The 57,671-nt window shown below is 63.0% G+C and carries 44 protein-coding genes (1 of these 44 running past the window's edge); 22 read left to right on the forward strand and 22 right to left on the reverse strand.

Annotated elements, in window-relative coordinates:
* Positions 1-388: 388 nt before the first annotated feature.
* The 3 genes from maiA to hmgA are packed head-to-tail and all read right to left on the reverse strand — an operon-like array spanning position 389 to position 3,709.
* Positions 389-1,024, reverse strand: a complete 636-nt coding sequence (maiA, locus tag H0S73_RS00005) for a maleylacetoacetate isomerase (protein ID WP_181050206.1) — start codon at positions 1,022-1,024, stop codon at positions 389-391.
* 10 nt (positions 1,025-1,034) lie between these two features.
* Positions 1,035-2,336, reverse strand: a complete 1,302-nt coding sequence (gene fahA, locus H0S73_RS00010; RefSeq protein ID WP_181050207.1) for a fumarylacetoacetase — start codon at positions 2,334-2,336, stop codon at positions 1,035-1,037.
* 14 nt (positions 2,337-2,350) lie between these two features.
* Positions 2,351-3,709 carry a homogentisate 1,2-dioxygenase gene (gene hmgA, locus H0S73_RS00015; RefSeq protein ID WP_181050208.1) on the reverse strand — a complete coding sequence of 453 codons (1,359 nt, stop codon included), beginning with the start codon at positions 3,707-3,709 and terminating at the stop codon, positions 2,351-2,353.
* A 59-nt stretch (positions 3,710-3,768) separates the two neighbouring features.
* Between hmgA and H0S73_RS00020 the strand changes: the two genes are divergently transcribed.
* On the forward strand, positions 3,769-4,203 hold the full coding sequence (locus H0S73_RS00020) for a MarR family winged helix-turn-helix transcriptional regulator (protein WP_181050209.1): 435 nt from the start codon (positions 3,769-3,771) through the stop codon (positions 4,201-4,203).
* On the opposite strand, the gene H0S73_RS00025 is transcribed toward H0S73_RS00020, so the two are convergent.
* Positions 4,190-5,047 (reverse strand): transporter substrate-binding domain-containing protein, encoded by an 858-nt coding sequence (locus tag H0S73_RS00025; protein WP_181050210.1) that lies wholly within the window; start codon positions 5,045-5,047, stop codon positions 4,190-4,192. The two genes, H0S73_RS00020 and H0S73_RS00025, sit on opposite strands and share 14 nt — an antisense overlap.
* Before the next feature lie 76 nt (positions 5,048-5,123).
* Positions 5,124-6,563: an amidohydrolase gene (locus H0S73_RS00030; RefSeq protein WP_181050211.1), complete on the reverse strand. Its 1,440-nt coding sequence runs from the start codon at positions 6,561-6,563 to the stop codon at positions 5,124-5,126.
* Between the two features lie 204 nt (positions 6,564-6,767).
* Here H0S73_RS00030 and H0S73_RS00035 point away from each other — a divergent pair, with 204 nt between their 5' ends.
* A complete protein-coding gene (locus H0S73_RS00035) occupies positions 6,768-7,436 on the forward strand; it encodes a GntR family transcriptional regulator (RefSeq protein ID WP_181050212.1) in 669 nt (222 codons plus the stop codon).
* Between the two features lie 38 nt (positions 7,437-7,474).
* Here the strand turns inward: H0S73_RS00035 and H0S73_RS00040 are convergent, their stop codons facing one another.
* Entirely contained in the window at positions 7,475-7,852 is a 378-nt protein-coding gene (locus tag H0S73_RS00040; protein ID WP_181050213.1) for a hypothetical protein, read from the reverse strand.
* Between the two features lie 530 nt (positions 7,853-8,382).
* Positions 8,383-8,997 carry a MarR family transcriptional regulator gene (locus H0S73_RS00045; RefSeq protein WP_181050214.1) on the reverse strand — a complete coding sequence of 205 codons (615 nt, stop codon included), beginning with the start codon at positions 8,995-8,997 and terminating at the stop codon, positions 8,383-8,385.
* A 267-nt stretch (positions 8,998-9,264) separates the two neighbouring features.
* Between H0S73_RS00045 and H0S73_RS00050 the strand changes: the two genes are divergently transcribed.
* From H0S73_RS00050 to H0S73_RS00110, 13 genes are all read left to right on the forward strand, one after another.
* A complete protein-coding gene (locus H0S73_RS00050) occupies positions 9,265-10,986 on the forward strand; it encodes a type I secretion system permease/ATPase (protein ID WP_181050215.1) in 1,722 nt (573 codons plus the stop codon).
* Positions 10,983-12,371 (forward strand): HlyD family type I secretion periplasmic adaptor subunit, encoded by a 1,389-nt coding sequence (locus H0S73_RS00055; RefSeq protein ID WP_181050216.1) that lies wholly within the window; start codon positions 10,983-10,985, stop codon positions 12,369-12,371. The genes H0S73_RS00050 and H0S73_RS00055 overlap by 4 nt, the downstream gene beginning before the upstream one ends.
* A 343-nt stretch (positions 12,372-12,714) precedes the next feature.
* Positions 12,715-13,455, forward strand: a complete 741-nt coding sequence (locus H0S73_RS00060; protein WP_181050217.1) for a calcium-binding protein — start codon at positions 12,715-12,717, stop codon at positions 13,453-13,455.
* Between the two features lie 92 nt (positions 13,456-13,547).
* A complete protein-coding gene (locus tag H0S73_RS00065) occupies positions 13,548-15,767 on the forward strand; it encodes a glycosyltransferase (protein WP_246388664.1) in 2,220 nt (739 codons plus the stop codon).
* Positions 15,764-16,600, forward strand: a complete 837-nt coding sequence (locus tag H0S73_RS00070) for a class I SAM-dependent methyltransferase (RefSeq protein ID WP_181050219.1) — start codon at positions 15,764-15,766, stop codon at positions 16,598-16,600. The genes H0S73_RS00065 and H0S73_RS00070 overlap by 4 nt, the downstream gene beginning before the upstream one ends.
* A complete protein-coding gene (locus tag H0S73_RS00075; protein ID WP_181050220.1) occupies positions 16,597-17,883 on the forward strand; it encodes a glycosyltransferase in 1,287 nt (428 codons plus the stop codon). The genes H0S73_RS00070 and H0S73_RS00075 overlap by 4 nt, the downstream gene beginning before the upstream one ends.
* Positions 17,880-18,641 (forward strand): hypothetical protein, encoded by a 762-nt coding sequence (locus H0S73_RS00080; RefSeq protein ID WP_181050221.1) that lies wholly within the window; start codon positions 17,880-17,882, stop codon positions 18,639-18,641. The genes H0S73_RS00075 and H0S73_RS00080 overlap by 4 nt, the downstream gene beginning before the upstream one ends.
* A gap of 54 nt (positions 18,642-18,695) precedes the next feature.
* Positions 18,696-20,882 (forward strand): glycosyltransferase family 2 protein, encoded by a 2,187-nt coding sequence (locus H0S73_RS00085; protein ID WP_181050222.1) that lies wholly within the window; start codon positions 18,696-18,698, stop codon positions 20,880-20,882.
* 7 nt (positions 20,883-20,889) lie between these two features.
* Positions 20,890-22,197, forward strand: coding sequence for a glycosyltransferase family 4 protein (locus tag H0S73_RS00090; protein WP_181050223.1), 1,308 nt, complete (start codon positions 20,890-20,892; stop codon positions 22,195-22,197).
* Between the two features lie 34 nt (positions 22,198-22,231).
* A complete protein-coding gene (locus tag H0S73_RS00095; RefSeq protein WP_181050224.1) occupies positions 22,232-23,419 on the forward strand; it encodes a polysaccharide pyruvyl transferase family protein in 1,188 nt (395 codons plus the stop codon).
* 79 nt (positions 23,420-23,498) lie between these two features.
* Positions 23,499-24,494: a UDP-glucose 4-epimerase GalE gene (gene galE / locus H0S73_RS00100; RefSeq protein ID WP_181050225.1), complete on the forward strand. Its 996-nt coding sequence runs from the start codon at positions 23,499-23,501 to the stop codon at positions 24,492-24,494.
* A gap of 35 nt (positions 24,495-24,529) precedes the next feature.
* On the forward strand, positions 24,530-25,756 hold the full coding sequence (locus tag H0S73_RS00105; RefSeq protein ID WP_181050226.1) for a polysaccharide pyruvyl transferase family protein: 1,227 nt from the start codon (positions 24,530-24,532) through the stop codon (positions 25,754-25,756).
* Between the two features lie 12 nt (positions 25,757-25,768).
* Positions 25,769-26,926: a hypothetical protein gene (locus H0S73_RS00110; protein WP_181050227.1), complete on the forward strand. Its 1,158-nt coding sequence runs from the start codon at positions 25,769-25,771 to the stop codon at positions 26,924-26,926.
* 8 nt (positions 26,927-26,934) lie between these two features.
* Here the strand turns inward: H0S73_RS00110 and H0S73_RS00115 are convergent, their stop codons facing one another.
* Together H0S73_RS00115 and H0S73_RS00120 are read right to left on the reverse strand one after the other, a co-directional pair.
* On the reverse strand, positions 26,935-28,155 hold the full coding sequence (locus H0S73_RS00115; protein ID WP_181050228.1) for a glycoside hydrolase family 1 protein: 1,221 nt from the start codon (positions 28,153-28,155) through the stop codon (positions 26,935-26,937).
* A gap of 19 nt (positions 28,156-28,174) precedes the next feature.
* Positions 28,175-29,488 carry a family 1 glycosylhydrolase gene (locus H0S73_RS00120; RefSeq protein WP_181050229.1) on the reverse strand — a complete coding sequence of 438 codons (1,314 nt, stop codon included), beginning with the start codon at positions 29,486-29,488 and terminating at the stop codon, positions 28,175-28,177.
* A gap of 224 nt (positions 29,489-29,712) precedes the next feature.
* On the opposite strand from H0S73_RS00120, the gene H0S73_RS00125 reads away from it, so the two are divergent.
* On the forward strand, positions 29,713-31,587 hold the full coding sequence (locus H0S73_RS00125) for a sugar-binding domain-containing protein (RefSeq protein ID WP_181050230.1): 1,875 nt from the start codon (positions 29,713-29,715) through the stop codon (positions 31,585-31,587).
* Positions 31,588-31,718: 131 nt separating this feature from the next.
* Positions 31,719-31,946 (forward strand): hypothetical protein, encoded by a 228-nt coding sequence (locus H0S73_RS00130; protein WP_181050231.1) that lies wholly within the window; start codon positions 31,719-31,721, stop codon positions 31,944-31,946.
* Between the two features lie 62 nt (positions 31,947-32,008).
* Here H0S73_RS00130 and H0S73_RS00135 read toward each other — a convergent pair whose 3' ends face one another.
* The 3 genes from H0S73_RS00135 to H0S73_RS00145 all read right to left on the reverse strand — a co-directional run bounded on the left by H0S73_RS00135 (position 32,009) and on the right by H0S73_RS00145 (position 35,320).
* Complete coding sequence (locus H0S73_RS00135; protein WP_181050232.1) at positions 32,009-33,244, reverse strand: NAD(P)/FAD-dependent oxidoreductase; 1,236 nt, start codon at positions 33,242-33,244, stop codon at positions 32,009-32,011.
* Positions 33,245-33,292: 48 nt separating this feature from the next.
* Positions 33,293-34,315, reverse strand: a complete 1,023-nt coding sequence (locus H0S73_RS00140; protein ID WP_181050233.1) for a 4-hydroxyproline epimerase — start codon at positions 34,313-34,315, stop codon at positions 33,293-33,295.
* 78 nt (positions 34,316-34,393) lie between these two features.
* Complete coding sequence (locus tag H0S73_RS00145; RefSeq protein WP_181050234.1) at positions 34,394-35,320, reverse strand: dihydrodipicolinate synthase family protein; 927 nt, start codon at positions 35,318-35,320, stop codon at positions 34,394-34,396.
* A gap of 127 nt (positions 35,321-35,447) precedes the next feature.
* On the opposite strand from H0S73_RS00145, the gene H0S73_RS00150 reads away from it, so the two are divergent.
* Positions 35,448-36,182 (forward strand): GntR family transcriptional regulator, encoded by a 735-nt coding sequence (locus H0S73_RS00150; protein WP_181050235.1) that lies wholly within the window; start codon positions 35,448-35,450, stop codon positions 36,180-36,182.
* A 60-nt stretch (positions 36,183-36,242) separates the two neighbouring features.
* On the opposite strand, the gene H0S73_RS00155 is transcribed toward H0S73_RS00150, so the two are convergent.
* From H0S73_RS00155 to H0S73_RS00165, 3 genes are all read right to left on the reverse strand, one after another.
* Positions 36,243-37,553: an HlyD family type I secretion periplasmic adaptor subunit gene (locus tag H0S73_RS00155; RefSeq protein ID WP_181050236.1), complete on the reverse strand. Its 1,311-nt coding sequence runs from the start codon at positions 37,551-37,553 to the stop codon at positions 36,243-36,245.
* Positions 37,550-39,310, reverse strand: a complete 1,761-nt coding sequence (locus tag H0S73_RS00160; protein WP_181050237.1) for a type I secretion system permease/ATPase — start codon at positions 39,308-39,310, stop codon at positions 37,550-37,552. Before H0S73_RS00160 ends, H0S73_RS00155 begins: the two co-directional genes overlap by 4 nt.
* 148 nt (positions 39,311-39,458) lie before the next feature.
* Entirely contained in the window at positions 39,459-47,006 is a 7,548-nt protein-coding gene (locus H0S73_RS00165; RefSeq protein WP_181050238.1) for a peroxidase family protein, read from the reverse strand.
* A 480-nt stretch (positions 47,007-47,486) separates the two neighbouring features.
* Here H0S73_RS00165 and H0S73_RS26210 point away from each other — a divergent pair, with 480 nt between their 5' ends.
* From H0S73_RS26210 to H0S73_RS00180, 3 genes are all read left to right on the forward strand, one after another.
* Positions 47,487-48,821, forward strand: a complete 1,335-nt coding sequence (locus tag H0S73_RS26210) for an ATP-binding protein (protein ID WP_181050239.1) — start codon at positions 47,487-47,489, stop codon at positions 48,819-48,821.
* Entirely contained in the window at positions 48,811-49,467 is a 657-nt protein-coding gene (locus H0S73_RS00175; protein WP_181050240.1) for a response regulator, read from the forward strand. Before H0S73_RS26210 ends, H0S73_RS00175 begins: the two co-directional genes overlap by 11 nt.
* Before the next feature lie 312 nt (positions 49,468-49,779).
* A complete protein-coding gene (locus tag H0S73_RS00180; protein ID WP_181050241.1) occupies positions 49,780-50,445 on the forward strand; it encodes a LuxR C-terminal-related transcriptional regulator in 666 nt (221 codons plus the stop codon).
* A 66-nt stretch (positions 50,446-50,511) separates the two neighbouring features.
* On the opposite strand, the gene H0S73_RS00185 is transcribed toward H0S73_RS00180, so the two are convergent.
* The 6 genes from H0S73_RS00185 to H0S73_RS00210 all read right to left on the reverse strand — a co-directional run bounded on the left by H0S73_RS00185 (position 50,512) and on the right by H0S73_RS00210 (position 54,588).
* On the reverse strand, positions 50,512-51,231 hold the full coding sequence (locus tag H0S73_RS00185; RefSeq protein ID WP_181050242.1) for a ribonuclease activity regulator RraA: 720 nt from the start codon (positions 51,229-51,231) through the stop codon (positions 50,512-50,514).
* 253 nt (positions 51,232-51,484) lie between these two features.
* Positions 51,485-52,219: a LuxR C-terminal-related transcriptional regulator gene (locus H0S73_RS00190; RefSeq protein ID WP_181050243.1), complete on the reverse strand. Its 735-nt coding sequence runs from the start codon at positions 52,217-52,219 to the stop codon at positions 51,485-51,487.
* Between the two features lie 58 nt (positions 52,220-52,277).
* Positions 52,278-52,628, reverse strand: coding sequence for a DUF1236 domain-containing protein (locus H0S73_RS00195; protein ID WP_181050244.1), 351 nt, complete (start codon positions 52,626-52,628; stop codon positions 52,278-52,280).
* Between the two features lie 128 nt (positions 52,629-52,756).
* Entirely contained in the window at positions 52,757-53,512 is a 756-nt protein-coding gene (locus tag H0S73_RS00200) for an anti-sigma factor family protein (protein ID WP_181050245.1), read from the reverse strand.
* A 33-nt stretch (positions 53,513-53,545) separates the two neighbouring features.
* Positions 53,546-54,037 (reverse strand): RNA polymerase sigma factor, encoded by a 492-nt coding sequence (locus H0S73_RS00205; RefSeq protein ID WP_181050246.1) that lies wholly within the window; start codon positions 54,035-54,037, stop codon positions 53,546-53,548.
* Positions 54,038-54,183: 146 nt separating this feature from the next.
* Positions 54,184-54,588 (reverse strand): DUF1236 domain-containing protein, encoded by a 405-nt coding sequence (locus tag H0S73_RS00210; protein ID WP_181050247.1) that lies wholly within the window; start codon positions 54,586-54,588, stop codon positions 54,184-54,186.
* A gap of 1,355 nt (positions 54,589-55,943) precedes the next feature.
* On the opposite strand from H0S73_RS00210, the gene H0S73_RS00215 reads away from it, so the two are divergent.
* On the forward strand, positions 55,944-56,900 hold the full coding sequence (locus H0S73_RS00215; RefSeq protein ID WP_181050248.1) for a S8 family serine peptidase: 957 nt from the start codon (positions 55,944-55,946) through the stop codon (positions 56,898-56,900).
* Between the two features lie 185 nt (positions 56,901-57,085).
* Here H0S73_RS00215 and lpdA read toward each other — a convergent pair whose 3' ends face one another.
* Positions 57,086-57,671 carry the 3' portion of a dihydrolipoyl dehydrogenase gene (gene lpdA / locus H0S73_RS00220; RefSeq protein ID WP_181050249.1) on the reverse strand. It continues 812 nt past the right edge of the window, so 586 of the gene's 1,398 nt are visible here — the last part of the coding sequence; the start codon falls outside the window, past its right edge; its stop codon occupies positions 57,086-57,088.

The raw sequence follows: 57,671 nt of genomic DNA on the forward strand, positions 1-57,671 counted from the left end.
GCGCTGCGAGCCTGAAGGTCAGTCGAGGGAGGGTGCGGTGCATCGCCCGGCTCGCTGTGAGTGTGAGAGTGGAAGAGCCGGACGGCGCCTCGCACGCGGTTCTTTTCAGGTGGACCAGCTGGGGAGCGCCCAAGGTCGACCTCCCGCGACCACAGGTGTGCGAGACCTGCGGCGGGACCGCCTCCCGCCCCGCACTGGCTGACGCCTCGCGAGCGCGCCCCTCGGCGGGCGGGAATGCGAACGATATAGCCGAGCTTGTCCGCCCTGTCAAGAACAAAGTAAGAACATAACGCTCGCCTCGCACCCTGCGCCCTGATCCTTCGAGACGCCGCTGCGCGGCTCCTCAGGATGAGGATGGCGGTTTCAGAGCCGGGGTTGTCTCAAAAAACTACTCCGCATCCGGCTGAACGGAGGGATGCGCTTTCCTGAAAGCTTCGTGCTCGCCGGCGAGCTTCTCCACGCGAAGGATGCGCGGATAGGATTCCAGCGGCACGTTGAACCGTCGTGCCGCGTAAAGCTGCGGCATCAGATAGACATCGGCCATGCCGGGTTCGGGCCCGAAGCAGAAGCCCTCGTCGCCGATCAGCGCCTCGACGGCGGCGAGCCCCTGCCCGACCCATGTGGCGATCCAGGCCGCCACGTCCTGCTCCGAGCGCCCGAAGTTCTTCCTCAGGTGGTTGAGCGGGCCGACATTGTGCAGGGGATGGATATCGCAGCCGATGATCGAGGCGACGGCGCGCACCTTCGCCCGCTGGACGAGATCGGCAGGGAGCAGAGCGGGGTCCGGATAAGCCTCCTCCAGATATTCCAGGATGGCCGGGGACTGGGTGATCACGTTCTGCGCATCGAGCGCAAGAGCCGGCACGCGGCCTTGCGGGTTGATGGCGCGATAGGCGGGCGCGTTCTGCTCGCCACCGTTGCGGACAAGATGAACGAAGGCCTGCTCGGCCTCGATGTTCTTCAAGGCCAAGGCGATGCGCACGCGATAGGAAGAGGTGGACCTCCAATAGGTATAGAGCTTCATGGAGATAACCTTAGAGCGCTGGCAGGATCACGGCCCGGCATTCGCCGAAACCGATGGGAGCATAGCCTTCGCGGCGGCCGCGAGCGCGCAGGATCACCTCGTCGCCATCCTCCAGGAAGCGCCGCTCCTCGCCGGAGGCGAGCACGACCGGGTTCTTGCCGCCCAGCGTTGTCTCGAGAATGCTGCCGCAACTCTCCCGATCGGGCCCCGAGATCGTTCCCGTTCCGATGAGATCGCCCGGCTGAAGATTGCAGCCGTTGCTGGTGTGGTGCGTGATCATCTGCGCTACGGTCCAGTACATGTGCCGCGCATTCGACACGGCGAGGCGATGCGGCGCCAGGCCCTTCTCCCGCAAGCCCGGCGTGAGAAGCAGGACCTCGAGCTCCAGGTCGAACGCGCCTTCCTTCCTGTCGGCCTCATCGGTGAGATACGGCAACGGTGCGGGATCGCCATCGGGCCGCTGCGGCTGAGCGATCCGGAACGGCGCAAGCGCTTCCGGCGTGACGATCCAGGCGGAGACCGTGCTGGCGAAATTCTTGGCCAGGAACGGACCCAGGGGCTGGTATTCCCAGGCCTGGATGTCGCGCGCCGACCAATCGTTCAGCAGGCAGTAGCCGCCGACATGGCTGGGCGCCTCGTCGATGCGGATAGGCTCTCCGAGATCGTTGCCGGGGCCGACCCAGACGCCGAGCTCCAGCTCGTAATCGAGCCGCTGGCTCGGACCGAAACCGGGAGCCGCGGCATCCGCGGGCTTCGCCTGACCGCGCGGTCGGCGCACCGGAACGCCGGAGGGACGAATGGACGAGGCCCGGCCGTGATAGCCGATGGGCACGTATTTGTAGTTCGGCAGCAGGGGATTGTCGGGGCGGAACTGCTTGCCGACATTGGTGGCATGGTGAATGCCGACGTAGAAGTCGGTGTAGTCGCCGATGCGCGCCGGCAGGTGCATCGTGCAATCGGCTGCGTCATGCAGGCACTTCTCCACCTTGTCCTGATCCGGGCTGCCCTGAGCCAGCAGATCGGACAGCCGCAGGCGCAACGCCTGCCGAGGCCCTGCGCCCGTCGCAAGAAACCCATTGAGAGCCGCGCCGGAAGCAGCCTCCGCCGCCTTGGCGGCCTCGCCGGTGAAGAGGCCGGTCGCGAGAGCCGCCGGCAGGTCGAGGATCCGGTCGCCGATGGCCACTCCTCCTCGCGGCGCGCCGTCGCCGGGGCTGAAGACCCCGAGCGGCAGGTTCTGGAGCGGGAAGTCCGGGTGGCCGTTGGCCGAGGGCACGAAGCTTTGACGCTTCGGGTCATGCGTGTGATCGAGCACTATCGTCTTTCCCCTCAGCGCTGGTTCGGGTTGAAGTGCTTCTTCAGCTTATGGCCGTAGGAAGCGTAGTCCTTCTGCAGCGACTCGGTGCCTGCCGCGAACGCCGTTACCTTCTGCGGGAAGCGCGTCTCGAACATGAAGGCGAGCGTGCCTTCGAGCCGGTGCGGCTTCAGCTCCACGTTGCTCGCCTTCTCGAACGCATCCATGTCGGGCCCATGCGGCAGCATCGTGTTGTGGAGCGACATGCCGCCCGGCACGAAGCCGCCGCCGGTCTTGGCGTCGTAGACCCCGTAGATCAGTCCCATGAACTCGCTCATCACGTTCATGTGGTACCACGGCGGCCGGAAGGTGTTCTCCGCGACGAGCCAGCGGTCCGGGAAGATCACGAAGTCGATGTTGGCGGTGCCGGGCGTCTCCGACGGCGACGTCAGCACCGTGAAGATCGACGGATCGGCGTGATCGTACAGGATCGGACCCACGGGCGAGTAGCGGCGCAGGTCGTACTTGTAAGGCGCGTAGTTGCCGTGCCACGCCACCACGTCGAGCGGCGAGTGATCCATGTCGGCGACCCAGAGCGAGCCGCCCCACTTCACATACATCTTCGAAGGCGCGTCCTTGTCCTCGTAGGCCGCCACGGGCGTGAGGAAATCGCGCGGATTGGCCAGGCAATTGGCCCCGATGGGCCCGCGCTCCGGGAGCGTGAAGGCGCCGCCGTAGTTCTCGCAGAAATATCCGCGCGCCGGTCCGTCGACAAGTTCGACCCGGATCTTCACGCCGCGCGGGATCACGGCGATCTCGCCCGGCTCGATGTCGATGATGCCGAACTCCGTCCACAGGCGGACACGGCCCTGCTGCGGCACGAACAGCATCTCCCCGTCGGCATTGTAGAAATACTCGTCCACCATCGAACGGGTGATGAGATAGACATGGGCGCCCATGCCGGCCTGGCTGCCGGCGTCGCCCGCCGTGGTGATGGTGCGGATCCCCTCAAGGAACGAGACGCTCTCCTCCGGCAGCGGGATCGGGCTCCAGCGCATGGGCGCGATCGGCACCTCCACCTCGGCCGCGGGCGCCGTGCGCCACAGGCCGATATCGGCCTTCCGGAACTCGCCCCAATGGGTCACGGTCGGACGGATGCGGTAGAGCCAGGAACGCTCGTTGGTTGTGCGCGGCGCCGTGAAGGGCGAGCCGGAGAGCTGCTCGGCATAAAGCCCGTAGGAGCATTTCTGCGGCGAGTTGCGGCCGATGGGAAGCGCGCCGGGCAGCGCCTCGGTCTCGAAGCCGTTGCCGAAGCCGGACATGTAGCCGGGCTGGATGGCGCTCTCGAGCCGTTCGGCGGCTTGGCCTTTCAGGGATGGGTTCTGGACATTCATGGTCGTGACCTCCACAATTGGTCGCGACTGTAACTGTCTATTTTGTAACCAACAACGCCATGACCAAACTCCAGCTCGAACAATTCCTGCCCTATCGGCTCAACCGGATCGCCTCGGCGGTGTCACAGGATTTCCGCTCCGTCTATGGCCCCCACCACGACCTGACGATCCCGGAATGGCGGGTGCTGGCGACCCTCGGACAATTCGAGGAAATGGGCGCCAAGGCCATCGGGCGGCACTCGGCCATGCACAAGACCAAGGTGAGCCGCGCCGTACGCGCCCTGGAAGAGAGACGCTGGCTCAAGCGCCGCGAGAGCGAGGAGGACAGGCGGGAGGAAATCCTGACCCTCACGGAGCTCGGCCGGAAGGTCTATCGCGACATCGTCCCGAAGGCGGCGGCGTTCGAGCGCCGCATCCTGGACGAGCTCGGCCCGGAGGCCAAGCCGCTCCTGAAAGTGTTGGAGCGGCTCGAACGGATTTTCAGCGCGGCGTGACGTCGAAGCCGAAATACTTCATCGAGAGCTTCTCGATCGTCCCGTCGGCCTTCGCTTCGGTGATGGCCTTGTCGAACAGCGCCTTCAGCTCCGGATCGCTCTTGCGCAGGCCGACCGAGCTTCCGCGCCCGAGCATGCCGCCCTGGAAGCGCGGCCCGACCAGCGTCATCTCCTCGTTGCCGACCTTTGCGGCAGCGCCCGACAGGTAGGCCGTCGAGGCCATGATCAGGTCGATGCGCCCGGCCGTCAGGTCGAGGTCGTGCTGCTCAGTGGTCTTGTATTCGCGGATCTCCGCCGTACCCTTCAGATACTTGTCGAGGAAGTTCGCGGCAATCGACGAACCCTGCACGCCGATGGTCTTGCCCTTCAGGACCGGCTTCAGCTCCTCGATGGCGGCTGCGGCGCCCGCCTCGTTGGTCGCCAGCGAGAAGATCTTGCCGTTCAGCGGCATGTTCACGAGCGGCCCCGACTTCAGCACCGCGAAGGTCTGGCCCGTCGTGCCGTAGGGCTGGGTGAAGGCCATCACCTCCTCGCGCTTGGCGGTGGCCGACATGCCGGCCATGATCGCATCGAACTTGCCTGCATTCGGTGCCGGGATGATGCCGTCGAAGGACTGCGCCTCGATGGTGCACTCGACCTTCATGCGCTTGCACAGATCCTTGTAGAGATCGATCTCGAAGCCATCGAGCGTGCCGTCCGGCTTTGTGAAGTTCCACGGGGCGAAAGCGCCTTCCGTGGCGATGCGGACCTTCGTCCAGGTCTTCTCCTGCGCCGTCGCGCCGGTCCCGAGCGCGAGCGCCGCGCCCGTGAGCGCGAATGCCAGAATCTTGCCGATGATCTTCATGATGATCCCTCTGTCGATGGTGCACGAGCGTGTCGCGCCCGGTTGTGTCGTGGTTGGAAAAACGATGCGTGGTCCGTCACGCCTGGGAAGAGATCTTCCTCGCCGAAACCGGCGGGTCGACGTCATCCGGTATCGGGTTGACGAATGGCGTGCCGTTGAGCCGCTCGCGAAAATCCGCCTTGGCCGCTTCGATCAGCGCGGGATCGAGAAGGAGATCGACCGCCGTTCCGGCCATCACCTTCGCGGCGTGCTCCATGCCCTTGTGCGCGGCTGGAGCCTTGCCCTGCGCCACGAGTTGCCAGGAATGGCCGGGCGTTCCGACCGCATAGGTGGCGCCGCGCATCTGAACGGTCGGCACCACCCAGCTGACGGTTCCGACATCGGTGGAGCCCACGAGGGTTCCGTCACCGCTTTCGGGCGGGACGATCACATCGCAGAGCGGGACGCCCATGCGCGGCTTCAGCCCGAAGCGCGCGAAGGACGACTTGATGTCCTCGACCGAGAGCGTCTTCTGGATCTCGGCCGCGAAGGCCTTGTCCTTCTCGTCGAAGACGGGCGGCCCGAGCCGCTCCAGATTCTGGTGCATCAACTGCTCCAGAGGCGTGTTGCCGACCAGGTTCGCATCGCCGCTGACGATCTCGCTGCGCACGGAGGTCTCCGTCATGAGCGCCGCTCCCTCGGCGATCTTCTTCACCCGACGGAGCAATCCCTGCATCTCGGGCAGGTCGCGGGCACGGATCAGATAGCGCACCGTCGCCTTGGCCTGCACGACATTGGGCGCGATGCCACCCGTATCGGTGACCGCATAATGGATGCGCGCGGTGCTCGGCATATGCTCGCGCATGTAGTTGACGCCGACATTCATGAGCTCGACCGCATCAAGCGCGCTTCGGCCCAGATGAGGCGAGGCCGCCGCGTGGGAGGCCCGCCCGCTGAAGTGGAAGTTCAACTCGTTGCACGCGAGCGAGATCGGGTTGTTGACGCCGGCGAAAGGCGCGGGATGCCAGGAAATGGCGATGTCGACGTCGTCGAAGACACCCGCCCGCACCATGAAGCCCTTGGCCGAGCCCCCCTCCTCGGCCGGGCAGCCGTAATAGCGGACCCGCCCCTTGATGCCATGCGCTTCGAGATAGTCCTTCACGGCCGTCGCGGCCATGAGCGCGCCGCTGCCGAGCAGGTTATGGCCGCAGCCGTGCCCGTTGCCGCCTGCGACGAGCGGCCTCTGCTCCGCTAATCCCGCAACCTGGCTCAGCCCCGGCAGGGCATCGTACTCGCCCAGGATCGCGATGACCGGCCCGCCCTCGCCCGCCTCGCCCATGACGGCGGTCGGGATGTCCGCAACATTGCGGGGGACCCGGAACCCCTGCTGCTCGAGAACCGCCACGTGCTCGGCACAGGAGCGGTGCTCCTCGAAATTGAGTTCGGGCATGTCCCAGACGCGGTCGCTGAGGGCATAGAAGACCTCGCGCTTGGCCTCGATTAGATCCCATATTTCTGAGGAATTCTTTGCCGCCACGCCCTGACCCTTCCTGCATGGCCCCACGGACCCGCCGCCTGGAGAGGTCCCTGCCATACCAATTGAATGTTAGCCAAAATTGGTACCAATATGATGCACAGCTCCGGATGCTATGCAAGAGGAGACAAGGCGAATGATTTTGCGGTCGTGTCGCTTTCTGCCTAAAGGAGGAGCAGTGCACCCCAAAGGACGTGACGACATTCCATGACCGACACGGATGCTCCCTTGAAGAAGGCCTGGATGAATGTCGCCGATCTGATCGCGCGCGATGTCCAGTCCGGCGCCTTCGCCCCCGGCACATGGCTGAAGCAGATCGATCTCGAGCAGCGCTACGGATCGGGCCGCCCGGACGTCCGCCGCGCGCTCGACTACCTGACCCAGAAGCGGCTGGTGCAGCATGTGCCCAACCGGGGCTATCACGTCGTTCTGCCGGACGGGGAGCAGACGGCCCACATTCTCGAGCTGCGGGTCATTCTCGAAACGGCTGCCGTCGACAGCATCGTGGCCAACGCGACCTCCGAGGCCATCGAGCGGATCGAAGCCCTTGCCCGCAGGTTCGACGAGATGATCCTCCACGGCACGGTCCTGGAGCAATACGAGGCGAACCTCGCCTTTCACCGCGAGCTTCTCGGCCTGTGCTCCAATCCGGAATTATCCTCTCTGGTGACGGATCTGCGCAGCAGGACCTCGTCCGCATTGGCCGGCCAATGGAGTACGCGGGCGCGCGTCGAACAGTCGAGCCGCGAACATCATGCCATGGTCGAGGCTCTCGGCGCCCGGGATGCGCAGCGGCTCAAGGACGTCATCGCCCTGCATATCCGCCAGCCGAAGAACGAAGGCACTCCGCGGCAAAGTGGATCCGTATCGCCGTAAAACGCGGCAGATCCCACTTCACCGCTTCGCCGCCGGCATCACGTGCCGGCGACGATCGACCGAAGGTCCCGGCCCTCGACGAAGCCTTCGAGCGTTGCGCCGAGTTTCCCGACGTCCTTCAGGTAGGGAAACGTGTTGTGGCCCGTTTCCAGCTCGATGACTTCCGTATGCGGGAACGTGCCCAACCGGCTTGCGACCTCCATGTCGAAGGCATTCTGCCTGCCGGCCAGGATCGTGATGGAGCTTCCGGCATTGGCGGACAGAACCGGCGTCAGATCCGCGCAGTCGATCCGCGCGTCCTTCAGGTGCCGGATGCTCAGGCTGCCCGGCATGTTCAGGATATATTCCGGAGCGGATGCCAGGATGCGGTCGGCCCCGATGGCGACGCCGATGCCCAGGGCGGGGAAAGCCCCCATCGAATGACCCAGGCATAGGATTTCGTGGTCGCCGAAGTCAGATCTCACATCCCTAAGGAATGCCAGGAGACCCGTATAGGAGGACGCAACGCCTGGAATCCCTGTCTGATACCACGCATTCCGGCCGGGATTCAGGAATAGCTTCTTGCAATCCACGTCGCGCAGGAAACTCGAATGCGATCGCGTTCCGGGTTTCTGGTCGATATAGGCAAAGACAATCAAAAGCTTCTTACGATCGGATACAGGTTCGAAAATAACATGGTCCGAATTTCGGACGGAAATCGATTCGGTTCTCATCAGCTCCTGCAACATGCCAGGATCGATCCTCTGCAATATGTATCGCCAGTTGTCGGCATCCATTTCATCCCTGCCGCCCGAACGCCGCCTTTGGCTTTTCGTCTGCAGACGAGCCATTCTTCGAGCGACTGCTGGAGCGCCCTGCACCTGTCTGGTCAAGAACCCGCTCTACTGCCCATGGGCCGCGATGGATTCCAGCTCGGATCAGGACGATGCACGGACGCAGAGACGGATTACTCGTCCGCTCCCATGTCGCGATAGCGGACGGCATTGCTCCATGTCTGCTCGATGCGCTTCAGTGTCCGGAATGTCGTCTCCAGATCGCGCATCTCCGCTTCATTGCGTGCCACGAGCTGCTGATAGGTTTTGTCGTTTCGCCTGATCATGTCGCACAAGGCGCGGCCCTTCTCCGACAGGCGGATGCGGGCGGATCGGCGATCCCGTTCCGAGGCCGTGCGAATGACATACTCGGCCTCGACGAGCCGCTTGAGACTGTAGGATGCGTTCGACCCGAGATAGTAGCCGCGCTCGATCAGGTCGCGGACCGACAGCTCGCTCGACCCGATGGTGAAAAGCATCATCACCTGGGATGGACTCAAATCGTCGATCCCGGCCTCGATCAGATCAGCCCGCACGAGATCGAGCGAGCGCCGGTGCAATCTCTCGATCACGCGAACGATCTCGATATGGCTGATGCCTGCCGGCTCCGCCTGAGGCACCTCAGGGCTTTCCGGGCGGCTCACGGGCGCATCGCTCCTCCGGTACAGATCCTGCAAGGCCGCAGGCAGTTGAGGTTCCGGATCGTCCTGCGCGACGATCCAAGGCAAGGAGTTTGATATATTTTGCATATTATACCCCATTATTGGCCAATCAAATTAGTTCGAAATTCGAACTAATTTGATATTTCTCTTGGCGTTGGTGGCTTATCCAAGCGTTAAACTAAACAACCTTGGATAGTCCTTACTGTTGTTTCCTCTGCCAGAGACTTTTATTGTTAGGCGAATCATACTTTATGGGTAGACGCTCTACCATCGATGATTCATAAATATCTTCGAATATCTTTTAGGCAAAATTTTGATCTGCCGCATCATTGCCTCTTTTGGAGCCATTCCTGCATGAGCAAAACGGCCAATTCGGAAGCCGCCGATATCCTCCACCAGGGGCGCAAAGCGTTTGCGACCGGCGTGGCCTATGCGGCCGCCCTGAGTGCCGTCATCAACGTGCTTCAGTTGATCGTCCCTCTCTTCATGCTGCAGGTACATGACCGTGTCGTGAACAGCCAGAGCACGGACACATTGATCATGCTGATCATCGTCTCCGCCATCGGCCTCGCGATCTATTGCATCCTCGACTATGTGCGCGCCCTCACCTATCAGGTGATGGCGAGCAAGCTGGTCAGGAAGCTGAACCTCCCGGTCCTGGAAGCCGCGATATCGGCCTCCGTGACGAAGGGCATCTCCAAGTCCGGCCAGGCGATCCGCGACCTCAACGACATCCGGACCTTCATCGTCGGCAACGCGATCAGCGTCCCGCTGGAAGCCTTCTGGGCTCCCATCTTTCTCGGCGTCCTGTTCGCCCTCCACTGGCTCTATGGCCTGGTGGCCCTGGTCTCGGCCACCATCATCATTTCCTTAAGCCTCCTGTCCGATTTCCTGACGCGCAGGGCCATGAAGCGCGCCAATGAATCGTCGTTGCAGAGCATCAGCGAGATCGGCGGCACCCTCCGTCACGCCGAGGCGATCGAGGCCATGGGCATGCTCCCGGCCCTCTCGGAGCGGTGGCGGCATTCCCAGCTGCACACGCAGGATCTCCTGGATGTGGTGACGCGCCGGAGCCGCGCCATGGCGTCGTTCACGCGAACCTGCCGGTATGCCATGCAGATCGCCGTTCTGTCGGTCGGAGCCATTCTGGTCATCAAGCAGGAAGTCAGCCCGGGTTCGATGGTGGCGTCGAGCATCATCATGGGACGCATGCTCCTGCCCTTCGACTCGATGGTCGACGGATGGCGGCAATGGGTGCTGGCCCTTTCGGCCTGGAAGAATGTGACCGATCTCATCGAGCACCAGGCCCCCAAGCGCGAGACCAAGCCGACGCCGCGCTCCCAGGGCGACCTCACGGTCGACCGGCTGGTCTATGCCCCGCCCGGAGCCGACGTGCCCGTGCTCAAGGGAATCTCGTTCACCCTGTCGCCGGGCGAAGTGCTCGGCATCGTCGGCCCCTCGGCGGCCGGCAAGTCCACCCTCGCCCGCGCGCTGATCGGCGTGACCAAGCCCACGTCCGGCGGCGTCTATCTCGACGGCAACAACGTCTATCTCTGGGAGCGCGGCTCGTTCGGCGACATGGTCGGCTACCTGCCGCAGAGCGTGTCGCTCCTCGACGGGACGATCCGCGACAATATCGCCCGGATGCGCGATAGCGATCCGCGCCTCGTCCTGGAGGCGGCCCGCCTCGCCGATGTCCATGACATGATCGGCCGCCTGCCGCTCGGATACGACACGCCCCTGGGCGACGGCGGCCTCGCCCTGTCCGGCGGCCAGCGCCAGCGGATCGGCTTGGCGCGGGCCATCTACGGCAGGCCGCGCCTCGTCGTGCTCGACGAGCCCAATTCCAACCTGGATACGGATGGCGAGCGCGCGCTCGTGCGCACCATCGAGGCCCTGCGCGCCGACGGCGCCATCATCATCCTGATCGCGCATCGCCCCTCCGTCATGCAGGCCGCCGACAAGCTCATGGTTCTCCAGGAGGGCAGGATCAGCCAGTTCGGCCCACGGACATCCGTCGTCAGCTCGATCACCCCCGGCGAGAAGCCGATTGCCGCCGTGAAAGGAAGCGCATGAGAAAGCGTTCTGAGATCGTGGAACGGAAGCCGTTCGTGCCGGCGACCTACGCGACCGTTCATGTCGAAGCGACAAGAGACCGCCTCCCGCCGCGGGATCTGGGCGAGCCGTCCTATCGCGGGCCGGTGATCGCCGGTCTGGCGACGATCTTCCTCGGTCTCGGCGGCCTCACCACATGGGCCTTCTCGGCGCATCTCGACAGCGCCGCGATCGCGACGGCCACCGTCGTGGTCGATTCCAAACGCAAGACCATCAGCCATCTCGAAGGCGGCATCCTCAAGACCCTGCTCGCCCACGAGGGAGAGGTCGTGAAGGCCGGGCAGCCGCTGCTGCGCCTCGACGATACGCGGGCGAAGGCCGAACTCGAACAGCTGCGCTCCAGACGGCTCGGCCTCGAGGCGAGGCTCGTGCGCCTGCGCGCCGAACAGGCCGGGCTCGACGACCTCACCTTTCCCGACGCCCTGCTCCAGGCGGGCGGGCCGACGGCCGAGGATATCCTGAACGCCGAACGCAAGTACTTCACGGCGCGGCGCGAGATGTTCAACCGCCGCGTCGACATCCAGCGCAAGACTATCGCCCAGCAGGTGGCGGAACTCCAGGCCGTGCAGTCCCAGACCGAGGCGAATACCCGGCAGGCGGAACTGCTCGACCGGGAGCTCAAGGCCATCGCGGGCCTCGTGGAGAAAGGCTACGCGCCGCGTCCGCGCCTTACGGAAATGCAGACGCGCGAAAGCCAGCTTAAGGGCAATGCCGGCGAACTGGTGTCCCGCAAGGCCAAGGCCGAACAGGCGAAGGCGGCGGCGGAACTGGAGATCCTCTCCCTCGGAAACGATTTCCAGCAGCAGGTCGCATCGGACATCCAGACCGCGCAACTCGAGCTCGCCGATACGGTCGGGCGGATCGACGCGGCCACCGACATTCTCCGACGGGTCGAGATCGTCTCTCCGGAGAGGGGTATCGTGACCAATATCCGCTCCCATACCCTGGGCAGCGTTATCGGTGCCGGTCAGCCCATTCTCGACATCGTGCCAGAAAACGAACCGCTGATCGTCGAGGCCAAGATCGGCCTTCGCGACGTCGATGCCGTGCGCGTCGGCGCGCCGGTCCAGATCAGGCTCACCGCCTATAACAGCCGCAGCACCCCGCCCCTCGCGGGAAAGCTGACCTACCTTTCAGCCGACCAGCAGATGGACGACCGGAACAATTACGCCTACTTCGTCGCACGCGCCGAGATCGCGCCCGAAAGCCTGAATGCGAATTCCAAGGTCGCGCTCTATCCTGGAATGCCGGCAGAGGTCCTGATCGTCAACAAACCCCGGCGCGCCATCGACTACCTGCTCGCCCCGATCACCGAAAGCTTCGACCGCGCATTCCGGGAGGAATGATCCGAAGCCCTTCAGCATCGCTCACGTTCGACCGCGCTTCCACCGCGTGAAGCGACGCGCAAATATTAGTTCGAATTTCGAAACATATTGAATAAACCCACAAAATAAATTCAAACAAATAAAAGACAATATTGACTTATATATTCTAGTACATTGATGCCTCAGGAAAATACTACTTTAGGATTTACAAGTACTACTCATTGTTTTACTTAATGCACACCGGGACATTCTCGACATAAGCACCTCCCGGAAATCTCCTTGCGCAAATAGCGCTTCATTTTGGCTCGAACATGCAACCGGGTGCGTCGCGGCTTGCCCGGTGCTGACAACAAGGATGAGAGATATGGCGACTATTGGTGGTGGAGCCTCAAGCGATGTCTTGCACGGCACGCACGGACCGGATGTGATCTTCGGAAACGGCGGCGACGACCTGATCTTCGGCGGCGCCGACAGCGATGCTCTCTTGGGCGGCGCCGGAGCGGACACACTCTTCGGCGGCAACGAAGACGACTGGATCTCCGGCGGCGCCGATGACGATGTTCTGTTCGGCGGCAACGGAGCCGACGTGCTTCAGGGCGATGCCGGAAACGACATCCTGTTCGGCGGCAACGGCGACGACATCCTGCTCGGCGGCGCCGGTGACGACTACCTTCGCGGCGGCAACGGCAACGATATCCTCCGCGGCGGCGACGGCAGCGATGTTCTCGAAGGCGGCTCCGGAGACGACATTCTTCAGGGCGGTGCCGGCGACGATATCCTGCGCGGCGGATCCGGCGACGACATCCTGGATGGCGGCGCGGGCGACGACATCCTTCAGGGTGGCGCCGGTGGCGACACCTTCGTCTTCAGCGGCGGTGGCGGCAACGACGTCATCCTCGACTTCAAGGCCGGCCAGGACATCCTGCAGATCTCCAAGGGGATCAACGGAACCGATATCGCTTCGGCCGAGGATCTTGCCGGTCGTGTCCATCAGGTGGGCCACAACACGATCGTCGATCTCGGAAACGGCGACACGGTCACCCTCGTGAACGTGAACGCCGACGACATCAACAGCAACCCGAGCGACTACTTCTCGGTTCACTGATCCGCCTCTACGGCAAAGAGCGGATGCCGCGGGCGCTTCTGCGGCATCCCACAAGGACAGATGGAGACAAGAAAGCGATGGCGGATTTTGCCATGCTCGCATCACCAGCCGATGACCTCGCCTCCCCGAAGGTGGCGTCTCTCGGGCGCGATGTGGTTCTGCTCACCTGGGACGTGCCGCACACTGAGCGGGGCTCGCCGTCGAGCCTCAGGAGCGGCGGCGAAGACATCTGGCCTTCCGCGTCGCTGCGCCTTTCCCTGCCCGGTGGAGGAGCACGCCTCTTCTGGGTTTTCCAACGTCCGGACGACGAACGTGCACGCCTCGATCTCCGCCTCGAAACGGGCGGCCATGGAAGCTCCGTCACCATTGATCGCGATGTGACGCCGGCCCCGGCGGACGCCGAGGACCTCCTCGACGGCATCGACGCTCATGGTCGCGTGGCTCTCGCGTCAGCCCTGTTCAACGTATGGGGCGCGATGTTCCGCCTGCGGCGGGACAGAACCTTCATCGGCCTTCTGGGCGACCTTCTCACGCAGATGGCCCCGACGCCCGGACAGGCTGTCGCCATCGCGCAGATCGCAGACGATTTCGTCCTGGCGCAAACGTCGCTCGTCACGGGATTCGGCAAGATCGACGCGATCTATACATTCGGCAGGAATGGACCGACGCGCATTCATGCCCTTCCCCACAGGATTCGAAATGGGAAAGACGGGCGGGATGTCGTTCATCTCCTGATCGACCGCGCGCGGATTCCCGCCGACGATCCTCTCCTCATTCTGATCGGCCCCGGAGGCCTGTCCGTCCGACGCCTTCTCAAGCCGGATGCACGCCTCCCCTCCATCGAACGTTGGTTCCGCGAGCAGGCGCATGCGGCGCCCGGCCTGCGGGAGCACGTGCTGAAGGAGATCGCCGAACGTTCCGCAGCGGGTCCTGCTTATGCGCTCGAGCTGCAACTGCGGTCTCCCCTGCGCCCGCGCCGGCTTTCGAGCAGCCCCACGGCTCCGTCGGCCGAGATCATCTCCGCGCTGTCGACATCTGCGGGAACCCTGGTGACGGGGTGGTATCGTGACCCGGTCAACCTCTTCTCGGGGATAGAAATCGGCAGCTCCGAGAGCGAACCGCTCGATCTGACGAAGGACCTGTTCACGTTTCCCGTCGAAGTTGCAGGGGCGACGAAAGGGTCCCGCCAGGGAGCCACGGGCTTCGCCGTTCTGGCCCCGACAGGCACGGGCGCGGCGCAGAACCTGCAACCGCGATTTCATCTGCGTCTGAAATCCGGCGCACGCCATTCTCTCGTGCCGCGTCCCCAACCGGCCGATCCGGCGGAGGCTCGCGCCATGGCTTTGCGCGCCATCCCGGCGCAGCATGTGGACCAATCCGTCCTGACGCAGGTCCTCCGGCCGGCCATCGCCCATCTTCATGCTCAGGTCCGCAATCGAATCGGGCGGCCCTCGATCCGAAGAATCGGCATCTCTCACCAACGTCCGAAAGCGTCGGTGATCATTCCGCTCTACCGGAACCTGGAGTTCCTTCGCTTTCAGATCGCCGCCTTCGCGGCCGATCCATGGATTCGCGCGAACGCGGAGCTCATTTACGTGCTCGACTCTCCCGAGCAGGCTCAGGAGGTCGAGCATCTCCTGGGTGGACTCCATCTGGTCTACGCGCTTCCAGTTGTTCTCGCCATCATGGAGAGAAACGGCGGATATGCGCGCGCCAACAATGTCGGCGCATCCATCGCGAAGGGCGATGTTCTCGCGCTGGTCAATTCCGACATCATCCCGGTCTCTCCCGGATGGCTTGAAGCGCTGGCCGCGCGCCTGAACGGTCGCCGCCGAATCGGCGCCCTCGGACCCAAGCTCCTGTTCGAGGATGGATCGATCCAGCACGCGGGCATGTACTTCTCGCAGGACCATCGCGGCTACTGGCTCAACCAGCATTTTCACAAAGGCATGCCGCGCGACTACGCTCCGGCCTGCGAAGAACGCGTCGTTCCCGCCGTGACCGGCGCCTGCCTCGTCACCACGAGGTCCCTGTTCGAATCCGTCGGCGGCTTCACGGAGGATTATGTGGTCGGAGATTACGAAGACAGCGATCTCTGCCTCAAAATAACCATGACGGAGCGCAAGATCGCGTACGTCCCCGACATCGAACTTTACCACCTCGAACGGCGGTCGATGTCTCTCAACGCCGAGTACATGCGCGGGATCGCCTGGCAGTACAATTGCGCCCTCCATACCGAGCGCTGGCGCGATGTCATGATTGCCGCAATGCAAACCGGACGTCCCCGTAAAGGAAGGAATGTCGCCATATGAATGCGCAGTTCGATCTCACGAACGCTTCGCGCGCGCCGGGCCTCGGTCCGGATGCAGACGCGGTTCTCAAGCATATGATGGAGCGGATCGCGCAGGATAATTCCTTGCCGGCTCCTCCACCGGAGAACGTCTTCGTCGGTGATGGCGACTATCGTGCGATCGGCGTCGAGTATCTCGGCCACTTCGTTCGGATCGGCGGGCTTCAGCCCACCGACGCGGTGCTCGACATAGGATGCGGCATCGGTCGAATGGCCGTTCCACTGACGCAGTACCTCGATCCAGAGAAAGCCTTCTATGAAGGCGTAGACCCTGTGAATGCGGGCATCGAGTGGTGCGTGCAGAACATCACGGCGTCATACCCGAATTTCCGGTTCTGCCGCGTGGATGTGGCGCACGAATTGTACAATCCGGGTGGAGCGATAGCAGGCCATGAGATCGTCCTGCCGTTCTCCGACGCGAAGTTCGACTTCGTCACGATGGTGTCCGTCGCGACCCATCTGCCGGAAGCTGAGATTGCCGCCTACGCGCGAGAGGTCATGCGCCTGCTGAGGCCTGGTGGCCGCCTGTTCCTGACCGCCTTCGTGGTCGCGGCGGGCGATCCGGACAGGCAGACAGCCCGTCCGCGCTTCACGCGGGGGAAGATGCCCGGGACATGGTACGGAGACCCATTGGCGCCGCTCGGCGCCATCGGCTTCGACGCGGGGATCATCGAGGACATTCTCAAGAAGGCCGGTCTTCACATCCGTCGCCTGAGCCTCGGCCATTGGCGGGGGATCGAAAGCACTCATTACCAGGATGTCATCATCGCCGTGAAGCCGGAGGAGAGCACGTGACAACACGCGTTCTGGTCGTTGCCCACAATCATCCGGATTTTCATCCTGGCGGGACGGAAATCCTCGCCCATGATCTCTTCCGGGAATACCGCTCGCGTCCCGACGTGGAAGCCTTGTTCCTGGCCGCGACGAACAATCTCCATCGCGGGCAAAGGCCGGGCACGAGCTTCCAGTCCCCCGGAGGCGCACCGGACGAAGTCGTCATGTGGTGCGGGCATTTCGATCAGTTCAACCTGAGCCAGATCGATGCTTACGGAGTCGTTCCTCATCTCGTGAGCTTGCTCGAAGATTTTCGGCCCGACATCGTCCATATTCACCATGTCCTGCTCATGGGCGTGGAGTTCATCGCGCTCGTGCGACGCATTCTGCCGAACGCCCGCATCGTCATGACGCTCCACGACTACTTCCCCATCTGTGCCCACGACGGGCTGATGATGCGGACGTCCGGCAAGGAGCGATGCGACCGCGCAACGCCCCATCGCTGCAACGGATGCTTTCCGAACATCCCGGCCGACCGTTTTCTTCTTCGCGAGACCTATATCCGGACCCATCTCGACCAAGTTCACCGTTTCGTCGCCCCCAGCCGCTTCCTCAAGGAGCGTTTCGTCAGCTGGGGACTTCCGTCCGGTTCGATCGAGATCGTCCCCAATGGGCGCCCCGCCGTCGTGCCGTCCGCTCATCGCTCGGCTCCATCGGGCAGGCGATCCGTGTTCGGGTATTTCGGCAACCTCAATCCCTGGAAGGGCGTTCCCGTTCTCCTCAAGGCGGCTCAGCGCCTCATCGCGGACGGCGTCGATGATTTCGAGCTTCGCCTGCACGGAGGCGCGCCATTTCAGGCGAAGGAGTTCGTCGAGAAGATCGACACGCTTCTCAACGAGACGGAGCCGCAGGTCGTCAGGCTCGGGCCCTATGGGCGTGAGGACGTTCCGGGCCTCATGGCGGCAGTCGACTGGGTGGTGGTGCCGTCGGTCTGGTGGGAGAACGCCCCCCTGGTGATCCAGGAGGCGTTCGCCCATCGGCGTCCCGTCATCGCCAGCGGCATCGGAGGAATGGCGGAAGCCGTGCGGGACGGGATCGACGGCCTTCATGTCCGCCCCGACGACCCGTCCCTGCTCGCCCGCACCATGCGGCAGGCCATCGAGACACCCGATCTTTGGGACACGCTGGCCGGCGGGATCACTCCGCCTGACGACATGACCACCGTCGCGGAGCGGCACCTCACTCTCTATCGCGGCCTTCTCAAAGGCGCCGATATCATCGAACTGAAGGCGAACGCGGCATGAGCACAGCACAATCAAAGAATGCGGTGGCCGTACCGGCGGGTCCGCAGCTCCAGGGGCGCGTCGACGCCATCGAAGGACGGCGCCTGTACGGATGGGTCTGGGATCGCACCCGCCCGACGGAACGCCTCCTGGTCCGGATCAGCCTGAACGGAGAGAACCTCGCATCGACCACGGCCGACATGCCGCGCGTCGACCTGCGCCGCAACGGGATCGGCGACGGCGGCTACGCCTTCGAGATCGAGCTGCCGGACACGGCCGGCCAAGGCACCGCCAGCCTCTCCGTCGTGGCGATCTCCCCGTCGACCGGCGAGGAACTCGTCCTGCAGGCTCCGAGCCAGGACGAGCGCGCGGCCGAGGCGGCGATCAACGCGCCGCTGAACCGGGTGTTCGACCGGCTCGAACTGCTCATCGAAGCGCAACGCCGCTCGCAGATCCTGCAGCGCGAGGCTGTCGAGAGTCTTCGGGGAACGTCGACGCAGATCAACGAAATCGTCGCCGAGGAGAACGGCATCGCGGCGGCTCTCGACGCGGTCAGGGCCAATCAGACCGACCTCGCCCAGAAGATCTCCGACATCGAAGTCTTCCACATGCGCTTCGACAGGGTTCTGGCGGATTTCGGAAAGCAGATCGACGACCTCGGATCCTCCGTCGACCGGCCGATGCGAAGAGCCGTCGCGCTGCTGATGGCGTTCGGGGGAATTTCCGCCGTGAGCGCCATCGCGGCCCTCATCGTCCTCCTGCGCCATCCTCCCTGGTAGTCCCCTGTCGAAGCGCGAGCGGAAACGGTCATCGAACGGAAATTCAGGTCTCCCATGCAGTACAATACGCAACCGTTGGAAATGCGCGAGCTGCCTCTCGACGGCGAGAGCGCCCTCGTCACCCCGATCGGCGACGACCTTGCGCTGATCGCCGGCGTGGCCGACGCTATGGCCGACCGGATCGAAACGTTGCTCAACGGCGATCCGTCCATGTCCATGAAGGCCGATACCGTCTCCTGGGCCCGGAAGGATGCGCCTGAGGATGCTGCGGTTGGCTTCGTCGCCATCGTGCCGATCCGCCTCGCCGCCAAGGTGCGCCTGCGCTCGGTGGTGATGCGGCGCAACGGGCCGCCGATCCGCTACACCCTCGTCAAGCCGGCGGTTCCGCTCGCCACGCTGATCCGAATCGTCTCCGCCGATTCCGGAGACCGGGCCCCGGTCGTCATCGACCGCATCGTTCATGCCCTGATCGGCGGGAAGACCAATCAGAAGCGCCTGGAGGCGGCCGTTTCGGTGCTCGGCGCCGCGGGCCCGACGGATGGCTGGATCGAGGTCATCGGCTCGATCGACACGGGGCATGTGTTCCTTCAAGGCTGGGCCACAGATCTGCCGTGCGACCGGGTGCGCGTCCTTGCCGCCCATGACGGTCTCATGGCCGGCGAGTTCAAGTCGGCGTCGGTTCCCCGCAATGACCTCGGGGAGCAGGGCAAGGGCTTCGTGGGCCTGCTCGACACGGGATCATCGGTGATCGATCCCGGCAAGCTCAAGACGCTGTTCTTCCGGGGACGGGACGGGTGGCGCAGCCTCGAAGTCTATGAGCGCCGCGTTCTCCTGTCCCCGACGGACGTTCCCGCCCATATCCGTGACGGCCTGGTCCGCGCGAATGCGAACCCGGACACCATGCTGACGCTCCGGCGGGCCGGAGAGCGGTTCGACGGTCGCGACACCGTGTCGGATCTTAAAGTGCCGGTCCGCCTCGGCATGGACATGGTGGCCGAAATTCCCGGCGGCGGGATGCTGGTGGCCGGCTGGATGCTCGATCCGGAAGGCCACGTGGATTCCCTCACCCTGAGGTCCGGCGCGACCCAGCAGCGGATCGACGAGACCTGGACCCGCCTCCCCCGGTCGGACGTCTCGTCGGCGTTTCAGCACAACGGCCTCTTCGCCGGACGTCTCGATCCGGCCCGCAACGATCACGGCTTCCTGGCCTTCGTCCCCGGTCCGCCGTCGGCCGCGGATGGGCCGGTCTATTTCGAGATGGCGGTCGGCGACAATGTCGCGTTCTATCCGCTCACGCCGCTGCGCGGCATGTCCCGCCGTTCTCTCGAGCGGCTCATCTCGCCTCTCGACCCGCGCACGGCGGCAGCCGGCGCCGCCATTGAGCGTCATATCGGTCCCATGATGCAGGTCATGGCGGCGCCCGCGCCCACGGTGACGGAAATCCGCGACTTCGACTTCGATGATTCTGAAACCGGCCGGGCCCTGGTGGTCGGCGCCGGGGTCGATGTCGAGGAAACGGCCGTGACCCTGTCGCTTCTCGCGCTGGATTCCGAGACGAAGGAAATGCCGATCATCGTCGCAGCGCCCCTGGAGGCCTTCGACAGCATCGCCCCGGAAGCGGAACGGCTCTCGCGCTTCTACGGCATCAAGGTCCGGGTGATCGGCGCAAGCGGCGTGCAGGACGCCTGCGACGCGTTCGAGGCCGCCATTCAGGCGACGAAGGCGGAGACGCTGATCTTTCTCGCCGCAGGCGTCCTGCCCCGGCAGGCCGGATGGATCTCGTCGCTGGAGCGCGCCTATCGCAATCGCGGCGGCAAGGCGATGATCAGCCCGACGATCCTCTACGAGGACAATTCCATCCGCTTCGCGGGAACCTGGCTCGACCAGGAGGAGCAGAAGCTCGTCGACCGCTACATCGGGTATCCGCGCGACGTGGTGCGCGGGTCCCAGCCGACGGAGGTCATCGCCGGATCGCTGTCCTGCTGCATCGTCTCGCGCGAATCCATCGCATCGGTCGGCGGCTTCACGCGCTCCTATCTGGGCGCCGGCGAGAAGGGGCGCGACCTCTGCCTCAAGATGAGGCTCGGAGGGACGCCTGCGGTCTGGCTGCCGGATGTCGAGATGATCTCGGCCGACAACGATGTCGGCCCCACGGCTTTTCCGGTGCACCGCCTGGCCCAGAAAGTCGATCGCTGGAGCTTCGACCGCAAGTGGTCGCTCCTCATCAACAACATGAGGTAGTCAAAGCATGTCCAATCCCTCTCCCCGCGTCCTCATCGTCTCGCACGGCCATCCGAGCTTCTCCCTCGGGGGCGCCGAGATCGCCGCGTATAACCTGCACAAGGGCCTCAACCGGATCGGCAACGTCGAATCCCGTTTCCTGGCCCGCGTCGGCCACCCGGTCGCGCGGCACAGCCGTACGGCCCTGATGAGCCTTCGGCAGACCGAGGGCGAATTCCTCTATCATGCCGACGAGTACGACCATTTCCTCCTCTCGAACCGGAACACGGAGGAAATCGAGCGCGACTTCCTTCGCGTCCTGAAGGACCTGAGGCCCGACGTCGTTCACTTCCACCACTTCATCGGCCTGGGTCTCGAGATGATCTATGCCGTCCGCCGGGCGCTTCCCGATTGCGTGATCGTCATCACGTTCCACGAGTTCCTGTCGATCTGCAGCCATCACGGGCAGATGGTGAAGACGGGCGGCACGAAACTCTGCCACAGGGCTTCGCCGTCGGATTGCAACGCCTGCTTCCCGGAGATCTCGCCCGCGCGCTTCCTGCGTCGCGAGCATTTCATCCGCGGCCTTCTCGACGTCGCCGACTTCTTCGTGTCGCCGAGCCAGTTCCTCGTCGACCGTTATGTGGATTGGGGCCTGGACCGATCCCGCTTCATCGTCATCGAGAACGGCCTGGATATTGCCGAAACGGCGCCGCCGCGCAGCCTGCCTCAGCGCGGAGGCCGGCGCTCCCGGTTCGGCTATTTCGGCCAGATCACGCAGTTCAAGGGCGTCGATGTGCTGCTCGACGCGGTCACGTGCATTCCGGATTCTGTCTGGGGCGACGATGCCCAGCTGATGATCTTCGGCGGCAACCTGGAGCGGCAGCCGGAGTCGTTCCAGGAGAAGATCAGGAACCTGGTGGAGCGCGCCGGATCGCGGGTACGGTTCTACGGCTCCTATCAGAACAGCGAGATGCCGCGCCTCATGCGCTCCATCGACTGGACGATCATTCCCTCGATCTGGTGGGAGAACTCCCCCATCGTGATCCAGGAATCCTTCCATCACGGACGTCCCATGATCTGCAGCAATATCGGCGGCATGGCCGAGAAGATCGTCGACGGCGTCAACGGGCTGCACTTCCGCGTCGGCTCGTCCCAGGATCTCGTCGACCGCATGACCGAGGCCCTGACGACCCCGAAGCTGTGGAACGACCTGCGCGCAGGCATCGGACAGCCGATCACCTACGAGGAATGCGCCCAGCTTCATCTCGATCTTTATCAGGAACTTGCCGCGAAAAAGGCGACAAGCGCGTCAGCGGTCGCGCTCACGGCTTAGTCGCCTCGACACGAAACCATCTGGAGGCACAATCATGAAGCGTATTCTCGTCATCAGCCCTTCGGGCGAAGTCTACAATCACGACAATGTCCGCTGGTACCGGCACAAGGACATCCAGCGCAGCATCAACCATTACCACAACATCGGGGACGCCTTCGTCTTCGACTCGTCGCTGAAGCTCCTGAACTACGACAAGCTCGATGCCCTGGAGATTGCGAACCCCGATCTGACCCAGATCGACCGGATCAATGCGGAGTACGATTACGTATTCCTGCGCGGGTCGAACTACGTCCACAAGGACATGGTCTGGAACCAGGCGGTCGACGTGCTCAAGAAGCTCAAGATCCCGGTCATCGCCTGGGGCATCGGCGCGCAGGCGCCGGTCAAGGGCAAGATCGAGCTGTCGGAGGAGACCAAGACCGTCCTTCGCATGATGGCCGATTCCACCACCTCCATCGGCGTGCGCGGGGCCTACTCGGCGCAGGTCCTGTGGGATCTCGGGATCAAGAACATCCGCATCGTCGGCTGCCCGACCGCATTCCGCCGGAACAACCCCGACCTGAACATTCAATTGCCGCCCCTGGAGAACATCCGGACGGCGGGCATCACGGTCCGCCGCGAGGTGTCGTCCACCTATGCCCGCGACATCCAGCAATACCTGACCTTCCATCGCGACCTCGTGAAAAGCCTGGCGGCCCGGTTCGACGTGGTGCTGATGGCGCAGGGCGAGGTCGAGGAGAAGAAGATCGTGCTCGGCACGGCGGAGCAGCGGGAAGAGGCGTTCAAGGCCCTGCGCGCCGACAAGCAGGTCAGCGACTGGTATCTCGACGATACCATGGAGAAGCTCCACAGGGAGAGGCTGTTCTATTCCGACGTAGTGGCCGATTACGAGGATCTCGTCCAGCAGAAGGACCTTGTCCTCGGATACCGGCTCCACGGCAACCTGATGGCGCTCGCGAACGGCGTTCCGTCGATCTACTTCACCTATGACAGCCGCACCGTCGAATTCGCCGAGACCTATCAGATCCCGAGCTTCGACGTCTTCTCGGGCAAGACGTTCAGGCTCGAGGATTACTGGGACCAGTCGCTCTTCGACAAGTTCAACCGCGCCTATCATCACACCTACCGCGAAATGCATCAGTTCCTGGTCGAGAACGGGGCGGACACGAAAATGCAGCCCGTGATGCGGCAGAGCGAGTACAGGCAGCTGCAGGCAGCCTGATCGACCTATCGGGGATGCCGGCAGCGTTCCGGCATCCCGTCCAATTCTCACGCGTCACAATAAGGAACGAGGGGCACTCATGACAGTGTTGGTAACGGGCGGCGCCGGCTATATCGGAAGCCATATGGTTCTGGCATTGGCCGATGCCGGAAGGGACGTGGTGGTCCTGGACGATCTCAGCACCGGGTTCGACTGGATGGTCCATCCCGACGCGACCTTCATCGAGGGCGATGTGGGTGATGAATCCCTCGTGGCGGAGATCATCAGCAAGCACTCCATCAAGGCGATCGCCCATTTCGCGGGCTCGATCATCGTTCCGGAATCCGTCAGCGACCCGCTGAAATACTACCTGAACAACACGGTCAGGACGCGCTCGCTCATCAGCGCGGCGGTCGGAAGCGGCGTCGAGCAGTTTCTCTTCTCCTCGACCGCCGCCGTCTATGGCGATGCCAAAGAGAGCCCGATCACCGAGGGCACGCCGCTCAACCCGGTCTCGCCCTATGGCACGTCTAAGCTCATGACCGAGATGATGCTGCGGGACGTGACCCGCGCGCACCCTCTGCGCTTCGTGGCCCTCCGGTATTTCAACGTCGCGGGCGCCGATCCTCAGGGCCGCAGCGGGCAAAGCACGCGCCAAGCGACGCATCTCATCAAGGTCGCGACCCAGGCGGCGCTGGGCGAGAGATCCCACATCGACATCTTCGGCACCGATTATCCCACGCCCGACGGCACATGTCTGCGCGACTACATTCACGTGTCCGATCTGGCCCAGGCCCACATGCTCGCGCTCGATTACCTCGATGCGGGCGGCAACAGCACCGTGTTCAATTGCGGCTATGGGCGCGGATACTCGGTGCACGAAGTCGTCGAGGCCGTGAAGCGGGTCTCGGGGGTCGATTTTCCCGTGAACCTGTCCCCAAGACGGGCCGGCGATCCCGCCACCCTGATCGCAGGCGCCGAGCGGGTTCGCGAGACCCTGAACTGGTCCCCTCGGCACGACGATCTCGAGGCGATCATCCGCCATGCGCTGTCATGGGAGAACAGCCTGAAGCTGCGCCGCGCGGAAGCCGCCTAATCCCGGACAACACCTGATTTCAGAATGGATTTTACATGCTCGACGAAATGACCATGGATAAGCCGCTCAGCCAGCCCGCTTCCGCGCCGAAGGCGTCCGCCAAGCCCCTGCGGGTCGCGATCCTGTGGAAGTATCCGTCCCTGGGACTCTACTCGAACGCCGCGTTCGAGGATCTCTACAACGGGATCGGCCACAACAACGGCAATCTGGCCTTCGTCTATGCGATCGCCAGCCACATTGCCAATCCGGTCAAGTTCTTCAGCTGGAGCGCATCGGCCGAGAGCCTGAAGGAGAACGCCGACGTCATCGTCATTCCGTGCGCCAACCAGTTGGGCCGCCACACGGATTACGGCACCATGGCGGACAACCTGGAGAAGTCGGGCCTGCCGATCGTCGCCATTGGGCTCGGCGCCCAGGCGGACAGCTACGATCAGGACATCCAGCTGACCGACGGGACCCGTCGGTGGGCCGAGGTCATCGCGCGCTCCAACCCGTCCTCTGCGGGCTCCAACATCTACACGCGCGGCGCGTTCACTACGTCGCAGCTCGACAAGCTGGGTATCAACGGCTCGGTTGCCGGCGGCTGCCCTTCGTATTTCACGAACCCGAATCCGGGCCTCGGTCAGAAGATCCACAAGCAATGGTCGGACCTTGCCCTGCCGCGCTCCATCTCGGTCGCCGCGGGTCATCAGGCATGGCTGAAGACCCGGGACATCGAGCATCAGCTGATCGGCCTCATGATGGACCCGATGTATCCGGGCCAGTACGTGGTTCAATCGATGGGCGAGATGATCCGCGTTTCCCGGGAGATCTTCGACGGGATCGACCCGCATGCGCTGAAGGAGATCCACAACCACACCGTTCCGCATTACACCTTCGAGGAATTCAAGTCCTGGTGCCGGAACTACGTCCGCTCATTCTACGACGTGCCGGCCTGGATGGACACGCTGCGCCGGCACGACCTCACGATCGGATCCCGCTACCATGGCGTCGCCCTTGCCCTCCAGGCGGAGCGCATGGGCCTGACCGTCACCATCGATTCCCGCACCCGGGAGCTGTGCGAGAATACAGGCGTCCCGCATGTGGCCGCGACCGACCTCACAGCACCGCTCACCCGCTCCAGCCTGAAGAAGATGATCCGGTTCGATCCGGACGCCTATGACCGGCATCGCAGCGCGGCGGCCGCGCGATATCTGGACTTCCTCAGCGCGAACAGGCTTCAGCCAGCCTCCTTCCTCGGCCGGATTGCGACCGGCACCTGAGACGATGATCTCATGAGGATGGGACGTTGGAACGCCCTCGCATGGCCGGCGCTTCTGCTCATGATGATGAGCAGGTCCGTGATCGCGGGCGAAGAGCTTCGCTTCTCGGTCTCTCCCGAGCCTGAGGTGGTTTACAGTTATGAGCGGCAGCGCTGCGACTGGCGCACGATCCCCGATTCGCCCGCCAGGGCCTATCGCCGCCGGGACGGATCCCTTGCTCTGATCGCCGCGCATTTCCGGAACAGGGTTCTGGAGGGGTCGAACTTCGACGACCTGCGCACCGACTGTTCTCTGGTCTCACAGGGCGAGGAATCGGCGGATCCAGCGGCCCTGAACGACCGCTTCTGGATCCAGAGCCTCATTCCTCTCGAAGACGGCCGTGTTCTCGGATTGGCGAGCCAGGAATTCTCCGGGCTCCGCCATGACGGGCTCTGCGCCAAGGGGCTCGGCAAGCCCGAATGCTGGTATCTTTCCCTCGTCGCCCTGGAGGCGAACGAACGGGATTTCTCCTTCACGCTGCTGCCCCGGGAGCGGCGGCTCGTCGCCGGGTCGAACAAGCGCTTCGACACCGGCACCAAGGCGGCGGGCTTCCTCACGCTCTCGAACACTGTGTTCGACGGAGAGCACGCCTATTTCATCGCCTGGACGGAGGATGCGGCAGAACCGGGCGGGCGCGGGAACTGCCTGTTCCGCGCCCCGCGCTCCGATCTCGTGACCGGTTGGCGCATGATGAGCGCGGGCCGCTTCGTGTATCCCCCGAATCCCTACCCGGTCGATGGTCAGAAGCCCATCCAGGCCACCTGCGACCGCCTCGGGAACGGCGACATCACCGGCAAGGTGCGGTCCCTTGTCCGGCTGGAATCCAGGAAGCTCTGGATGGTCGTCTGGTCCACGCGGGTGGACGACACCGGGGGCGTCTATTATGCGACCTCGCCGGACCTGCGGAACTGGTCGCCGGCCGCCTTGCTCGCCCCGTTCGACCCGCCCTGGGGCTCCACGGAGAAGAAGGCCTATTACGATTATCCCTCGATCATCGACCACGACAGCCCATCGCCCGTGTTCCAGACGGCCGGGCGCACGTTCTACCTGTACCTGACCCGCTTCAACTGGCAGGCGAAGCGCCCGACCATGAACAGGGACCTGGTTCGGTTCAAAGTCACCTTGGACTGACGGAGATGTCACCCGGCCGCGACCGTCCCGGCCACGCGCTTGGGGCGATTGGAGCTCCGCCCCATGCGTGAGCGGGAGACGATCCTGCGATGGAGTTCGTCCACATGGCGGACGGATTGCAGCGCCGCGAGCATCGGCTCGCAAATCAGCCGCGCTCCGTCGGGATCCCGGTGGCAGACGGGATCCCAGAGCCCCATCGGCGTCCAGATCTCCGGGTCGTGCCATTCCGGCATGCCCAGGATCGGGTAGAGGCACACCCCTCGCAACGGCACCCCGTCCTGAAGCAGTTCCTCGGCCTCCTGCGCCACCTCCCGCAGCCAGCGCCCGCGGCTGTCGCCGATATGGCTGGTTTCCGTGATCATCACCTCGCCGCCATAGCGCTCCCACACCGAGCGGACGAGGGAACCCAGGGGCCATCGGCGAGGGTCCTCGTCGGCGAGCGGCGGGATGACCCCGTCGGCCCGTGGGGTCCCGCCCAGCTCCCATTGGTTGGTCCAGTAATAGTTGATCCCCACGACATCCAGATGCCTCCGGCTGCCGCCGAGCTCGGGCAGCAGGCGGCCGCAGAGCATGTCCCAGCTCTGAAAGACGAGGCGATCGTTGAAGTCCCGCGCCTCCTCGGCAAGCTCCGGGCGGTCGATGGGTACGGACACGCGGCAGAGGGGATCGACATTCACCATGCGTGCGCCGGGGCAGGCGACCCACAAGGCGTTGATGCCCGCGATGGCGGCCCTGGAGAGTGCCACCTTGAGGTCCCAGCCGCGTCCCGTGACGTGGGGCGCAAACAGGCCCTTCTCGCCGGCCGCATAGGACATGAACGAGGGTTCGTTCACCGGCGTGAAGGCGCAGGTTCCTTCCGTCCGCCCGGCGATGTAGCGCCCGACCGCATAACAGTAATCGGCGAAGCGCCGGGGGAAATCCTCGCTCCACAGATCGAGACCCTTCGGATAGCCGTAATGGAAGAGATCCCACACGACTTCCACATGGTGACGGCGCGACGCCTCGACGAAGGGCTCGACCGTGGAGAAATCGTAGCGTCCGCGCCCGAGATCCACCAAGGGCCAGCGGATCGTTTCCCGGACAGCATGGATGTCGAGCCGGGCAAGCTGCCGGTAATCCTCGTCCACCGTCCTGTCGTGCCCGGTCGCCACGACCTGATCGAACCAGCGGCCGTGCCGATTGTAGCCTGTGGAGCCCTCGAATCCCGCGAGAAAGAAGCTTCTGAACATCACGCTCTCCCCTTCCGCCTCAAAGCGCTGCCGCGGCGCGGGACGGGGCCTGCGAGAGCATGCCGACGCTCTCGGCCCCGCCTCGCACCAGGCGACGATAGATATCCACTCCCGAGGTCCGAACCCGGCGCAGCGGGTCGGCCTCGTCCGGAACGATGTCCCACAGACCCATCTGGGCCAGATGCTCGTTCACGGGGCGGTTCCCCTGGCGGTAGGCCCATGTGACGAGCGCAAACATCGGCCACCAGGTATATCCGACCAACGGGATGCCATCTTCGCGCAGCTGCCGGGTGGCCGCGACCGACGCCTCGAGCCAGTCGAGCCGCCGGCGCAGGGAGCCCATCGAGGCCGTTTCCGAGACCATGAGCGGAGCCCCGTAGCGCTCGTAATAGAGCCGCCCGAGGCGGGTGATGAGTTCGGCGCCGGCGTAAGGCATGCGGATCCGGAAGCGCCCTCCCGCGTCCCGCAGCAGCTTCTTCTGCGTGAACATGGGGTAGAGGTTCATGCCGATGACCGGCAGGGCTACGGCGTTGTCCTGAAAGTAGGCCAGATCGGCTTCCCGCGCGCCGTTCTTCAACAGCCAGGCCCAGAGGGAATGACGCTCGTCGATCCGTCCCGAGACGAGATCGAGGGCGAGAAAGACGATATCCTGACGGCGCCGGGCCTCGTCCTCGAAGGCCGGATCGTCGGTATCGAACAGGTCGGTCGCATCGACGAAATACGGCACGATCTCGGGGTCGACGCTCTCCAGCGCCTTGACGGTTTCCACCATGCCCTTGGCGATGGCCAGCATCAGCGCCACGAAGCCCGGCCAGCTGCGCCGGAACGGCGGCCACCAGCCGAGGCGCCCGCAATACCAGCCTGTGATGCGCGGCTCGTTGAGAGGCGTGTACCAGGTGATCCGTCCCCGGAACCGCTCTGCGAGACGGGCCGCATAGTCGGAGACGAGCTTCGGGTAGTCGGGATGGAGGAAGGCGCCCTCAATCCATTCTGGCAATCCGTAATGGACAAGGTCGACCTGAGGATCGACGCCAAGGTCGAGCAGCCGCTCCAGGGTCTCGTCCGGGAATGTCCAGTCCCAGGTGGTCGGCGTCGGCTGGATGCGGTGCCATGGCACGCCGTAGCGGGCGCAGGGCACGCCGAGTTCGGCCACGAGGCCCAGATCGTCATGCCAGCGGTCGTAATGGCCGGTCAGTTCGTATTCGTCGAGTGTCCGCCCCGTAACCGGGTGCGGGGCCGTAATGAACGTGTCCTCGATCCCGGTAGACCACCAGAACGCATCTGGTTCAGTCAGGCGATGGAGCTTGGAGCGAGACGGGAGCGCTTGGGTCATGCCGAGGCCATCCCTTGGGCGTCAGTGCTTCCACTGCAGCACAGCGGTGAGGCCGCGGGCGAACCTCGGCCGTCATGTGATCCAAGTTAGTGAACGACTCACATGCGGGAAAGTTGCACCCGAGCCCCCTCTTGAGAACCTCCCCGGCCCTCATGCGTTGGTCGGGAACGGGGTAAGCCTGCCTCCTGCCCGACAGCGGCACCGAAACAACGAGCGCATGCGACATGACCGAGACCATCGCTCCTGCCGACCTCCATCCTCGCCCGCAGCTGCACCGGGAACGCTGGATCGATCTCTGCGGCCCATGGGGCTTCGCGTTCGACGACCACGACGAGGGGCTTGCCGAACGCTGGTTCGAGCGGGCGGAGCCATTCGACCGCGAGATCCTGGTGCCCTTCGCCCCAGAGAGCAAATCGTCCGGCGTGCATGAAACCGGTTTTCATCCGGTGGTCTGGTACCGCCGCGAAGTGCGGATCGAGGAGGCGGATCGTCGCAATCGGCTCGTCATTCATTTCGGCGCCGTCGATTACAAGGCGACAATCTGGGTCAACGGCCGCATGGCGGTCGAGCATACAGGCGGTCAGACGCCGTTTTCGGCCGACATCACCACGCTGCTCGTTCCCGGCGAAACCCAGATTGTCGTGGTTCGGGCCGAGGACGAGCCCCGGGATCTCCAGCAGCCGCGCGGCAAACAATACTGGGAAGAGCAGCCAGGCTATATCTGGTATCATCGCACCACCGGCATCTGGCAGCCCGTCTGGCTGGAGCCGACCCCCCAGGTGGCCATCGCCGAGCTCCGTTGGACGCCGGACGTGGACCGCTTCGGCGTCGGGCTGGTCCTGCGCCTCGATCGCAGGCCTCCCGCAGGCTGGAAAGTGCGCGTGCAATTGAAGGGGGACAGGCCGACGCGCACTCTCGTCGACGATACCTATCTGCTCTCAGGGCGCGAACTGCGGCGGGACATTCTGCTGGATATCAACGATGCGGCGATCCGCCGGCGCCGTACCCTGCTCTGGGCGCCGGAGCATCCCAATCTCATCGAGGCGCAGATCGAACTGATCGACGGGAACGGCACCGTCATCGACCGCATCGAAAGCTATTTCGGCCTGCGCCGCATCGAAGCCCGCGACGGACGCTTCATCATCAACGGCATTCCCACATTCCTGCGCCTCGTCCTGGCGCAGAACTACTGGCCGGATTCCCTCCTGACCGCCCCGGATGCGGATGCCCTCAAACGCGAGGTCGAGCTGGCGCAATCCTTGGGCTTCAACGGGGTCCGCATTCACCAGAAGCTTGAGGATCCGCGCTTCCTGTACTGGTGCGACCGGCTCGGCATGCTCGTCTGGAGCGAGGCCGCCAACGCCTATGTCTACTCGGACCGCGCCGCGGAAATGCTCACCCGCGAATGGCTGGAGGCCGTCCGCCGCGACTATAATCATCCCTGCATCATCACCTGGGTTCCCCTCAACGAAAGCTGGGGCGTGCCCGACCTGGACCGATCGGAGCAGCAGCGCAGCTTCGTGAGCGCGCTTTATCACCTCACCCGGGCGGTTGATCCCACCCGCCCGGTGATCGGCAACGACGGCTGGCAGCACGCGGTCGGCGACGTGTTCGGCGTACACGACTATGCCATGACCGGAGACCTGCTGCGGGAGCGCTATGCCGACCGGCAAACCATCGCGCGCACGTTCCGCGAAGTCCGACCGCATCACCACCCTCTTCTGGGCGAAGGCACCGAGATCGAGGACAAACCCATCGTGATCAGTGAGTTCGGCGGGCTCGGCTTCGTGCCGCAGGCCACGGAGGATTGGTTCGGATACGGCCAATTCGCCAGCCCCGATGCCCTGCTTGACCGCTACGAGGAACTCGTCGATGCGCTGCTCGCCTCCACGGCGCTTGCCGGGTTCTGCTACACCCAGCTCACCGACACCGCGCAGGAAACCAATGGCCTTCTGACCGTCAACCGTGAGCCGAAGTTCGATGTCGAGCGTCTGCGCGCCATTAACAGCCGGCCGTCGAAGGCGGTGCCGAGCGAGATCCTCGATGTGCTGATCAAACAGGCGGTCGAGCAGCGGCGGCGCGAGCGCGGGCAGGAATAGGTTTACGCCGAGTTGGAATGCTGGGACGTCTCGCGGGCGATAAAGCCCCCTGGCTTGACCGGAACCTAGCGCTCCACCGATGATTGCCCCTATGGACCCGATAGACGCCTCAACAGCGGAGCGCCGCCTGAATGCCTATTCCCCTGCCGAACCAGCCTTATCCGGAGCCGACGCCGGCGGATCCCAATCCCGCCCCCGTAAGCCCGCCCACGCCGCCCGAGGGTCCGCCGCCTGAGCCTATCGGCGTGCCGCCGACAACGCCCGGAGACATTCCGCCGCCCGGCGAACCGATCGGCGTGCCGCCGACATCGCCTCCTGAAATTCCCGTGACGCCGACGACACCTCAACCGACGGCATGAGTCCTATTAAGTCGTATCGGTCGAAGCATCGGCGCTGCTGAATTCTGGATGGGAATGCCAGTTCAGAAGCGCTGCGCCGAATAGGGTTTGAGATCGATTTCGCCGGTCATCCCATCGATCAGATCCGCCACCAGCCGCGATGTGACGGCAGCTTGGGTCAAGCCATGATGGCCGTGACCGAAGGCGTAGACGATGCGGCGATCCCGCCTGGAAGGACCGATCACCGGTAGGGAATCCGGAATGGATGGACGAAAGCCCATCCAGCGCCTCGCATCCTGATCGGCTTTGAAGTCGGGCAGAAAGCGCCGGAGCCGTGCGATCATCGCCGACGTGCGATCATGGTTGGGCTTGGCGTCCAAACCGGCGAATTCGACGGCACCCCCGACCCTGTCGCCGGTATCGAGCGGCGTCGTGACGAAACCCTCGCCCTCGAACATGACGGGGCGATCAAGGCCGAATGAGCCCTTAGGATACGTGGCATTGTAGCCGCGCTCGGTGTCGAGGGGGACATCGTCTCCCAGCATCTTCGCAAGCGGCCGGGACCAGACACCCGCGGCGATGACAGCCCTGTCGGCAACGACCGCGTTCGCCGCGCCCTCCATCCGGATGTGGATCGCGGCATCGTCCGGCTCCAGCGCCAGGACGCGAGCGGCCACTAGCTGCGCGCCGCGTGCGAGAGCAAGCCTTTTTAGATCCGACGCCAAATGGGCGGGATCGGAGATGTGGCACGCTTCCGGGAAGAGCACGCCTGCCTCGACGTTATGGAGCGCGGGCTCCAAGTTTGCGAGTTGCTCTTGATCGAGAATCTCGACTCCGATGCCGAGGTCACGCTGGCGATCGAGAACGTCCTTGGCCCGCAGAAAGGCCTCCTGCTTCTTCCAGACGGAGAGAATGCCCTTCTCGCGTAGATGCGCGTTCAAATCCAGCGAGGACAGCAGCCTCTTCCAGGAAGGCAGCGCTTCGGCGTTGATGGCGCGGATTGCGGCCATGCTGGCCTTGATCCGCCGGGGGGACGACGCCAGCACGAAGCGCATCAGCCATGGCGTCAGGGCGGGAAGGTAGGCGGGCCTGATGGTGAGGGGACCCAGCGGATCCATCAGCCAGTTCGGAAGGTTCCTCCAGACCTTGGGAGAAGCCAGCGGCATGATGTCGGTATGAGCGATCCAGCCGGCATTGCCATCCGTCGGCCGAGCGGTCTGGCCGCCCGGATCGATCAGAACGACCTCATGTCCCCGATCCAGAAGGGCGTGAGCGGCCGCGAGGCCGACGATTCCAGCTCCGACAATCGCGATCCGCATCGTGCATCCATTCAGGGGAAAGTTCGATCCGCCTTTGACGCTTCCCCGTCAGGCGCGTGACGGCCGATCCACGACCTGGAACCCTTTCGCGAAGGGATCGCGCTCGTCGATGATGATCGTATTGAATCCCGTCACCCGCGCCCAGCCCTCGATGGAGGGAATGATCGAATCCCGGTCTCCGACCTTTGCCCGCCCCTCGATGCGTCCGACGAAGGTGGACCCGATGATGCTCTCATGGACGAATGCATCGCCCTCCTTCAGCTCGCCGCGCGCCGCGAGATGGGCCATGCGGGCCGATGTCCCCGTCCCGCACGGCGAACGGTCGATGGCCTTGTCGCCGTAGAACACGGCGTTGCGGGCCGTCCCGTCTGCGGTCTGCGCGCGCCCGGTCCACAGAACGTGGGTCAGACGGTTGATGTCCGGGTTCTCCGGATGCGCGATCCGGTAACGCGCATTGAAGGCATCCCGCAGTTTGGGGCTCCAGCGCAGGACGTCCGAGGGATCGATGCCGGCCAGATCGGAATAGAGCGGCTGCGGCTCGACGATGGCGTAGAAATTACCGCCATAGGCGACATCCACCGTCAGATGCCCGAGCCCCTCCACCTCGACCTCGTAGCCGGTCCCATAGAGGAAGGACGGAATATTGGTGATGCGGACCCGCTCGATGAAGGGGCCGTTCTGTTCATAGCGGGCCTCGACCACGCCGGCCGGCGTATCGAGACGCAGGAGCCCCGGTGTCTTGGGATGGATCAGGCCGTTCTCGAGCGCGATGGTCACTGTCCCGATCGTCCCATGTCCGCACATGGGGAGACACCCGGATGTCTCGATGAACAGGATCCCGACATCGCAATCGGGACGCGTCGGCGGATATAGGATCGAGCCGGACATCATGTCGTGTCCGCGGGGCTCGAACATCAGGCCGGTTCGGATCCAGTCGTATTCCGCCAGGAAATGCTGGCGACGCTCGAACATCGTGCCGCCCTTCAACTGCGGGATGCTGCCACCGGAAACCACGCGAACGGGGTTTCCGCAGGTGTGGCCGTCGATGCAAAAGAAGGTATGGCGTGCCATCGCTGCGCTCGCTGATCGTGAGATGGATAACGACAACAGAACGGGCGGAGGATATCAAGACCCTCCGCGGCGTCTTCATCAGGCGGCGGACTTCAACCCGACATCGGGAAGAACCGGACGATTCTTCAGCGCCTTGTCCATGACAGCCTGGACCTCGGCGCGTTCCTCAGCGCTCAGAGCAAGACGCGGGGGGCGCGTCAATTCCGAACCACGGCCCATGATCGCCTCGCACAGCTTGATGCACTGCACGAGATCGGGGCGGGCATCGAGGTGCAGCAGCGGCATGAACCAATCATAGAGGGCCCGCGCCTCTTCGTAGCGCCCGGCTTTCGCGAGCCGGAACAGGGTCTCGCCTTCCTGCGGGAAGGCGTTCGACATGCCGGAGATCCAGCCTTGCGCGCCGAGCATCACGCTTTCGACCACCACGTCGTCGAGCCCCGCGAACAGCACGAAGCGGTCACCGACCATGTTGCGCGTGTCGGTGAAGCGGCGCGTGTCGCCGGAGGAATCCTTGAAGCACACGACGGTTTCGCAATCGGCGAGCGAGACCAGAATCTCGGGCGTCACGTCATTCTTGTAGATCGGCGGGTTGTTGTAAACCATCACCGGCAGATCGGTCGCCTTGGCAACGCCGCGGAAATGCGCGGCCGTCTCGTGCGGCTTCGAGGAATAGACGAGTGCGGGCATGACCATGACGCCGTCGAGGCCCACGCGGGCGGCCTCCTTCGCGACCTCGCAGGCGAATGGGGTGGTGAATTCGGCGATCCCGGCGATCACCGGCACACGGCCTCCGGAGACGGCCTTCGCCGTTTCCATCACGGCCACCTTTTCCGAGCGGCTGAGCGACGTGTTTTCGCCGACCGTTCCGCAGACGATCAGCCCGGAGACGCCGTCCCGGATCAAGCCGTCCATCACCTTGGCCGTAGCCTCGATATCCAAGTCGTAGTTCGACTTGAACTGGGTGGTCACCGCAGGAAACACCCCTTCCCAACCGATTCTCGCCATTACACCCTTCTCCCACTCTCGACATTCAATGCCATTATTGTAGATTGTATAAAATATACCTTGTCAAGCCAAACTCGTGGGATGCTGCTATGGAAGCGTTCTTGGCAATTCAGCGATAGCCCGATTCATGACTCTTGAAAGCAAGCCATCCCCCCGGACTGCGCAGAAGTCCCTTCAGCATCGGACGATTGCCGCTGCCGTGGCTGAAAGCCTGCGGGAGCGGATTCTCGATGGTGAGTTCAAGGCGGGCTTTCCGCTGCGACAGGATGCCTTGGCGGGCGAGTTCGGCGTGAGCCGCATTCCCGTCCGAGAGGCCCTGATGCAGCTCGAAGCAGAGGGCTTGGTCAAGATCCACCCCCACCGGGGCGCCATCGTGTCAGGGCTTTCCATGGAGGAAGTCCAGGAGCTGTTTACGCTCCGGGCTCTGCTCGAGCCCCGCCTTCTGGAGGCCTCCGCCCGGCAGCTGACTCCGGACGATTATGAAAGGCTCAATGAGATCCTTCAGGAATACAGCGCGGAGCTTCGCGCAAAGCATGTCCGGCGATGGGGCGAACTGAATACGCAGTTCCACATGCTGCTGTACCGTCATGCCGGGCAGCCTCGCACATTGGCGATCGTCGCCAACCTCCTGCAGGAATGCGACAGGCATACCCGGCTGCAGCTCTCCCTCACGGACGGCATGAAGCGCGCGGAGACGGAGCACGCCGAGCTCCTGCGTCTCTGCGAGAACGGGCAGATCGCAGAGGCATGTTCTCTTCTGAGAACGCATATCGAGGATGTGGGGAAATCCCTGCGGACCTACATCGAAGGTCATCAGAGGACCGATGGCAGCCGAACACCGCAAATGCCGGTTCGGGATTGAGCGACGCCAGTCCGGCGCGGCAGGCGAACCGGAGTCGCGCGACTCCGGTTCGAGAATTGTTCATTCCTCGCGGAAGGCTTTTGCCATGTTGTCCGCGATGGGCTTCGTCAGATACGAGAAGACCGTGCGGTAGCCGGTCTGGATGAAGCCCTCCACCGGCATGCCGGGCACCAGCTTGAGAGCGCCGAGGCGATCCCGCTCCCCGTCCGCGAAGGCCACGCGCACCGGATAATACTGAACGCCCGAGCGTTGGTCCGTCACAAGGTCGGCGGCGATCAGGCTCACCCTGCCTTTGATCTCCGGCGTGGTGCGCTGGTTGAAGGCCGAGAGCCGCAGGACCGTATCGAGCCCGGGCCGCAGCTGATCGATGTCCTGCGGCGACACCTTGACCTCGATCGAAAGCTCGTCGGCCTCGGGAACGATCATCATCAGCGGCTCTCCCGCATTGATGACGCCGCCCACCGTGTGGACCATCGATTGATGCACGAACCCGTCCTGCGGCGCCCGGATGTCGATCCGCTTCAACTGATCCTCGGCCGCCACGCGGCGCTCGATCAGTTCCGCGATCTTGGCCTGGACCTCACGCAGCTCCTTCGAGACTTCGCTTTTGAGATCCTGCTCGATCTGCAGGATCTGGAGTGCGGTTTCACTGATCCGGCCCTTCGACTGCGCGATGTTCGAGATGAGTTGCCCGCGCTCGCCGCGCAGGCGCGTCTCCTCCCGCTTGAGGGCCGTCACGCGGGTGATCGGAACCAGATTCTTTCGCCAGAGCTGCTCGACGCCGCTCAGCTCGCTCTGGATCAGCTGGATCTCGTCGGCCTTGGCGGCCGCCTGGAGATCGAGCCCGTCGATCTGCTCCTGCAATTGTGCGATGCGCTCCTTGAGCTGCGCCTTCTGACCGTCGCGGGCTTCGCGGCGGGACTCGAAGACCCGGCTCTCGCTTCGCGTCAGTTCGGCGATCTCGGTCTCGTCGAGACGGCTTCTGAGAGCCGCCGGGAAGACGATTTCATTCACGCCATCGCGCTCGGTCTCAAGGCGTCCCTGGCGAGCCGCGAGCTCCTCCAGGCTCTTCGACACCATGGCGAGATTGGCACGTGCGACCGTCTCGTCAAGCCGGATCACAATGTCTCCCGCTCGGACGCGGTCGCCGTCCCGGGCATAAATCTCGCCCACGACGCCGCCTGTCGGATGCTGGACCTTCTTGACGTGACTGTCCACCACCACGGCTCCCGGCGCCACGACGGCTCCGGACAGCTCCGTCACCACGGCCCAGCCGCCCAGCCCGCCGACGAGAAGGAGGGCTGCCGACAGGCCGAGCAGAGTATGACGGCGAATGGAAACGCGAGCGCTTGCAGTCTTCGCGGGGCTCATGAGGCAACTCCCAGATCTTCGACGACTTTCAGGGATGTGACGGGAGTGGCCCGCGGTTCGGGCGATTGCGCCGCCGGCACGGGGCGCAAAACCCTGCTCAGCACCTCCTCCTTGGGGCCGAAGGTCTGCACATGCCCCTCGCCCATCACGAGGACCATGTCGACTCCCGCGAGGGCGCTGGGACGGTGAGCGATCACGATCACGACTCCTCCCCGCGCCCTGATGCTCATGATGGCCGCCGTCAGCGCCTGCTCTCCCTCGTTGTCGAGATTGGAGTTCGGCTCGTCGAGCACCACAAGGAACGGATTGCCGTAGAGGGCGCGGGCCAGAGCGATGCGTTGCCGCTGTCCGCCGGACAGAGCGGCCCCGGCTTCACCGACCTGCGTTTCATAGCCGTCCGGGAGCTGAAGGATCATCTCATGCACATTGGCGGACTTGGCGGCCTCGATGATGTCCTCGGGCTTCGGATCCGAATCGAAGCGCGCAATGTTCTGCGCCACGCTCCCGGCGAAGAGTTCGACGTCCTGCGGCAGGTAGCCGATGTGGCGTCCCAGGTCTTCCGGCAGCCACTGCTCCAGCGCTGCCCCGTCGAGGCGGACCTTGCCCCGCCATGTCGGCCAGACGCCGACGATCATGCGGGCGAGGGACGACTTTCCGGATGCGCTCGGCCCAATGACCCCCAGGCCACTTCCCGCATTCAGTTGAAACACCGCATCCTGGATGGCAAATCTCTGACCGCCCGGTGCGCCCGTTCCCGCATTCTCGACGGAGAGAACGGATCGTGGCGCGGGCAGCTTCAAAGGGGCTTCGGCGCGTGCATTGGCCTCGAGAAGGGTCTTGAGCCGATGCCAGCCCTGGCGGGCGCTCACGAAGCCTTTCCAGTTGGCGATGGCGAGTTCGACCGGCGCCAAAGCCCGCGACGTCAGGATCGAACTGGCGATCATGATGCCGCCCGTCGCCTGGCCGTCGATGACGAGGTAGGCGCCGAGTGCAAGAACCGCCGATTGCAGCAGCATTCTCAGCACCTTCGACATGGCGCCGAAGCCGCCGGCCACGTCGGATGTCTTCTGCTGATACGCGAGATAAGTCGCGTTGGCCTGGCCCCAGCGGGCACCGATCCGCTGCGCCATTCCCATGGCGTGGACGACCTCCGCGTTTCGGCGCGCACCGTCGGAGATTCCGTTCCGGACCAGAGCGGCGCCGACTGCGGCCTTCGAGGCCTCCCGCGTGAAGAACTCGGTCAGAAGCGTGAAGGCGACGAGGACGATCGCGCCTCCCAGGGCGACCGCCCCGAGCCACGGATGGAACGCAAAGCATATGAACAGGTAAAGCGGCATCCACGGCAGGTCGAAGAGCGCAGACGGACCGCCCCCGGCGAGGAAGGCCCGCAGCTGATCGAGGTCGCGGAGAGGCTGCTGCCCGTCGCCTTCCGCCTTGCCCTTGATCGGGGCGGCAAGCTGGCCTTGAAAGACTTTCTGACTCAGATCCTCATCGAGCGCGGCGCCCACCCGGGCAAGGATCCGGCCCCGCACCATGTCGAACAGGCCTTGAAAGAGGTAGAGCACGACGATGATGATGGAGAGCCCGACCAGTGTCGGGATGCTGCGGCTGGGCAGGACCCGGTCGTAAACCTCCATCATGAAGATGGATCCCGAAAGATAGAGCAGGTTGATCAAGCCGCTCAGCACCGCGACGCCGAGGAAAGCGCCACGGCAGGAAGCGACGATACTGAGACGGCCCTTAAGCGGATTGGTCATCGGCGTAGCCTCGGAAGAGCGCACCGGCTGCGGTGCTCAGCTTCGACATCGGGGAAATTGTAGAAATACTTTGGTATGGGATCCCGCCGGGAGAATTTTGGGGGGCGAACCCTCCCGGCGGGACCATCGCGATCTCAGACAAACCGCATCAGAAGATGAAGTCGCTGTTGTCGAGATCGGATGCGTTGACACCCTTCAGGATGAGGATGTCGGAACCGTGTGAGACCATCGCATCGTGGCCGACCTGCGCCACGGTCAGATCAGACACTTTGTCAACGCCGGCGAGGCCCCTCGCGTCTATCCTGTCCTGGCCGTTCCGGAAATCGGTGACCGTGTCCCAGCCGCCGTTCTTCTCGAAGACGAAGGTGTCCTGTCCCGAACCACCGGTCAGGCGGTCGTTGCCGGATCCGCCCTTCAGCAGATCATTGCCCGATCCACCGTAGAGTTTGTCCTTTCCGGATCCGCCATGGAGCTGGTCGTCGCCGGCCATGCCTTTGAGCACATCGTTGCCCGAGCCACCCTTGAGGGCGTTGTTCCCGCCATTGCCCGTGAGGCTGTTGTCAAGGTGGTTGCCGGTGCCGTTGATGTTGCCCGATCCGGTCAGGACGAGCTTCTCCACGTGAGTGCCGGCAAGCGAGTAGGACACGCTGCTCCTGACCGTATCGACGCCCTGGCCGCTGCGCTCGATGACCCGGTCGCCGGCACTGTCGACGATGTAGACATCGTTGCCCCTGCCGCCTTCCATCCGGTCGTTGCCGGTGCCGCCATCAAGACGATCGTTGCCGTCTCCGCCGATCAGTCGGTCGTCTCCGGCATCGCCATGGAGCTTGTCATGGCCACGACCGCCGTCCAGCCGGTCGTTGCCGTCGTCACCCCTGAGGGTCTCGCTTCGCGAGGTGCCCTTGAGAGCGAGGTTGACAGGCGCCTCCGGCTGGGTCGGAGAGACCGGGATCGGGTTGCTCGGATTATCCGGCGTCGTCGGCGTGACGGAGTCCGCTGGCGGATTGGTAACCGTCGGAGTTCCGGGGTTTGTCGGGGTCTCAGGTTGAGGCGTCAGCGGGACTTCGCAAAGGTTCGGTCTGCGCCCTCCCTCACACCGGAAGGTCACCCGATGGACGCCGGAGGTGATCGTCGTCGTCCCGTCCTCGTTGTCCTCCCACTCGTACTCGTCAGCCTTGCGACCGGGCTCGAGCTCGATCACGTCCTGCTCCCGCAGCGTGCCGATGATGGTATCGTTGCCGCCTTTGGAGCGGAACAGGATCCGGTGCGCCGAGGTGAGCTGGGAAATGTCGACCGTATCGGCATCGCTGGTCCCGTTCACCGTGATGGTGTTCAGGGCCAGGCTCGTTCCCGTGAAGTCGCCGATGACTTGCACGGTGTCGTTCCCACCGGCACTGCCTCCGACAGGGCCGCCCGGCACCGTAACCTCGCGGGTCCCGATGACGATTTCCTCGATGTTGTCGAGCTCGGCGATGACGGAGGTGTTGCCGTTCACCGTGCGGGTGATGACGATCTCCGTGGCAGCAACGAGATTGGTGATGCCCGCCGCGATCGCGGCATCGCGGGAATACACCCGGAACGTCTCGGACAGTCCGTTTCCATTCACGTCGAAAGTATCGACGCCATCTCCGCCGTCAGCGAAGTCATGCCCATCCTGAGAGGTCTCGAACGTGATGCCGAAGATCGTCGTGGAGGTCGCGTTCCAGACGATGGTATCGTTTCCGGCACCGGCCAGGATCGTGTCGTTTCCGGTATGCCCGTCGAAGGTGCTGCCGGCCCCGTCACCGATCAGGATGTTGTTTCCTGCCGTACCATCGACCGGGTTCGTGTCCCGTGTCACCGTGACACTTGCCGCGGCGGTACGGACCGGGTTCCCCCCGTCGCTGACGGTGTAGGTGAAGGAACCACCGGCGGTCCCAGTATCCGTGAAGGTCACGGAGCCGGGATTCGTAGTCAGGGACAGGTTGCCGAGGCCATTCGGATTGCTCACGGCCGTGATGTCCAGTGCCGGGCCATCCGGGTCGGTGTCGTTCGACAGCAGCACCCATTCCGGCACCACGATCGAACCATTCACGATGTTGGTGATGATGCTATCGTTGTTTGCGCTGACCGGATCATTGACCGAGACCACGTTGACCGTGGTCGTCGCGACGTTGCTGTCCATGAGACCATCATTCACCGTCACCTGGATGACGCGGTTTCCCGCGACCGGATCGTTCGAGTTGTTGTCGAACGTCACCGCCTGGATCGCCCTCTGATAGGCGGCCAGGGATGCCGCGCCCGTCAAGTTTACGGTGATCCGGCCCGCCACCGAGGTGTCGATGGTCGCCGATATTCCTGCGGGCAGGGTGCCGACGTTGAGCTCGTCCGCAGCCTGGGCATTGGTCAGCACGATCCGGGCGGACACCATCTGCGCCGCATCGTCGACGATCCCGGGGTTGCTCGATATCGCCACCGCCGCGCCGCCCTCGGTGAAGGAGGTCGCATAGTTGACGGTCGGGGCGGCGGCCGGGACTAGGACGCTGACCGACAGATTGTCGATGTTCACGAACTCGTTGAATGCGTTGATGCCCGACGCCACGAAGCGGATCGCGGCACCTGCCGTGAACGGCCCGGAGATGTCGTAACCCCGGTTCCCGCCGTTGGTGTTCCCCCCGATGGTTTCGATCAGCGTCCAGGCTGCGCCATCCCTCGAGAACCAGACCTCGACCTGCTCGCCGATATCCAGGCCCTGCTCGGCGAGCGAGTAGGTCAGCCGCGCCGTGGCGACACCCGCGAGGTCAAGGCCGCGCTGGATGCTGGCGCCGTCACCCTGGTCGAACCGCAGGGCGCCGTTCGTGATCTGGATCTGCCCGATGGTCGATGTGGCGCTGCCGTCATCGCCGGTCTCGATCCAGTTTGTCGCCCACGGACGGGACCCGTCGGACCGGCTGTAGGATGCGGACGTGAAGTTGTCCGCGTGATTGCCGCCCGCGTCGAAAGCGTGGAGAGACAGCTTCGGCGGGGTCACATTCACTTCAACGTCGGCGAAGCGCAACTTCTCGATGTTGAAGAGGCGATCGGTTCCGTCCGAGATGCGGTTGTTGCCCGTGGTCGGGTCGGTCTCGACCGTCACCGTCACGTGCTGGACGGTGACGCTGCCGTCGGCATTGCTCGTGATGGTGTAGTTTGCCCGAACGTCGCCGTAGACCGCCACGTCGATGGCACTGTTGTTCAGGTCGCCGTCGACGATCTCACGGACGATGCTGAGCTGACCCGGGTTGAGGGTCGCGCTGAGCATCAGGGCGTCGAGGGTCTTGCCGCCGAACTGGGCGGTGGCTCCAGCTCTCGGAGCCCCGTAGGCGTAATCGGACTCGAGGTAGACCTTCTCCGTCATCCCGTCCGCCGTATAGGCGACGCCGTCCTTGACGATCCGGATCCGCACGTTGAGCCACTTGTCGCCATCGATGATGTCGTCACCGGCAAAGCCCTTGATGGTGTCGCTGCCGCCGCCGCCGAGGATGATGTCCGCGGCCTGTGAGGTATCGAGCACGATCAGCTCGGGGTTGCCGTCCTTGTCGCGGACGGGGTTGCCTTGTGTATCCACAACCGGGATCCGGACGCGATGGGCCACCAGCTGGTCCAGGCCGTCGATCAGGTGGACGTTCTTCTGCAACAGGTCGTTGGAGAAGGATTCGAGCGGCGAGTCGGGGCCTGGGATCGCGGCCGTTCCCGTCGCCTCCGCCCGGGTGTTCACCGCCGCGACACGTCCGGTGAGGATATCGTTGTGCTTCCAGCCCGACAGACCCTCGACCAGATCGAAGCGGTCGCGAAGGATGAAGGCCTCCTGGTTGTCGAAGATCGGGATACCGAGGTCGGAATTCGCCGCGACGGCATCGCCCTTGTGGATCGCCCAGTCGAAGCCGGCCATACCGTTGTTGCGCTGGATTCCCTCGCCCTGGAACATGATGTCGTCGCCGGATTCGGCATCGTAGTCCGTATCGCTGGCGCCGCCATTGAGCACGTCGTGACCGATGATGGTGGAGTTGAAGAACAGTTCCGAGTTCTCACCGGCAATGACGTCGAACCGGGCACCACCTTCGATCCAGTCGTCACCCTCGTTGCCGAGCAGGAAGTCGCCGCCGTCGCCGCCGAGGATGAAGTCGTTGTCCGTTCCGCCGAAGGCCTGCTTTCCGTCCGGCCCGGCGATCAGGAAATCCTGGCCCTGGTTGCCGAAGAGCAACGCCAAGCCGCTGCCGCCCTGGATGACGTCGTTGCCCTCCTCGCCATGGAGCTTGTCCGTCATGCCGATATCGGTGCCGGCATTCGTGATGATGTCGTCGCCTTTGCCGCCGTGGATGATGTCGACGCCGTATCCGGCCTCGATGGTGTCGTTGCCCTCGTAGCCCCAGACGGTGTCGTCGCCCTCACCGGCCACGATATAGTCGTCCTCGGCAGAACCGCCCATGACCACATGGTCGGTGCCGTTGTAGACGAGGACGTCGTCATCGCCGTCGCCGTCGATGTCCTTGCGCACCACCAGCGGCGTGAGCGCCTGGAGGATGGGATTGTCCCAGACCGGGTCGGCGCCGATCTGCTTCGACCGGATGATCTCGAGCGTGTAGGCGGGCGTGGCGAAGATGTCTCCCGGAAGCGCCGTCCGGCCCTCATCGCCGAGGTCGGTGTTGCGCATGATGATGTCCGTCATCGAGTTGTTTTCAAGCTCGTTGAGGAGGTTCAGTCCCTGGACGCGGGAGAGGTAGTAGAACCGATCGGCATCCTGAAGGCTCTCCATCTGGGTCTCGAAGACGAAGGAGAAGGTCGAGCCGAGCATGCCGCCGAAGTCCATCTTCTTCTCGGCGAGACCGCCGATCCAAAGGTCGACATCGTTGAGACCCGAGTTCTGGGCGGTCCATGCGCCCGTCGCGTTGAGAAAGTCGAGGCGATCCGCCGGAGCGCCGGTTCCGCCGAGCACGAGCAGCGTCGCCGCAGCCCTTTTGGCCTCGAGGGTGGTCGCAGCCTCGAGCAGCGGGTGCTTTCCGTAGGCCGCGATGAAGTTGATGATCGACAGCGAATTCTGCAGGTTGAGGGCGAAGTCGGTCCAGCTCACATAGGCCTTGAGCTGCGAATCCTGCCCGGACATCTGGTAGAATTGCGCGCGAGCCTCGTTCAGGGACGGCAGGCCGAGATCGCGGCCGCGGGCGATGTTCAGGGCGGCGAGGTCGAGCGGGATGCCGACCAGCTGGTTGCGCAGCACGTGCGTGACGAATTCGTCGATCTCGTTGCCGTGCTGACGGGACATACCCCGCATGATCGCCCCGGCCGCATGATCGTGGTCGAGGGTCACGTTGCCGTTCGCATCGGTCGCTCCGAAGGCCAGCGGATTGAGGAACCCGTCGAACAGCTTCGTCGAGAACGGGTTGCCGTTGGCGTCGATGGTATCGATATTCTCGTTGAGCATCGAGTGGCCGAAGCGGTATACGGCCTGGGCGAACTCCGCGAAGATCGCCGGATTGATATCGACCGACGGCTCGAACACGAAGGCGTCCACGTCGGGCTGCATCTTGCGGGCGAACTCCTCGAAGACGAGGTGCTGGTACTCCATTTCGTTCGTGAAGCGGGCAGCCTGGAACAGGCGCTCGCCATCCCATTGAAGGCCGGAAATGGCCGCGGGATCCGTGGGGATGGCAGAAACCGGGACGCGAAGCCACTCGTTCAGGAAGGCGAGATCGCCGCTGGAGAGGACCACCGACTTGACCTGGTCGACGAGGTGGTTGTGCTCGGAGTGGAAGACGTGGTGGATCGCCGTCAGGCCGACGTTCTCGTTGCCGCGGCCGTCACCCGTGATGTAGTGCGAGTCGAGCAACTCGTTATCGTAGGCCGTGTTCGAGCCGCGTGAATTCACGAGCCCGGTCGTGCTCCCGTCCGCATTCGCGTAGCCAACGGCACTGTCGCCGTCCTTCTGAAGAACTCCCCCCACGATGACGGGAACCGCCGCGTGAGCAATGTCGTCGAGGAACGCGTGCCCGGTGAGGACCGCATTCACGAGACTCACAGGAGCGTCCGGCGTGCCCGAAATCACGATGTCGTCTGACGTGTTCGGAACACCGTCAGGGCCGAGGCCGACGATGACCTGCGCGAAACCCGTCTGGGGATCGGGGATAAAGTTTCCGTAAGGGTCCGTACGCAGCAGAGGAACCTTGCCGACATTGGCGTCGGTCAGGTCGATGCCGAGCATGGTGCGCGCCTGCTCCTTGACGTCAGCCCAGGTGGCAAGCCCCCTGTCGCCGTCGAGCAGCCGTCCGGTGGCAACCGTCTTGCCGCTCGCATCGGTCGTATACTCGCGCAGGAAGACCTGGTGCGAGGCATGCGAGGTATAGGTCTGGTTCTGGTCGACCCACGGCGTGGTCACATTGACGGTATCGCCGTCGGCGTCGCGGCTGGCGCGCGTCATGACCATGAAGTTGGTATGAGGCGTCGCCGGGTTGTAGAGCGGATCATCCGGCGAAAGCGGGATATAGACGGTACCGCTGCCCCCCTTGGCGATCAGGTCGAGACCGTGGTCGAAGAATTGGCCGAAGAGGGTGAACAGCGAATTGTACGGCGCCGAGTCGCCGATGTCGGGCGAAACGTTCGGGATGAGGACGGTGTCCCCGTCCATTACGATGCCCTTCTCGGCGAGAAGGTCGGACAACGCATTCTTCGCCGCGTCGACGGCGGCCGTCGCGTCCTGAGCGTTCGTCTGACCAGAGGTCAGGTTGCCTTGCGCCGTCGTGAGTTCCGCATTCTTCGCCGCCAGTGTGCTCTGGGCAGTCGCAACCGCGCCTGCAGAGGCGTCAGCATTCGTCTGCGCTTCGTCCTTGATCTGCTGCTTGTCGTACAAAGCCTGCTGGACGACGAGCAGATTGGCATTCGCTTCGTCGAAGGCGGCCTGTTCATCCGGCGTGACGCCACCGGCAATGAGGCTGTCGAAAATGGCCTGGGCTTCGTCGAACGCCGTCTGCGCATCGGCGAGCTCAAGCTGCGCCGCCGCAAGAAGACCCTGGTTTGTTTGATTCACCTCCTGTGCCGTCGCAAGAGTGGCTTGGGCCGCGACGACAGCCGTCGTCGCTGCGGCAACGGCATTCTGGAGCGCCGCGATGGCGCCGGATGCCGACCCGGATTCCGCAATAGCGTCGGCAATGGCTGCGCGAGCATCCTGGATCTGCTTGATGGCAGCCATCTGAGCCGCGCCCGTGATCCCGGCATAGGTCAGCGCCGCCCCGATGGCGGCGGGATTGCCGAGGGTCTGATCGGCGACGAGATTGGAGATCAGGCGCGGGTCGGCGTCGACGACGGTGCCGGGTTCCAGCATCGGCGATCCCGTGGCCGATCCGGGCGTATAATTGTTGTTCGTCAGCCACACCGGATTGGCTGGCGTGCCGAACATCATGGAGTCGTCGCCCTCGTTCACGTAGTCCGGGCTCGACATGTCGGGAAACGGCTGGTCGGCCGCGCCCCAGGTCTCCCGTCCCTCGACGAGATTGTTGTAGGTGCCGTCGACTGTACGCAGACCGTAGGGCAGCAGGAACGCTTGGGTCGGCGTGGTGGCGGCATTGGGATCGAGACCTCCCGCTTCCGCCACGAGGGCTGCCAGATCCTCACCGTCAGCGTGCCGCTCCGCAATCTTGATCTGTTTCAGGATGAAGTCGAGATCATGCTTGACCAGATTCACCATTGTCGTCCCCTCCAAGTCATCGCCGCAAAGTTGACGGCACCTGGACACATTCTGGGCGAATTAAGGGGCTCTTAACTATACGGCCTGAGGTCCGAATCCGATCCCTGGTCCCTCAGTCCTATCATGGTCGCAAGCACATCTCGGACTTTGGTCGGTCGACCGACCATGGTCGGAAGTCGGCGCTGCATCGCCAAGCGAGTCGGCACCAAACCACCAGCTCCTCCTGTCCTCGCCCGAACGCGAACCGGCGTTCCCAGGTCATCTCTTGCGATGGAAAGCTACCTCTTCGGGATAGTCTTTACCCACTAGGAGGCTGCGCCTTACTTTAGAGGGATCTCTAGATCCTGACCCTGTATGAGAAGGCAACGGTCCGGGGCCGGAGGGATCGTCGCTGTGCTTGTTCTCGAGAAATTGAGGTTTGGAAGACCGTCGAGGACGAGACGGCGGAAGAGGAGAAGTCTTGCCAGACAATTCCTCCTGGTGGCATTCGCCGTCATGCTGACCGGAATGTTCGCCATGGGTACTTTCGTCTCATGGCAGATCGAGAAGAGCGTCGCCGAGGTCAAAGCCGCCTCGACGGCACTCTACATCAACGCCTTCATCGCCCCTCATCTCCAGAATCTTTCAGGGAACATTCTCCCGGCCAGCAGCATCCAGGGCCTCAACCAGGCGATGGAAAGACCCGACTTCCAGGCAAGCATCACCTCGGTCAGAGTTTGGAACCGCGACGGATTGATCATTCATAGCGGCGAGCCTGATCTCATCGGCAAGAAATTCACTCCACCTTCCGCTTCTCAAAAAGCGTGGTCCGGGACGATCGCCGCGGAATTCGACGACATCCCTGGAGACGAGGAGATTGCCGAGCGCTTCAGCGGGCTTCCTCTCCTCAAGGTCTTCGCCCCCATCAGGAACTTCGAGACCGGCGATATCATCGCCGTCGTCGAGTTTCATGAGCGCGCGGAGAGGCTGAACTCCGAACTCGCAGCGTCGGAATGGAAGGCTTGGCTCGCAACAGCCTTGATCACTCTGAACATGATGGGCTGCCTGTTCATCATCGTCGCCCATGGGAGCAAGACCATCGACCGACAGCGCGCCGCGCTGAAGGAACGCGTCTCTCAGCTCTCCGAGCTGCTTCGGCAGAATCGGATCCTGCAAAGTCGAATTGAGCGCGCGGCTCAGAACGCCACGGAAGACAACGAGCGCGTGATGCGGCGAATGGGCTATGACCTGCATGATGGGGTCGCGCAGTTGATCAGCCTCGCATTGCTGCGGATCGACCGGATCCAGGGAGCAGAAGGAGAGCGTGATAACCTTCATAAGATCCAGAAGGCTCTTGCCGACGCGCTCACCGATACGCGCAACATCTGCAAAGGACTGCTTCTGCCGGAGATTCAAACCATGACGCTCAGGGACGCATTGATGTTCATGATCCGTCAGCATGAGCGCCGAACGGGAACGACGATTTCCTGCCAGATCGCGGATCTCCCGGACAAGGCATCACAATTCGTCAAGATTGCCTTGTGCCGCTACCTTCAGGAAGGTCTGAACAATGCCTTCAAGCATGCCGAGGGCCAGGAGCAGCTGGTCGAAGTCAGTTGGGATGGAGTGACCGTAACCGTCGAAGTGGCGGATAAGGGACCGGGCATACGCGATGCGAGCCTTGCCCTGAGCGAGCCTCGCCTGGGACTGGCCAGCCTTAAGGATAGAATTGAAAGTATCGGAGGAGCATTGAGCATCAAGAGCGTCCCTGGCAACGGAACACGTATCAAGGCGTCTCTGCCTTTGCTTGACGAAGGGGATGCGGATGCAGCCTAGAATTCGCGTCGGTGTTGTCGACGATCACCCTCTTTACAGGGATGGCGTCGTATTCGCGCTGGAATCGGAGCCCGACATCGAGGTCGTCGGGGAAGGCAAAAGTGCCCAGGATGCCCTCCAAATCGCCCAGGATCACGCCCCGGACGTTATTCTCCTGGATATGAACATGCCGGGAGGGGGTATCAATGCCGTGGCGAAGATCGCGCAACGTTGCCCAGCGACCAAGACGCTGATGCTGACCGTCGTCGATGATGAAGATGAAGTACGAAGCGCCTTGAGGAAAGGAGCCAAGGGCTACCTCCTGAAAGGCACGGGAAGCTCAGAGCTCGTGAATGCGATCAGGTCGATCCATCAGGGCCAGAACTACGTATCACCGAGTTTTGCGGCGCAACTCATCATGGCGAGAGGTGTCGGGGAAAGCACTTCGTCAGGTTCACAGCGGCGGTTTCCTGAGCTTTCCGACCGTGAAGAACAGATCCTGATGCTCATTCTGCAAGGTCTCAGCAACAGGGTGATAGGCGATGAGCTCGGGCTTACCGAAAAGACCGTCAAGGGGTACGTGACGTCCGTTATGGATAAGCTTCAAGTTCGCAATCGCGTGGAAGCGGCGATGCTGGCTTCGGATCGCATTTCGGGGAAGCGGTGACCTGGATGGCATCCTTTCCCGAGATCAGGACTGGTCATCGTTCGGGTCGATCCCATGAGTGAAAGCCCGCTTTTGGATCCGATGCTTCGGGCATGTTCCATGTGGCTATTATAGAGGAAAGCCATACCTCTTCGGGGATAATGCCTAAGGGGCTTAGGCGGTCGCGCCTTGTCACTTCATAGATATTGCTGAATACAACCTTGGGTCAGTATTCTGAGAGAGTGATGAGGCTCCATGAGAGCACCATTGAGTACATGATAGTTGGCTGCATGATTTTCTGGCAGCACACCATATTGGAACTGGGGGGCTCCAATGACAGAACAGGTTCGTGTCGGCGTCATTGATCGGCATCCGCTCTTCCGCGACGGGATCACCCTTGCCCTCAACTCTCAACCTGACATCAAGGTCATAGCCCAAGGGGTATCGGTCTGGGATGCGATCGACATCGCCCAGAGAGACGCTCCTGACGTGATCGTCCTGGACGCCGACGTCTTGGATCACAGCATGGGAGCTGTGGAATCGATCCTCCAGCACAATCCCGCCATTCGCATCGTCATTCTCGCCGACAACGCGGACGAAGAGCATGTCTACGGCGCCTTGAAGCGTGGCGTACGTGGCTATTTGCTGAAGGGCACCTGTGGTACGGAGCTGATACAGACAGTACGGGTGCTGCGTCAGGGACAGAGTTTCATCTCACCCAGCCTTGCGGCAAGTCTTCTGATGAGATCGGGGCCGAGTACCGCCACCGAGGCAAAAGACTCAGGGCCTCTCCCCTCTCTGACTCCCCGCGAGCAGCAAATCCTGTCGATCCTGGTTCAGGGACGCAGCAATAAGGAGATCGGCAACAAGCTCGAACTCAGCGAGAAGACGATCAAGCACCACCTGACCAACATTCTGCAGAAGTTACGCGTTCGGAATCGGGTGGAGGCAGCTCTTCTGGCCTCCAACCATCTTCCGCAACGTATGCTGGCCTCTTAGAGTATCGGATCCGATGCTTTAGGGTATCGGCTTTAGGAGTGGCCTCGCATCGAGGGCCGTTTTCCCTCAGCGCCCCTTGCTCCTGCGCCAAGCGGCAAAATCAGCGTGGGTTCTTTCATCCGTCGGCGGATAGAGCCCCAGGATGGAACGGCCCCTCATGACCTCATCCTGGACGAAATCCTCGAAAGCGGTCATCTCCACGGCCTCGCCGGCGATTTCATCCGCCAGATGAGCCGGAATGACGACGACACCTTCCCCATCGCCGACGACGATGTCGCCGGGCCATACGGGCACGTCACCGCAACCGATCGGAACATTGATGTCGAGCGCCTGATGGTGCGTGAGGTTGGTCGGCGCAGAGGGGCGGTTGTGGTAGGCCGGGATGTCGAGCCGTGCGATTTCAGGCGAATCCCGGAAGCCGCCATCGGTCACGACGCCAGCAACGCCCCTCTTCATCAGGCGTGAGACCAGAATTCCGCCGGCCGAGGCCGCACGGGCGTCCTTGCGGCTGTCGATCACCATGACGGCGCCCGGCGGGCACTCCTCCACGGCTTTGCGCTGGGGGTGAGAGCGATCCTGGAACACGCTGATCGGGTTGAGATCCTCGCGAGCGGGAATATAACGAAGGGTGAAGGCCTCGCCCACCATGTTCCCGAGACCGGGATTGAGCGGGCGAACATCCTGGATGAACTGGTTGCGAAGGCCCCGCTTGTAAAGCGCCGTACACAGCGTGGCGGTACTGACGGTCTTGAGCTTCTCGCGGGTCTCCGGTTTCAGCGTGTTCATCATCCTCTCCATGGGTCAGTAGATGGCGGGTTCGCCGGTAGGCGCACCGAAACACGTTTCCAGGAAAGCGGAAGACGCTCAAGAGCATCTGCGAAATCATCTTTCCGGCACCCTGACGCATGTGGACGAAATCAGATCAAGCAACTTTGTTGCGCGCGAGGTCGGCACATCGTATGAAAGGTGGGCCCCTCATTTTTCTGATATTCTCAAGTCACGGCGTCACTGGAGAGCGGAATCCAAAAAGTCCGATCCTTCAAGACCACGCTGATGTCCGATCTGCCGGAGCATGTCTTGTGGCCCACAGGGCAGCCTGAGTGCGGTTGCAGACGCCAATCTTCTTCAAGATGGTTTTGACGTGAACCTTCACCGTCGCTTCGGAGAGGCTCAGCTTGCGGGCAATAACCTTATTGGGTGAGCCGTCCCGCAGGCAGGCCAGGATCTCGACCTCTCGGTTCGAGAGTGATGGGACCGCACCTTTTCCGTCGTGAACGCCGTTCACCAACCCGTGACGGCTGTGGTGAGACGTCATTCCGGCAATCGGCAGGACAATTGTTGCCGGGAGAATGGCCTCTCCCAGCATCACCAGCTCTAGCGATTTGATGAATACCTCCCGTTCATGGGTCGAAAGACAGAACCCATGAACCCCTGCATCCCATGCCATAGGCACGACGTTTGGATCGAAGGCGTCTGCCACTAGGACGATTCTTGCCGCAGGAGCATGAGCTTTCAACCTCTTGACGAGGTCAATGGCTCCGCTCGCAAAGCTATCCGCATCGATAACGAAGAGCGCTGGCAGTTCACCCTGGATGACAGGCAGGCACGCGAAGCCGTCAATGTTCTCATGCCAAACAGTAAAGCCTGTCTCGGAAAGGAGCCCCTCCAGTCCAAGGCGCAGAACATGATTTCGACAGACAGGGAAGACGGTGGCGGACAAGTGGTCTCTGTTGTCGAGATCGAAACGATCTCCGCTCACATTGTGCAATGCCATGATCCGGCCACCCTTTCTTTGGGCAGGTCATTATTGTCGTCCCGAAGGCCGGTGGCTTTCATTGTATGACGTAGACAATCTTGCGGGATGCCGCGTCGACAATGAGACGATGGCCATCAACCATGGCATAACGATAGGTTTCATGCCTCGGGATCGGATGCAATTCGACGGAATGGGAGAGGCTTTCGCCGACGGAGGTTGGCTGTTCAACGCGGGGGGCTGCCGCTTCCTGCTGGCTTACGTTCAATCTTGAGGACACTTCCGCAGCAACATTACGGATTACATCCGGAATGAGATTGGCTTGAAGCACCGGTGCCGATACCGGACCTGTCGCGTTCGGTGCTGTTGTAGGCCCTGCGACGGTCCCCACTGAGAAAACAGCTAACACCAGATGATACGCGGCTTTCATCCTCACACTCTCTCACATGCCGGACGTGAGCAGAGAACGGAAGGGCGCGCTGGTTTATTCCACTGTCCTACAACATTCTCGCCTACACCATTTTCGGAGATGCGGACCAAAGCGCCCGAAACGCAGGCTCAGCGGCTCGCCTCCGCAAGAGCCCGCGCTTCCGCGTCCCCGACCAAGGCTGCACCCGCATTGATATTCTGCAAATAAGCCGCCATCAGGTCGTCGCCCCCGCTCGGCGTATACTCGTCATCATTCACGGTGCTTGCTACAGCGAAGGTCGTATTCCACTCATTCTTGCGGCAGGCAATGGCCTCCGCCGCCTCCTGGGAGGATCGCAGGCGGAATTCACGGCATAAAACTCCATCCGCGAGGCGATAAGTCGAAATCACCCGCAGGCGGCCGAACGGCAGTTCCACATCCTCCCCCGAGGCGCTCTTGCTTAATATGCCGTGGACCATCGGGTTCTCCAGCTGGGCCATGAGCCCACCTGCCCCTGCCCTCTCGCGGGATCCGGCGAAATACCCCAAGGCGACCGCAATGACCGCAATCGATGCCGCAAGAGCCAGTTGCACGAAGGGCGACTTCCACCTGAACCACCTGCTACTCTGCGGTTCGACATCGGAACCGGCACCTACCCCACGGCTCGCTTCATAGACCTTGATCTGAGCCGACACGGCGGCTCGCAATTGCGGCGGGACGTCGGGCATGGAAGCTGCCGAAAAGGCGGAGTGCGTCAGGCGGCGGCTTTGCTGGAAGTCCATGACTCTCCTGGCCACGGTGGGATCCTCGGCCATCGCCTTGGCAATGGCTGTCGCCGTGGGCCTGTCGAGCTCCCCATCGGCAAACGCCATCAGGATCTCATCGCTGAGATGTAGCTGGGACATTCTATCGGTTCCCCTCTTGCATGCTTTCAGCGCCTAGGCGGCCGTCGTCAGTTCCATCAACCGCTTGCGCGCCCGCGCCAAGCGGCTCATGACTGTTCCGATTGGAACTCCGAGAACTTCGGCCGTCTCCCGGTAGCTGAGATCCTCGGCACAGACGAGGAGGAGCACCTCCCGTTGCTCTTGAGGCAGGTTATCGATGGCACGCTGGACTTCGGACAGGACCAGCCTGCTCAGGATCGGCCCTTCGCCCGGATCCCCAACAAGTTGCGTTTGCTGCGATAGATCTTCCGCCATACCTTCGGTTCTCATCCGTCTCAGGTGATCGATCCAGTAATTGCGGAGAATCCGGAACATCCATGCGTCGAACTTCGTCCCAGGGGACCAGCTGTCCGCATTGGCAAGCGCCCGTTCACAGGCTCCTTGGACGAGATCATCCGCAAGGGGTTGCGAGCGACAAAGCACAAGCGCAAAACGCCTCAGCCGTGGCAGAAGCGCCACCAGTTCCTGTCCTATGGCTGCCGGCATTGCTGCTCCGCATGGCCTCTTTGCATCATAACGATGAACCTAGTCGCTTTATTCCGATCTCAAGTCGGAAAGAGCTAACAGGGTCGCGATACGAAAACGGGCGGCCGTGAGGCCGCCCGTCGTCGGGGTAAGAGAAACCGTGAGCTTTAGCGGATGACCTGAACGATCTTACGGCTGCTCGGCTCGACCAGAACAGGGGTGTTGTTCACAACAGTGTACTTGTAACCCTTCACCTTGTACTGGGCCGGAACCTCATGATAGGTCACGCCGGATTCAGGCAGAACCGCGCCCACACGCACCTCTTCCTTGTAGGTGTAGGACGGAACGGACTGGGTTGTCACATACTGGCGGAACTCCGGCTGCTGCTGGTCGGCGATACCGCCCACGATGGCGCCCGTCACGCCACCCACGGCCGCGCCGACCGGGCCGCCGACAACCGCACCGCCGACCGCGCCGGTCGCAGCACCGGCGGCAGCGCCGCCCTGAGCAAAGGCTGCCGCAGGGACAAGGGATGCAAGAACGGCACCGGCGAGAAGGAACTTCTTCGACATGATCTTACTCCTGAATGAATGTTCGGGTTTCGCACCCGGCAACCGACAACGCGTCATTCATCAAGTAGTTTCATAGCAAGTTTCAGCTTATTATGCCTCTCCCGAACCCAGGATGGGCCTGAATATGGCCTATGAACATCACATCGCAGAATCACACCTTACTCTTATTCATCCTATGTTCATCTGAGATTGAAATCAGACATTATCTCAAGAATAGTTTCGATAAGCCCAGCCTCAGGACTGGACGCTTCCTTTCTTCCCTTGTGCCTGCCGGATGAAACAAACCCTGTGCCTTGGCCGTTATTGCCTGTTGGGTCGGATATCCCAAATCCGCTCCTGAGGGTCTCGCCAGAAATCCTAATGCAAAGGTGAGCGTTTCGATGAAGTCAAGACAACGCCATCTTCTGTTCGCCGTATCGTGCCTCACTTTTGTGTACCCGTTAGAGATTCAGGTCGAAACGGCCAAGAGCGGTAATCTCACTCTGGGAGGCATCTCTGCAATCGCCAGGGAGAGCGACAGGGACGGTGGAAGAGGGAACGGCGGAAACAATGGGAACGGCAAAGGCAATGCCGGGAGAAGCGGAAACCCTGGCAATAACGGCAATGCGGGCGGCAACGGCGCTTCAGGAAGGAGCGAGGCCGCAGGTAACGCGAGCAACAAAAGCAGTGGCGGCGGAAATGCAAATGCGGGGCAAAGCAATTCGGGCGCCCGTGCCGGTGCATCTGGTCAAGGTGACTCCTCAAGCCGAGGTGCCCCCTCAAGCCCTGCGAACTCATCAGGCCAGGAACACTCCGCCAACCGAGGCAATTCAGTCGGGCATGGGAAGGGTGAGGATAGGGGAAAAGCTCTGGGTCGCACCGCAGCCCATTCTCCCGTCAGGAACCAGTCGGCGCCTTCCATATCCGGGGGACTGGCGGCCCTGTTCGGAGCAATATCCGATAGCATCCGCCCGTTGACGGCACCAGTGACCGTACCTGCTCAAAACGCCAGAACCCGCAAGAGCGCCACAACGGCCAAATCCGCACCCACCAGTGCTCGCTCGAAACAATCATCAACGCATGTGGGTCCGAAGAATAAGGTACAGGCCACGGCTGGAAGCGTGAGCGCGCGGGCAACGAGCCGGGCGCCGTCCGCTGATCGCAAGATAACCTTAGCCTCGGTCAATCAATCTCTTGCCAAGCCTTTGCGCGCCAAACATTCCGTTGTCGCAGGCGGCTTGACGTCAAGCAGCTTGGAGCGATTGATCGCACAAGGTTTCCGAGCTGAGAAGCAGACGAGCGGAAGTCTCACGAGCGTCGTTCAGCTCGTTCCTCCGCGTGGAATGTCTCTTGGCCAAGCCCAGCGCAGAATTCACATGGTCGATCAAAGCGCTACGGTTGATCTCGATCATTACTATTACACGGATGAGGGGCCGACGGACTGTACAGGACCAAGCTGTGAGGCGATCTCGCTCGTCGGCTGGAGCGTGTCCACTTCCGAGCAATGCAGCCCGACCCCGACCATCGGCATGATCGATACGGGAATTAATCGCGACCATGAAGCGCTGAAAGGACAATCGATCGAGATCCTGTCGGATCTCGATCTCCGTGGCAGCCCGTCTCAGCGTGATCATGGCACGGCGATAGCAGGCCTCCTCGTCGGCAAGCATGGTAGCAACACTCCAGGCCTCCTCCCCGATGCCCATCTTCTGACCGTGGATGCCTTTTATCGAGATGGTGGAACAGCGGATCGAACCGACGTAGTGACGCTCGTCCGGGCATTGGAGGCTTTGGCGAAGCGCAATGTGCGCATCGTCAATATGAGCCTGTCGGGGCCGTCCAATGAAGTGCTGAAGCGGGCGATTGCTTCCGCTCAGGCCAAAGGCATGATCATTCTTGCGGCGGCGGGCAATAATGGTGCAGGAGCAGAGCCATCTTATCCTGCTGCCTACCCGGGCGTGATCGCCGTCACCGCGATCGACAAGAAACTCGCCATCTATTCACGGGCGACGCAGGGAGAGTATATCGACATCGCCGCTCCCGGAGTGGATATATGGGTCGCTTCATCGGACGGCAGCACCGTCAAGAGCGGCACATCCTATGCCGTTCCGTTCGTAACCGCCGCAGCAGCGATCCTCAGCGCATCAAGTGATCCGTTGAGCGCGACAGATCTTCGAGCGACCCTCGAGAGCAGAACTCTCGATCTCGGCGCACCGGGCCGCGACAAGACCTATGGGTATGGGTTGCTGCAAGCCGCGAACCTCTGCGCGCCAAGCCGCGAGGAGACGCCCGTCGCGCATTCGACAATGGGGTCGGGCACATATCTCCCCTGACTACCGTTTTGCACTCGCACTCTTCAAGTCATGCCCTCGTAGGGATACATGCGTCACGGAAGCTCTGGCGCTAGGGCGCAAGAACAAGATCCGCTTGCGCGCTCTACCGCCGAGACCGCCCTGAAGGGGACGACCAATCCCATCAAGGCGGAGCGCCCTGGAAGAATCCATGTCGTCCTCTCGGTCTAAATATGGAGCTCCATTCCCAATGCCTTGAGGGCAGCTTCCTGGAAGGCTTCTCCTTGCGTCGGATGCGCATGGATCGTGCCGCCGATGTCTTCGAGGCGCGCGCCCATCTCGATTGCCAGGCTGAAGACCGCCGCCAGTTCGGAGATGCCCTGTCCGACGCCCTGGATGCCAAGCACCAGATGGTTGTCCGCGCGGGCGACGACCCGCACGAACCCGTCTTCGCCCATCTTGGTCATCGCGCGGCCGTTGGCCGAGAAGGGAAATTGCCCGATTTCGATGTCGACGCCCGTTCGGCGCGCCTCGTCCGGCGCCAGGCCCACGGTGACGATCTCGGGGTCGGTGAAGCAGACGGCCGGGATGCTGCGCTTGTCCCAGACGCGCCTGTGGCCGGCGACGATTTCGGCCGTCATCTCGCCCTGTGCCATGGCACGATGAGCGAGCATCGGCTCTCCGGTCACGTCGCCGATGGCGTAGATCCCGCGCATCGACGTCTGGCATCGCTCGTCGATACGGATGAAGGGACCATCCATGTCGAGGACGAGTTCGTCGAGCCCCCACCCTTGCGTGACCGGCCTCCTTCCG

It is taken from the genome of Microvirga mediterraneensis, from assembly GCF_013520865.1.
Classification (GTDB): Bacteria; Pseudomonadota; Alphaproteobacteria; order Rhizobiales; family Beijerinckiaceae; genus Microvirga; species Microvirga mediterraneensis.

Coding starts and splice junctions, on each gene's coding strand:
- maiA (WP_181050206.1), bottom strand. CDS start 1,024: ATGAAGCTCTATACCTATTGGAGGTCCACCTCTTCCTATCGCGTGCGC.
- hmgA (WP_181050208.1), bottom strand. CDS start 3,709: ATGAATGTCCAGAACCCATCCCTGAAAGGCCAAGCCGCCGAACGGCTC.
- H0S73_RS00020 (WP_181050209.1), top strand. CDS start 3,769: ATGACCAAACTCCAGCTCGAACAATTCCTGCCCTATCGGCTCAACCGG.
- H0S73_RS00025 (WP_181050210.1), bottom strand. CDS start 5,047: ATGAAGATCATCGGCAAGATTCTGGCATTCGCGCTCACGGGCGCGGCG.
- H0S73_RS00035 (WP_181050212.1), top strand. CDS start 6,768: ATGACCGACACGGATGCTCCCTTGAAGAAGGCCTGGATGAATGTCGCC.
- H0S73_RS00040 (WP_181050213.1), bottom strand. CDS start 7,852: ATGGGGGCTTTCCCCGCCCTGGGCATCGGCGTCGCCATCGGGGCCGAC.
- H0S73_RS00045 (WP_181050214.1), bottom strand. CDS start 8,997: ATGCAAAATATATCAAACTCCTTGCCTTGGATCGTCGCGCAGGACGAT.
- H0S73_RS00050 (WP_181050215.1), top strand. CDS start 9,265: ATGAGCAAAACGGCCAATTCGGAAGCCGCCGATATCCTCCACCAGGGG.
- H0S73_RS00055 (WP_181050216.1), top strand. CDS start 10,983: ATGAGAAAGCGTTCTGAGATCGTGGAACGGAAGCCGTTCGTGCCGGCG.
- H0S73_RS00060 (WP_181050217.1), top strand. CDS start 12,715: ATGGCGACTATTGGTGGTGGAGCCTCAAGCGATGTCTTGCACGGCACG.
- H0S73_RS00065 (WP_246388664.1), top strand. CDS start 13,548: ATGCTCGCATCACCAGCCGATGACCTCGCCTCCCCGAAGGTGGCGTCT.
- H0S73_RS00070 (WP_181050219.1), top strand. CDS start 15,764: ATGAATGCGCAGTTCGATCTCACGAACGCTTCGCGCGCGCCGGGCCTC.
- H0S73_RS00080 (WP_181050221.1), top strand. CDS start 17,880: ATGAGCACAGCACAATCAAAGAATGCGGTGGCCGTACCGGCGGGTCCG.
- H0S73_RS00085 (WP_181050222.1), top strand. CDS start 18,696: ATGCAGTACAATACGCAACCGTTGGAAATGCGCGAGCTGCCTCTCGAC.
- H0S73_RS00090 (WP_181050223.1), top strand. CDS start 20,890: ATGTCCAATCCCTCTCCCCGCGTCCTCATCGTCTCGCACGGCCATCCG.
- H0S73_RS00095 (WP_181050224.1), top strand. CDS start 22,232: ATGAAGCGTATTCTCGTCATCAGCCCTTCGGGCGAAGTCTACAATCAC.
- galE (WP_181050225.1), top strand. CDS start 23,499: ATGACAGTGTTGGTAACGGGCGGCGCCGGCTATATCGGAAGCCATATG.
- H0S73_RS00105 (WP_181050226.1), top strand. CDS start 24,530: ATGCTCGACGAAATGACCATGGATAAGCCGCTCAGCCAGCCCGCTTCC.
- H0S73_RS00110 (WP_181050227.1), top strand. CDS start 25,769: ATGAGGATGGGACGTTGGAACGCCCTCGCATGGCCGGCGCTTCTGCTC.
- H0S73_RS00115 (WP_181050228.1), bottom strand. CDS start 28,155: ATGTTCAGAAGCTTCTTTCTCGCGGGATTCGAGGGCTCCACAGGCTAC.
- H0S73_RS00120 (WP_181050229.1), bottom strand. CDS start 29,488: ATGACCCAAGCGCTCCCGTCTCGCTCCAAGCTCCATCGCCTGACTGAA.
- H0S73_RS00125 (WP_181050230.1), top strand. CDS start 29,713: ATGACCGAGACCATCGCTCCTGCCGACCTCCATCCTCGCCCGCAGCTG.
- H0S73_RS00130 (WP_181050231.1), top strand. CDS start 31,719: ATGCCTATTCCCCTGCCGAACCAGCCTTATCCGGAGCCGACGCCGGCG.
- H0S73_RS00135 (WP_181050232.1), bottom strand. CDS start 33,244: ATGCGGATCGCGATTGTCGGAGCTGGAATCGTCGGCCTCGCGGCCGCT.
- H0S73_RS00140 (WP_181050233.1), bottom strand. CDS start 34,315: ATGGCACGCCATACCTTCTTTTGCATCGACGGCCACACCTGCGGAAAC.
- H0S73_RS00145 (WP_181050234.1), bottom strand. CDS start 35,320: ATGGCGAGAATCGGTTGGGAAGGGGTGTTTCCTGCGGTGACCACCCAG.
- H0S73_RS00150 (WP_181050235.1), top strand. CDS start 35,448: ATGACTCTTGAAAGCAAGCCATCCCCCCGGACTGCGCAGAAGTCCCTT.
- H0S73_RS00155 (WP_181050236.1), bottom strand. CDS start 37,553: ATGAGCCCCGCGAAGACTGCAAGCGCTCGCGTTTCCATTCGCCGTCAT.
- H0S73_RS00160 (WP_181050237.1), bottom strand. CDS start 39,310: ATGACCAATCCGCTTAAGGGCCGTCTCAGTATCGTCGCTTCCTGCCGT.
- H0S73_RS00165 (WP_181050238.1), bottom strand. CDS start 47,006: ATGGTGAATCTGGTCAAGCATGATCTCGACTTCATCCTGAAACAGATC.
- H0S73_RS00175 (WP_181050240.1), top strand. CDS start 48,811: ATGCAGCCTAGAATTCGCGTCGGTGTTGTCGACGATCACCCTCTTTAC.
- H0S73_RS00180 (WP_181050241.1), top strand. CDS start 49,780: ATGACAGAACAGGTTCGTGTCGGCGTCATTGATCGGCATCCGCTCTTC.
- H0S73_RS00185 (WP_181050242.1), bottom strand. CDS start 51,231: ATGAACACGCTGAAACCGGAGACCCGCGAGAAGCTCAAGACCGTCAGT.
- H0S73_RS00190 (WP_181050243.1), bottom strand. CDS start 52,219: ATGGCATTGCACAATGTGAGCGGAGATCGTTTCGATCTCGACAACAGA.
- H0S73_RS00195 (WP_181050244.1), bottom strand. CDS start 52,628: ATGAAAGCCGCGTATCATCTGGTGTTAGCTGTTTTCTCAGTGGGGACC.
- H0S73_RS00200 (WP_181050245.1), bottom strand. CDS start 53,512: ATGTCCCAGCTACATCTCAGCGATGAGATCCTGATGGCGTTTGCCGAT.
- H0S73_RS00205 (WP_181050246.1), bottom strand. CDS start 54,037: ATGCCGGCAGCCATAGGACAGGAACTGGTGGCGCTTCTGCCACGGCTG.
- H0S73_RS00210 (WP_181050247.1), bottom strand. CDS start 54,588: ATGTCGAAGAAGTTCCTTCTCGCCGGTGCCGTTCTTGCATCCCTTGTC.
- H0S73_RS00215 (WP_181050248.1), top strand. CDS start 55,944: ATGGTCGATCAAAGCGCTACGGTTGATCTCGATCATTACTATTACACG.